We start from the raw sequence: 57,671 nt of genomic DNA on the forward strand, positions 1-57,671 counted from the left end.
TTATTTTATAATATCCAAAAGGCAGGCCGCTTATTTTTTCACCTCCCGGCAGCCAGGTAACGCCATTATCAAAGCTCCAGCGGCCAATGCCGCCAGGTTCGGTTGTTATTTTCAAAGATGCTTCGGGGAAGAAATCGTTATATCTGTCAAAAGCAATAAATGGGCTTGCCGGGTCTACAAAATACTCTGGCCAAACAGGGTCATCATTACAGACGCAACTATTGATCTTATCTTCGACAGACGGTAAAAAACGTCTTTTGTGAATAGGGTTTACGGGAGGTGACATACGGATCCCGAATCCAAAAAGAGCACCATAATTTTCCCGATATACTCTTCCAATTAATTGACCTGCGTAGATATACTGGCCAGTTTGAACAATTGGCCTAAGGCCTATATAGTTAGTAGTCAAGCTTTCTCCATTGATCCAAATTGCATCATTCGCCTGATTGTCTTCAAATAAATTAACAGAAGTATATATATTCACTGTTCCGTTGTGAGCAGCAAAAATCGGTTCGCCATCCTGTGTTTTATAAAGCGTTACGACTACTTTTTTCTTTGTGTTGTTACATGCTCTTATACTACTGGTATCACCAAAAGCGCCTCCCGGAACTTTTGACATAAACCTCGGAGAGTTTTTAATAAAAGGAGAAAACAACGACAGCCTCCTGCCATCATTCAACTCATAGCATTGTTGGGAATAGGTTGCAGCAGGTATGATCAGTAGTATAACAAGCAGTCGTATTAACATATAGGTTCACAAAATATGCAGGTATCTATCAGGAAAATATTTTTCAGGATATAAGTGCCCCTTTCCAGGATAAGCTTATTAAAAAACCCGGCTTACCGGCTCCCGCTTACTTACAGCAATTTAATACATACAGTGATGCTGACCTCAGCATCATTCATGAAACTGAAAAAAACACGCATGAAACCGAAATATTCATATTTAACAGGAGAACATTTTGTCGTTACGCCATGTGCTATATTTTATCATCCCTTTGTACTTTTGGCCTATGAGGCTGGTGTTAACGATATTGCTTATGGGGTTTATACTTTGTACCGCTGCGCAAAAGCGTACACCGGCAGCTGTGGCAAATACCTATACGCTTACCGAAGCATACGGCTTCCCGGGTTACAATTATGTAAACATTTTTGAACATCATGCTTCGGGTAAAATATATGCCAAAGATTTTTTTGGCAACCTGCATATTACCGGCAATAATTTTATAAAGCACATACCCGGCCTTGGTAATATTACCAACGGAACTGTTTTAAAAATAAAACCAGGAAACGAAGTGTGGATATTTGAGACGCCGGAAAAAATATCCATCCTGAGAAATGACACCTTGTGGAAAGTGATTGAAACCAAAAACAGGCAACTGCAGGGAATGTATGAAGACATTTACAGCGGCAGGCTTTTTGCCCTGGAAATTACAGGCGCCAAACTGGTATGGTATGAATTTAAAAATTACGAATGGAAGATTACGGATACCTTCCTGCTACCTCCTCATATAAACCCGGAAAATGCAGGCATTGATATTTTCCACAACGGGGAGCGCACTATTTCCTTTCCCCTGCAGGATGGCAGCCGTCAATTTTATACGCCGGATACGGCTCATCACCGGCTACAATATATTACCACGATTTCGCTTATTGATTACGCTTATTGTTTCCCACATTTGTACAACAGCAGGCTGCAGGAAAACCTGGCGCTGAAGCAGTCCTTTGCCGGTTTTATGGCTGCCCGAACCGGCAAGCAGTTACCCCTTACTGCTGAACAGTTCAACAGCCATTTTGCCCTCACATGCATCCACGATCAATATGTATTTAAATATAAAAAGGGCCTGTATGAATATTTTACGGCTGACAGCAACCGTATAAAATCCCCCACTATCGTGTTTGAAGCAAAAGATAAAATAAACAGTACAAGAATAAACCCCGCCTATCCTTATCTTACCATATTAACAGGCAATAAACCGTTCAGGGCATTTCCTTATATCAAAAAATATCCCCGCATTTATAACAACGACAATGCCAGTAATATATTTGCGCTGGCACAGGATGACGCCGGGCGGATATGGGCGGGCAATTACCAGCACCAATTAAGTATTATTGATCCCACCAATAATAAGCAACCGGTAATACCATTAAAGCAGCAACCCTATCAGTTCATGAACGCTTCGATAAACTATAATGGTAACCTGTACCTGGTGGGAGAATCTTATAACGGCGGAATACTGCAGTATGATATGCAGGGCAATATGCGCAGGCTGCAACAGCCTGCCGCCACAACCGGATACTATTTATACCTTGCCCCCAAAAACGGGAAAGTGTATTTTCCCTCGGCCGCATCGGGCTATCCTGTTTTTTATTGCGATGCAAAAGAGCTGGAGCAGCCCTTTACCCGGTGGAGCCGGTTAGACAGTACTTCGGGCATCGCACCTTTTGGAATGGCAAGCATTACCGAAGATACACTGGGCAGGATATGGATGGGGCATCCTAAAAAAGGATTCGCGGTATATGATCCTGCCTCCAAAAAAGGCGCTACTTATCGTACCGAAAATAAGGAAAGCCCTATTGGCTTTATCAGCAGCCTTACCGATAAAAAAGGAACGGTATGGATGGGCAGCGATGACCATGGCCTTTGGTATTATAATAATTATGAACAGCCTGCCACACCCCAAAATATCCATCAGGTGAATCACCCGCTGTTGAATACCGTAAAGCGCATTACCGCAATGGCCGTTTATAAAAACTGGCTACTGCTGGGCTGCTATAACAGGATATGCCTGTTGAACCTGGACAGCTTTTATCAGAAGAAAAAAATAATACTCCGTTATCTTAACCCACAGGAAGCTAACTTTACCAGCTTTACCGAGCAGAACACTATGCTGGTATCTAAAACAGATAGTACGTTTTGGTTCAGCACCAGCGATATGCTGTACCAATGGGACATAAAAACCTGGCTGCAATTGCCTCAATACAAGGTGCAGATGGCTGCTTACCTGCAACGGGACAGCAGCCATACAGCAATGAGTAATCAAAAAACATTGCGGCTGCAGGCCGGCTTTAACAGCTTTGATATCGTTTTTGAATACCTGAGCCCCGATGGTTTGCCACGCTTTACCCGTACAGCATTAGTACAAAAAGGAGACCATCCTGTATTTAGTGAACCGGGCATGCAAACCCGGTGCTCTTATCAGAATTTAGGCAGCGGCACTTATACTTTTTATGTAGAGGTTTTTGAGCAGGACGGCAGCACGGGCACTTACCGGTACGCTTTTACCATTAACAAATACATTTGGCAGCAATGGTGGTTCTGGATCCTGGCCTCTGTGCTGTTTTTAACTCCCTTTATCCTGTGGCTCAATACGCGCCGTAAAAAAGCTTTACAGGAAAAAGAAATCAGCCAGCTAAATGTGGTAACTTTAAGCAGCCAGTTTCGTCCCCATTTTATTTTAAATACGCTGAATGCCATCGGCGCCGATTTAAAAGATAAGCCTGGTGCTGAAAGCATCATCAGCAGGCTGGGCGAAAGTATCAACCTTATTTTTAATTATGCGCAGCAAAGAAATGTGAACCATAGCCTGAAAGACGAATGGACACTGATCAAAAATGTTATACAAATACACCGGATTATTTATCTGCCTGAACTGGAAGTAACCTGTGCCGGTGAAGAACTGCTGGAAACCTATAAAGAAACAAAGCTGCCATTGGGCCTTTTAGAGATACATGTAGAAAATGCCCTGCTGCATGGACTCCGGAACAGGAAATTGCCGCCTTATAACCTTACTATAGCCATCAGTACCGATAACAACACCCTGTACTTTACCATTGCAGATAACGGTATCGGGCGGAAACAGTCTATGGCTATCAGCAGTTATAAAAAACATGGCACCGGAACGAGGAACATGAATAATATTATTGCGATTTTAAACAGGTTCAATAAAAATAAAATTGAGGTATTCTATATGCCGGACAACAGCAATACAGGCACTATTGTTAAAATTAAAATACCTCTGCATTATCACTACCGGTATTAATGCACTGGCAGCAGCACATCAAACAAAAAAAGATGCAGCACATAAAATCCAAACTGACGTATATGATCATTGAAGACAGCCTTAAGGTTTGCAATGGCATAAAAGAAAGAATGGCCGATTTTACCGACTGGGAATGTTGTGGGTTCTCACACCATGTTCAGGACGCGCAAACGATGATACAAAACCACAAACCATCCCTTATTTTTCTCGACTGGGCTCTAAAAGGCGGCAGTGCCTATGAAGTATTATACTACGTTGCCAATCTGCAGGAATATGCTCCTTATATTATTTTCAACACAGGCTATCAAAGCGAAAACCCCGAAATTCCGCAGGAGATTATCAATAACTTTAAAATTGACAAATACCTGGTAAAGCCGTTATGGGAAAATTTAAGGTTAAATCTGCCTCAATATTTGAAGGAAGCCGAGCTTAAAAGCTTATATCCCAAACAAAGCAAAGAAGATATCTGGCTTACTGATATATTCAAAAAAAGGCATCACATTATAATACAGGATATTGTTTGTATACAACAACATTACAATAATCCTTATTACAAAATTGTACACCTGAATGATCATCACTCCATCGTGTTGAAAATTTCATGGTTAAAGGTCAGTGTTTTGTTGCAGGAATACCGCTTATGCTTTTTTGTTACCAACAGCCGGGAGCATATCATCATTAAAAACTATATACAGCATTACCAGCGGCCATTTGTTCAGCTAGCCCATTTCAAACATAAAATTGAAGTAGTAAAAGATAAGCTGGCCGCTTTTGAAAAATGGCTCGAAGATCAGGCTTGTTTCAAAACTTTATAATTCTATGCTGATTGCATCCGCCGCGAGCGTTCTTGCCTCCGCGTCGCTGTCAAAGTAATCATCGAGGGAGGGCGCTGCAATGAACGGTACTTTGGCCATTACAGATTCGATCACATCCGTCATTTCCAGAAAGCCGATCTTATTTTTCAGGAAGGCGTACACGGCAATTTCATTGGCAGCGTTCATCACACAGGGCAGGTTGCCGCCTTTCTCTAATGCTTCAATGGACAGTGCCAGGTTCCTGAAAGTTCTGAGATCCGGTTCTTCAAATGTAAATGTATGAAACTTCCTGAAGCTGAACCTCGGATAATCGTTAGGTATCCTGTATGGAAAGGCCAGGGCATATTGAATAGGCAGCTTCATATCCGGGACGCCGATCTGTGCCTTAAGGCTGCCATCCTCAAACTGCACCATGCTGTGTATAGCGCTTTGCGGATGTACCAGTACCTCAATCTGCTGTGGCTGCAGGTTAAACAGCCATTTAGCCTCGATCATCTCCAGGCCTTTATTCATTAAGGTAGCCGAATCAACCGAGATTTTGGCCCCCATTTGCCAGTTAGGATGCTGCAGCGCATGCTCCCGTTTTACATTCACCAGGAAATTGGTTTTCCTGCCCAGAAATGGTCCGCCCGAAGCGGTAAGGTATATTTTTTCGATTTTATTCCTGGTTTCTCCAATAAGACATTGAAAAATAGCCGAATGTTCTGAATCCACAGGAATAACAGGCACCTGGTGCTGCACTGCTAAAGCCATTACCAGGTCGCCCGCCACCACCAGCGTTTCCTTATTGGCCAGGGCGATGGCTTTTTTATTTTCAATGGCTTTAAGAACAGGTCTCAGGCCTGCAAAGCCTACTATGGCTGCCAGCATCATATCATAACAATCCATTGCGGCTACTTCCTCCAGCGCGGTTTCTCCTGCAAAAACTTTTATATCTGTTTTCAGCAATGCCTGTCTTACGGTCTCATAATACGCGGGCTCTCCAATCACCACAATGTTGGGATCATGTTCCAGCGCCTGTTCTATAAGCGTTTCATAATTTGTATTTGCTGTCAGAATTTCCACAGAAAATTTATCCGGGTTACTTTTAATAACCTCCAGCGCCTGTGTGCCTATAGAACCTGTAGAACCAAAAATTCCAATTCTTTTTATCATGATGCTATAACTGCATGATTAATGACAATATTGATTCCGATGCTAAAACGCCTGCCTCCGGGCAGTAGCCACTCACAGGCTAGCCCGGGCCATAACAGCGCTGCAGCCGGTCTCATAATACTTAATTCTCTTCAGTCCACCGGACAAGAATATCTGCTATCTTCCTGTCGTTGCTCAACCGGGGCACTTTGTTTTGCCCACCCAGCTTGCCTACCGACCTCATATAATCTATAAAACCATTCTTCCTGATAGGTGTGATCTTTAAAGTTTGTAAAATATTTCCTGCTATCAGGTCATCGTAATATACATTCTTCTGGCGTAAATATACATCTACCTTTTTAGAAAACTGATGCATGTCTTCGGGTTTGTTATCGAACTCAATAAACCATTCGTGATAACTTTTTCCCGCTCCCTCGTTTACATAAGGTGCTACCGTAAATTCTGTAATGTGCACATTTTCTTCGCTGGCAGCTTTTAACAGGCTGTGCTCTACTTCTTCCCCAATCACGTGCTCTCCAAAAGCCGAAATAAAATGTTTGGTACGGCCGGTTACTATCAGCCGGTACGGCTCTGTAGAAACAAACTTTACCATATCGCCGATATCATATCCCCATAAACCTGCATTACTGTTTATGATCAGCGCATAATTAACTCCGGTTTTCACCTCATCAAGAGCAATACGCTTAGGATGTTCTTTACCTATTTCTTCCTCCGGAACAAATTCAAAGAATATACCGCTATCCGTGTTCAGCAACAGCCCGGGATTGGTTTGTGTATCCTGGAAAGCAAAAAAGCCTTCTGATGCGGGGAAGGTTTCAATACCATCCACTTTCCGTCCAATGCTCTGGAAAAGCTTTGCCTTGTACGGTTCGAAATTGACTCCTCCATATACCATTACCGAAAACTTAGGGAATATCTCACCTACCGGTTTACCTGTACGTTTAATAAGCGCATCAAAATACATTTGTACCCATGGCGGAATACCGCTGATAAGCGTCATATTTTTATGAAGGGTTTCATCTACTATCTTATTCAGTTTGGTTTCCCAGTCCTCTATACAATTGGTTTCATAATCCGGCAATTGGTTTTTGCGCAGATAGCGGGGTACATGGTGATTTACAATACCGCTAAGCCTGCCCGTAGGTATTCCTCCTACCCTTTCCAGCTCAGGCGAGCCGCTGAGAAATATCATATTGCCATCTGCGAACTGGGTATTGCCGGTTTCTGCCATATAACACAAAAGAGCATTCCGGGCAGAATTGATATGATTGCCGATAGAGTCTTTTGTAATGGGAATATACTTGGTGCCGCTGGTAGTACCCGATGTTTTAGCAAAATAAATAGGCTGCCCCCTCCATAAAATATTATGCTTTCCTTCCTTTATAAGGCTTATATAAGAAGCCAGGTCTTCATAACCCCTTACCGGAACAGCATCCCGGAACTCATCATATCCGGTTACCAGGCTTAACCGGTGATCCTTGCCAAATTGCGTATTTTTACCAACTTTTAATAAATTTTTCAGGATCGACTGTTGATCGGCAACAGCCGTCAGCATTCCCTTTCCAATATTTTTATGAACGATAGACGCGAAAGGTTTTGCTAAAAAAGACTTGATTTTCATTAATTTATGAAACTTTTAATGGGCAAAAGAGCAATCAAATGTAAGCAAAAATAGTTGGCTCCGGCTATACTGAAAAATGGTTTTATATAAAGTTGGAATTTATTAGTGATTTATCAAAAATAATATCTACCTTTGCCGCCTAATTTTTATAAGATGATAGCAGTAATTAAGGTAGCAGGTCAGCAATACAAAGTTCAAAAAGACCAAACATTATTTGTACCGCATATAGAAGGACAGGCGGGTGATGCTGTTAATTTAGATGTACTTTTTGTGCACGCCGATGGAAAACTTTCTGTTGGTAGTGATAATAAAGCAACAGTTAGCGCTGAAATTATTGATCATATTAAAGGTGATACGGTAATAGCTTATAAAACCAAAAGAAGAAAAGGTTTTCATAAAAAGAAAGGCCACCGCACAGCTTATACTAAAATAAAAGTAACTGGTATTGCTTAATTATTAGTTAACGGGTTGAAAGGTTAACAGGTTAAAATGTTACTTTTTCAACATTAAACATATCAACATTTAAACTAAAAAGAAATGGCACATAAGAAAGGCGAAGGTAGTGTAAAAAATGGCCGCGATTCGGAAAGCAAAAGATTAGGTGTTAAAATATTTGGCGGACAACCTGCTATCGCAGGCAATATTATTGTTCGTCAGCGTGGTACTGTATATCATCCCGGCACTAACGTTGGTGTAGGTAAAGATTTTACTTTATTTGCGTTAACTGATGGTGTAGTTGAGTTCAAAAGAGGAAGGAAGAACAGAACGTTTGTTTCTGTTTCTGAGGCAGCACAAGCTTAAGAGGAATATATTTTTATCGGGATATGATTCGCGGGATGGCATAAGCCATCCTTTTTTTATGCAGATTTGTGTAACCTGTTGTGAGCTGCTTGTAATGGGGTGCAGTTGTTTAATATAAAAGCTGGGAAACCCAATGGTCAACCCATATTTTTATAAACGCTTTTCACCCGGCATACGCTGAAAGCCGTTACTGTAGCCATTTTCGGAAGCTTCAAAAGAAGGGATTGTGAATAACTTCAGCCTATATCTGAATAAGATGTGGAAAAAAAATTTTTTAATATACTTAATTTATATAATTTTACCACCGATAACCCATTTACTAATCAATTAAATTCAAATTCATGGCAAAAGCAGCAGCTAAAAAAGCAGCTCCAAAAAAGGCAGCTCCAAAAAAAGCAGCAGCTCCTAAAAAAGCAGCAGCTCCAAAAAAAGTAGCAGCTAAAAAAGCAGCTCCAAAAAAAGCAGCAGCCCCTAAGAAAGCAGCTCCTAAAAAAGCAGCAGCTCCAAAAAAGGCAGCAGCAAAAAAAGCAGCAGCTCCTAAAAAAGCAGCTAAGAAAAAATAAGCTTAATTTGATGTACATTGCAAACCCTCTGCTCACAGCAGGGGGTTTTTATTTAAAAGCAGGCATAAAATTTTTCGCAGTATTGCTGATGACGATACCCGCGATAGGCGGCTGTTAATGCTACTTTTTAAAGTATAAAAAATTTGTACGTTCAGCGGTTGTGAAACAACCTGCTAACTTCAATTTAAGTATTTTGCACTAATGAACAATGCAGATATAGCCGAACACTTTTCACTCCTGTCCAAATTGATGGACATTAACGGAGAAAACTCATTCAAGTCAAAAACTTATTCGATCGCTGCTTTTCATATAGAAAAACTGGAATTCCCTTTGGCTGAAACAAACAGGAACTCCATTGCGGCCATAAAAGGGCTGGGCCCTTCTGTAGCTGCAAAAATTACAGAACTGCTGGATACCGGAAGTATGACCACCTTACAGGAGTTTATCGAAGGCATCCCCGAAGGTGTACGCGAAATGCTGCGCATTAAAGGATTAGGGCCTAAAAAGATCCATACCGTATGGAAAGAAATGGGCATTCAGTCAATAGGTGAGCTGGAGTATGCCTGCAACGAAAACAGGCTGACACGTTATAAAGGATTTGGCGCCAAAACGCAGGCCAATGTTCTGGATGCTATACGGTTTTACAATCAGCATGCGGGTCATTTTTTATTTGCGCAAATTCACGCTATTTTCCCGGCTATACAATCTTATCTTGAAAGTTTGTTTGGTAAAGATAAGGTGGCTGTTACGGGCGATTACCGCCGCCAGCTGCTGACCCTGAAAGAGCTGGAATTTGTAGTAAAGCAAAAAAAAGAAGCAATCATACCTCAATTCCAAACGGCTTATCCTCCCGAGTTGCTGGAAAATACAGATACCTCGCTGTTATACCGCCTGAGCAATGGCCTGAAGCTACGGCTCTTTTTCGGAGAAGAAAATATATATGCAAAACAGTTCTTAACTTCTGCAGCAGATCATTTCCTGGATGCTTTTTTTCTGAAGAACGATAAACAAAATTTTGAAAATACTTTATTTGAAAGTGAAGCAGCCATCTTTGAAAAGGCAGGACTTCCTTTTATCTATCCTTTCTATCGCGAAACAGCCAGTGCATTGGAGGAGGCTGAAAAGAAACTGCTACCGGATATTATTCAGACAGGTGACATCAAAGGCATGATTCATAACCACAGCAACTGGAGCGATGGTATTCATACGATTGATGAGCTGGCTGCCGATCTTATAAAAAATAATTTCGAATACCTCGTCATATCCGATCACTCTAAAACGGCCGCTTATGCGAATGGCCTTCCGGGAGAAAAAGTAAAAGCCCAACACTCGTATATTGATGAGCTCAATAAAAAGCTGGCTCCTTTTAAAATTTTCAAAAGTATAGAAAGCGATATTTTAAATGATGGCAGCCTGGATTATAGTGAAGAGGTGCTGAAAACTTTTGACCTGGTAATAGCATCGGTACACAGCAATTTATATATGAGCGAAGAAAAAGCCATGCAACGCCTGATCAGGGCAATAGAGAATCCGTACACTACTATTTTAGGACATCCTACCGGCAGGTTATTACTGAGCCGCAACGGCTACCCTATCGACCATAAAAAGATCATTGATGCCTGCGCGGCCAATGATGTTGCGATTGAGATCAATGCCAACCCGCACCGGTTGGATCTCGACTGGAAATGGATTCCTTATGCGCTTGAGAAAAATGTGCTGCTGTCCATTAATCCCGATGCCCATTCCATAAGCGGGCTGTACGATATTACCTATGGAGTGCTGGCATCACAAAAAGGCGGCCTGACCGCGTCACAAAACCTGAGCAGTTTTAGCCTAAGCCGGTTTGAAGCATACCTGAAAAAAATAAAAGCTGCCAAATTACAGCAGCCTTTATTATAAGCAATACAGACACACAACTATCTTTTTTCCTCAATAGCTACCTGTGCCGCGGCCAGCCGGGCAATAGGTACGCGAAATGGAGAGCAGCTCACATAGTTCATTCCCAGCTTATGACAGAACTTTACGGACTCTGCATCGCCGCCATGCTCTCCGCATATTCCCAGCTTCAGCTTAGGCTTTATATGACGTCCTTTATTTACCGCAATTTTCACCAGCTCTCCCACACCACTCTGGTCAATAGTTACAAAAGGATCATCTGTCAGCAATTTGTAATCCAGGTATTTGGGCAGAAACCCGCCTATATCATCTCTTGAAAACCCGAAAGACATCTGCGTAAGATCGTTCGTACCAAAACTGAAAAAGTCTGCCACCTTCGCCATAGAATCAGCTTTCAGCGCGGCCCTGGGCGTTTCAATCATTGTACCGTACATATAAGGTATCTTTTTCAGGCCCAGTTTCTGGCAAACCTCTTCATATACTTTATTCACGATCTCTTTCTGGTGGCTCAGCTCAAGGCGGCCCATCGTTACCGGTATCATGATCTCGGGATACGCTTTCTTTCCTTCTTTTATCAGCTCGCCGGCAGCTTCAAGAATGGCACGTACCTGCATCTCGGTAATTTCGGGATAAGATACGCCCAGACGTACCCCTCTGTGTCCCAGCATAGGATTATTTTCATGCAATGCCAGTATCCGCCTGTTCAAAAGGCTCATCCTGATACCCAGCTCTTTACTCAGCTCCTGCAGCTTTTGTTTATCGTGGGGTACAAATTCGTGCAGCGGCGGATCCAGCAGCCTTATTGTTACCGCATGGCCATCCATCACTTCCAACGTGGCTTTAATATCTTTTTTTACATATACCGAAAGTTCGTCCAGGGCTTTTTTACGGCCTTTCTCTGTATCTGCCATGATCATTTTACGCAGCAGGAACAGCGGATGCTCACTCCCTTCTCCGTAGAACATATGTTCGGTTCTGAATAAGCCAATACCTTCCGCACCAAAATACAGGGCCTGTTTTGCGTCTTTAGGTGTATCTGCATTAGTGCGCACCTGGAGAGTCTTTGTTTTATCTACCAGTTTCATTAACAATTTGTAGGCCTCATTTTTATTCAGGTCTACCGCTTTTAAAGGAAGTGTGCCTTTATACATCAAACCTTTGGTTCCGTTTAAAGAAACCCATTCTCCTTCAACAATTTTTTGCCCGGATCTGGTAATCAGCATTTTTTCTTTTGCCAGGATCTCTACTTCCCCGCAACCTACAATACAACATTTACCCCAGCCTCTTGCCACAAGCGCGGCATGAGAGGTCATTCCTCCTTTGGAAGTAAGAATGGCCTGCGCTTTGTGCATACCATCCACATCCTCAGGAGAAGTTTCTTCGCGCACCAGAATCACTTTTTCGCCTTTCGACGCCCATTTTACAGCGTCTTCAGAAGAGAAAACTACTTTACCTACAGCACCACCCGGGCCGGCAGGAAGACCTTTAGCTACAGGAGTTTCATTTTTTTCTGCTTCAGGATCAATCATAGGAAGCAGCAATTCTACCAATTGGTTAGGGCCTACCCTCATAATAGCGGTATCTGCATTGATCAGCTTCTCCTTATACATATCAGTGGCTACTTTTACCGCTGCCACACCGTTTCTTTTACCTATACGGCACTGGAGCATATACAGGTTTCCTTTCTCGATGGTAAACTCGATGTCCTGCATATCCCTGTAATGCTTTTCAAGCCTTTTCTGGATATCATTCAATTCTTTGTACTGCAGGGGCATGAATTTTTCGAGGGTCACCAGGTCCCTGCTCTGGTCGTTCTTAGAATTGTTATTGATAGGTGCAGGGGTACGAATGCCGGCTACAACGTCTTCACCCTGGGCATTTACCAGGTATTCTCCATAAAAATAATTCTCTCCGTTACCGGGATTGCGTGTAAATGCCACACCGGTACAGCTATCCTCACCCATATTGCCAAAAACCATTGCCTGTACGTTTACAGCGGTACCCCACTCATCAGGAATTTTTTCGATCCTCCGGTATTCAACTGCACGTTTCCCGTTCCAGGAGGCAAATACAGCCCCTACACCACCCATCAGCTGATCTATCGGTTTTTCAGGAAAATCTACTTTCAGATATTTTTTGGTAAGCTCTTTAAACTCTTTCACCAGCTTTTTCAGATCTTCGGCTGTAAGATCCGTATCAAGCTGGTAACCTTTTTTCTTCTTAAGCTGACTCAGCTTTTCATCCATTATCTTACGGATACCTACTCCTTTTACCGGTTCCAGCCCCCCGGCTTTTTCAATCACCACATCCGCATACATCATTACCAGGCGTCTGTAAGCATCGTAGGCGAATCGCTCATCACCCGATCTTTCAATCAAACCTTTCACGGTTTCATCATTCAGACCAATGTTTAATACTGTATCCATCATTCCGGGCATTGATTTTCTTGCTCCTGAACGAACAGATAATAAAAGCGGGTTTTTAGGATCACCGAATTTTTTACCCATTAATTTTTCAACCCGGGCAAGAGCTTCCCTGATCTGTTTTTCCAGGATTTTAGGATACGTTCTTTTATTGCTGTAAAAATAGGTACATACTTCTGTTGTAATGGTAAACCCCGGAGGAACAGGAAGCTTCAGGTTTTTATGGCCCGCCATTTCTGCAAGGTTGGCACCTTTACCTCCTAAAAGATTCTTCATGCTTTCATTTCCATCCGCTTTTCCGCCCCCAAACGAGTACACGTATTTCAACTCATTCTTAGCGGTTGGTTCTGGTTTTCTTTTAACTGCTGACAAAGTATCCATATTCTTTATTTTTTTTAATTGAAAAAGTTGGTACTAAAGGTAGACAGTTCTTTTACAACAGTATACTAAATGCTACATGATATTGATATTGTTTGGACATGATTGATATCATGTATATGAACAGGGCCTTTTTTAACTACGAAAGATACCAGGAATTGGCTCCGGTCGATATAACCGGCTATACGATGCACTGTTCCGGGGCCGTGTTATACTTACGTGGCAAGCATCAAAAAAGCCGCTGAAAAAATCAGCGGCTCTAAAATCTCTAAATTATTTACTTACCATTTATCTACTTCTTCATGGCTGATACCCGGCGTATCGGACTCAGAAGTTTTAGGTGCTGTATTCTCCACAATCTTTTCATCATTATCAGCTTGTTCTAAAGGCGGCAACTCCTCTACAATAGTCGGAGCCGGAGCAATATAACCACCGGTAGCAGGAATGGGAGTTCCCTCTTCGTCATATTCATGGTTAAATGCATCAAAATCAAAATCGGGCATTAAATCAGTTTTCACATACTCAACCGCCTCATTCAATGCTTTTAAAAATTTATTAAAATCTTCTTTATAAAGAAAAACCTTGTGCCTGTCATACCCATTCTCATCAAATCGCTTGCGGCTTTCAGTAATAGTTAAATAGTAGTCATTACCTTTAGTAGATCTCACATCAAAAAAGTAAGTTCTTCTTTTCCCGGCACGAAGCCTTTTACTATAAATGGCTTCCATTTTTTTATCGTTGTTTCCGTTCTCCACGTCTTTTAATATTTACTTTATAAAAAGTTTATTAGATAACAAATATAAATATGTTTTTTAAAAAATAACAAAATACTTATGAGTACATAAAATTTTCCTAATCTATAGCAATAAAAGTATTTATAAAAAACACCTGCAACCTGCACTCAATAGCTAAACCGCATGAATACATACATACGGTTTACACAGAATTGCTTATTTACGAGTGAACTAAAAAAATGTTATATTAGTTTATAAAAATATACGTTTTAATGATTTGTTTTAGCAAATCAATAAGAATATAAGGCGTATCTTCGCACGATTTTTAAGATATTTTCAATATAATAAATGCTTTATACTTTAGCTATTAGCTGGTCTGGTGTTGGAGTGCAGGTAGCACAGCTTATCCTGGCGCTTTCTATCCTGGTTTTATTACATGAATTTGGCCATTATATCACGGCCAGGTGGTTTGGCTGCCGGGTAGAAAAATTCTACCTGTTTTTTGACCCATGGTTCTCTTTATTTAAAAAGAAAGTAGGAGAAACAGAATATGGCATTGGTTGGTTGCCACTTGGCGGTTATGTGAAAATAAGTGGTATGATTGACGAGAGCATGGATAAAGAGCAAATGAAGCAGCCTCCTCAAAAGTATGAGTTCAGGAGCAAGCCGGCATGGCAGCGCCTCATTATTATGCTCGCCGGCATTATTATGAATGTACTTACTGCGTTTATTATTTATGCGGTCATTTTATTTGTATGGGGCGAACAGAAAACGCCATTGTCCTCTTTAAAGGATGGAGTGGCTGTTAATGACAGCCTGATGTATAAAATAGGTTTTAAAGACGGGGACAAGATCCTTTCTATCAACGACCAGCCGGTGACCTATCTCGAAGACCTGGGACTGAAAGTGCTTATAGGCAGCGAAAAGATAATAGTGAACAGGAATGGTGCTGATATCACTATCAACCCGCCGGTGAACCTGATCGGGAAACTGGTGGAGAGCAAAAAAAAGAAAGGCAGCTTTTTTAGCCCGAGATTACCGGCTTATGTGGGGAACTATGATAAAAAAGAAAGTATGGATACATTAGGCGGGTATAAGGCCGGCCTGCGAAAAATGGATCTGATTACAGCTATAGACTCCATACCCGTTCAATATTATGACCAGATACCAGGATTGTTAAAAAATAAAAAAAACGGAACAGTTTTGGTTTCTGTAAACAGGGATGGCAGTTCCCTGCAGCTGACCGCCCAGGTAGACAAAGACGGACGTATTGGTATACCCTACTTAACAGCAGAAGAATATGAAAAGCTGGGCGCTTTCAGGGTAGAGAAAAAATCGTATAGCCTTCTTGCTGCTTTTCCTGCAGGGGTGGCCAAATCAGGAGAAAAATTAAAAGCTTACGTGGACCAGTTTAAAATGATCCTGAACCCTAAAACAGAAGCCTACAAAGGTGTGGGTGGTTTTAAGGCGATGGGGTCTGTATTTCCTACTTACTGGAGCTGGGAAGCGTTCTGGAATATCACAGCCTTTCTTTCTATTGTGCTTGCATTTATGAACCTGCTGCCTATCCCGGCACTTGATGGCGGCCACGTAGTGTTCACATTATATGAAATGATTAGCGGACGTAAGCCCAGTGAAAAGTTTTTAGAGTATGCACAAATGGTAGGCATGGTATTATTGCTGGGGCTGATGTTATATGCTAATGGTAACGACTGGTTTGGGTGGGGCCGGTAGCCAATGAGTTACAGACTTTTAATCTCAGAAACAATATTCCGGTATAACAGAAACGGGGAGTACAGTTAATTTGCTTTCTTTTCCAACTGTTTTACCAGCGTATACTTTATGCTTGACCCATCTGCAGGCACCCTGTCAGCCGGAATCTGCTCTTCCTTTATAATTAGTTGATATACATAGCCTGGTTCATAAGTAAAGCCCTCTATCTGGCTGTAAAACAGTTGCCATTTACCAGGTTCTAATGTATCGTTTTTTTGCACTTCAAGACATTTCATGGGTCCTACACCCTGGCAGTCCTTTGTAGCGCTGTTGATCCAGTAAATATATTCGCCGTTGTTCAGTTGCGGAACGGAAGATCTGTAGCCGGTGCAGGATAAGAGCATCAGGAAAAATAATATGCTCACAAATGATAGTTTTTTCATAAAATTGATTGGCTCTAAGGTACACAGAACTACGCAATTCTGTATTTTATATATAACCCGGTCAAAAGAAGTGTTCTAAAAACATTTTACTTAGTATCTTTGTTATTCTTTTCGAACAACATTACCTTCTCCTTGCCTTTGGATAGGTAGAATGAGGCTTGGGGGCGTTTGGTTTTGACAGCGTAGGTCTTTGAAAGTGTAAGCATGTCGGGCGTTGTGTAATTAGCCCGTAAATCTGAATACTCAAACTATAAATGGCAATACACAGTATGCCATGGCTGCCTAATCAGTGATTAGATAGTCATTAGGGCCGCGTTGAGCAGGTTGGTCTGTTACCATGCTCCGCCGCCGACTCAAAATAAAAAACAGAATGCTGCTGTCGTAGGCTGTGCCGGCAGCAAAAGACCATACAGCTAAGCATTGAATTGGTTGGTTTCTTTCCTGTTCATTGCCTACAAACAATAAGAAAATAAGCATGTAGAAAGCTTTTGGAGAATATGTTTGGACACCGGTTCGAGTCCGGTCGCCTCCACATCTTAAAAGTGAGTGCACTAAATAGAAACAGCGTATCGCTTGGTAAAAGCATACGCTGTTTCTGTATTAGACAATCAATCTAAGCTCCTATCTGGTTGCTTTACTTACAAATGCCTCGACAAGATCGAACAAAGTGCTGCCCTCGCGATCTACATCTTCTGCCTCAAATTTATCTGTTAATTCAATAGCCAGCCGGTACAGGTCTTCTGTTGCACCATGATCGATCATCTGGGAAAAGTTTTTCACCTGTTTTTCCTCTTCCAGGTCTCTTAAATAGCACAATGCTTCCACTACTTCAAAATGGGTTTTTTGCCAGGATTCGAAGCCCCGAGGAAAATAATGTTCAGACATAGCAATTCATTTAATTTAATAAATCGTTTAACAAAACTAAAATACTACTTTTTAATGATCTTTTTACTGATTTAAATCAGTAAAATCATCCGATAATATTACTGATGAAGTTCTGCCACACATTTATATTTCCTTTTAAAGAAACAAATAATATGGTATAAATAATCCCGAATACAGCGCCCCATAAATGCGCCCCATGATTGATACGGCCGCCACCCTGTTTATTCAGGTAAGCCGAAATACCGAGATAAAGCAACCCAAAGATCCAGCCCGGGATACCGGGTAAAAAGAAAAAGCTGATGGGCAGGGTGGGATACAATATGATACAGGAAAAAATAACAGCAGACACTGCTCCTGAAGCACCCAGGCTCCTGAAATGATAATCATCCTTGTGGTTGAAATAATCAGGGAGGCTTGACACAATTAATGCGCCCGCATAAAGCATGACATAATAAAACGGCGCCTCTTTTCCAAATATATCAGGCGAGGAAAACAGCCCCAATTCCAGTACCTGCCCGAAGCTGTAGAATGCCAGCATATTAAATGCAAGGTGCATAAAATCGGCATGAATAAAACCGCAGGTAATAAAGCGATAATATTGGCGGTTCCGGGAAATAGCAGGCCCATAAAAGATAAGGTTATCTATCACCTTCGCACTGTTAAATCCCATCAGGGAAACAATAACTGTAATAGCTGTAATGATAATTGTAATAGAAAATGTCATCCGATAAAAATAAGATTTACCGGTTGAAAGAGCAAAAGAGTTTAGACTTTTATATGGGAGGATACTGGATGTCAGAAACTGGTTACGAGTTACCGGTTTCAGGTTCACATCTCAGTTTTTGGCTTTCAGTCGGCAGTATAGAATTTCTATATCACCTGTTTGGTAATCTTTTTCAGCCTTCTTATAAACCTTTAAACCACTATTAAGCCACTTTCAACTACTATTAAACTACATTCAACCATTACAGTTCATGACCAAACCCTGTCAATGTTTCAATTTTTTAACTTTCCCCTGTCAACTGTCATCTGTCCTCTGTCCGCTTTCATATCATATATCTTCCTACCCATTATTAACTGTGCTCCCCTGCTGTTGCCGGTAAAGTTTTGCATACAGCCCAGCTTCCATTTGCATGAGCTGGGCATGAGTGCCTTGCTCAACAATCCGGCCCTCATCCAGCACAATGATCCTGTCAAAATTTAACAGGGAAAATACGCGGTGGGTAATGATGATTGCAGTTTTATCAGCCAGAAACCGGTTCAGCCTGCCCATAATCTCTATTTCGGTTTTAGCGTCCACAGCGCTCAGGCAGTCATCAAAAATAATAAGGGCCGGTTCTTTAATCAGCGCCCGGGCTATAGAGATCCGCTGCTTTTGCCCTCCGCTAAGCGTAACGCCTCTCTCGCCGATCATTGTCTCATACCCGTTTGAAAAACCTTCTATTTCCTTATCCACTCCTGCAATGGCTGCAGCCTCTGCCACAGCCTCTCTTTTCGCATTCGGTATACCGAACCTGATATTATTTTCCACCGTATCGCTGAATAAAAACACATCCTGTGGTACAAAGCTTACCTGCGTTCTAAGGGAAGATAGCCGTATATCTTTAAGAGGTATATGGTCCAGCGCTATGCTTCCCTGCTGCACGTTGTACATCCGTAGTAATAATTGGGCAATGGTTGATTTCCCGCTTCCTGTACGCCCTGTAATAGCAATCTTTTCACCTTTATGAATATGCAGGCTGAAATCTTTTAGCGCCACAATTCCTGTATCAGCATAAGTAAATGTTACATTATTAAAATCAACCGTTCCCTCAAGATTTACATCCCGTGCAGTGCTGTTGTCTTTCACTTCCGGCTCTATTTCTAAAAACTCATTCAGTCTTTTTTGCGAGGCTGCGGCACGCTGTACCATACTTGCGGTAAGGCCTATGGCGCTTACCGGGAATGTGAGCATATTTACATAAACCACAAACTCCACGATAGTGCCGGGGCTGATATTATGTTCGTTGTTGATGTAATACAGCCCTCCTATCATTATCGTCAGCAATGTGCTGACGCCTATCAGCAGGTTTATAGCCGGAAAATAGATTGCCTCTGTTTTTGCGAGGCTTACGGCGCTCTGCCTGTATTTTTCCGTATTACCTGTAAAGAAGCCCAGCATCGCGCGCTCCTGTACAAAAGATTTTATAACCCTTATACCCGAATAGGACTCCTGGGCATTGGTTGTAAGATCTGACAGGGCTTCCTGTATACGTTCACTTTTTTTGTGAATCGTGCTGTTAACGAAATAAATTATAACTGCCAGGGCCGGTAAAGGCATCAGTACATATAAAGTAAGCTCCTTGCTGCTCTTAAGCATAAAAAAAACGCTCAGCGCTATTACCGAAACCAGGTTAACAATATACATAATAGCCGGACCCGTAAAGATCCGCACACGACTCACATCTTCTGCGATGCGGTTCATTAAGTCGCCAATGTTGTGGCGTTTAAAAAACAAACTATCCAGGCTTTGATACTTAGTGTACACTTCATTCTTTTGATCATACTCAATATGCCGGCTCATTACAATAATAGTTTGCCGCATCAGGAACATGAAAAAGCTTCTTAATAAGGCCAGCAGCAATATGACCATGCTCGCAATAATTACCACCTGCCCTATGCTTCTCTCCTGGTCTATCCAATGAATGACTCTGCTTACTAAAATGTCATACCCTTCCTTATTATTAACTGCGGTGGTTTTGGTAAGAGAAAGCGCATTATCTACATAATTGATAATAAAACGCATGAGCTGGGGAGAGAGCACATTGAAGTAATTGGATAATACTACAAATAAAATTCCGGCACCTAATCTCAGCCTGTATTTCCAGAAATATTTTCCTAAAGCCTGTAAATGCTTCATAACTGCAAGGTAGGGGTTTTACTCGTTTTACCTGTGGTTTTCTGGCCCCGGACTGTTTATAAAAAACTTTTTCATATTATGCTTTATACTAAAAAACTTATTCGTTATCTTGTCTGTATATTTTTTTTACAATGGTAAAAGAATTAAGAGCAGCCTTTAATAATAGTTTCACACAGGAAAAATATAATGCTTTTGTATCTGAGCTTAACAGCATACACGTGCCCCTGCAATTCAGAACCGCTGAAACCCCCATATTTGTTCCTAAATGCTTCTCGGACCAGATGATCAGCGCCTGCGAAAGTATTGTAGATGTAATAATGAAACCCGGTTTTAAGGAGCTGACACAAAACTCGATCCCTAAAAATCTTGAGGTACAGCAGGATAATGAGCGCCCGGAATGCATTGCTTTTGATTTTGGTGTTTGTATCAATGAAAAAAATAAGCTGGAACCACAGCTGATAGAGATGCAGGCCTTCCCCTCGCTTTTTGCTTACGAAATTTTATTAGATGATGTGTATCACAAACACTTCAGCGCTCCCGATAATTATTCCAGCTACCTGGGCAATCTTACCAGGGAAAGCTACCTGGAGCTGCTGAAAAATATGATCCTCAAAAATCATCCACCTGAAAATGTGGTACTGCTGGAAATATTTCCCGAAAAGCAAAAAACCAATATTGATTTTTATTGTACACAGCAGTACCTCGGTATCAAACCCGTTTGCATAACCGAACTTATACTGAAAGGGAAACAGCTTTTTTATCTTAATAACGGCAAAGAAACTCTGATCAAAAGAATTTATAACCGCGTCATTTTCGATGAGCTGCTGCAGCAGGAAGCATGGGTGCAGCAAAAAGCTAAGGTGGTGTTCGGGGATATTGAGGTGGAATGGATACCGCACCCTAACTGGTTTTACCGAGTGAGTAAATATACGCTGCCGTTAATCAACCATCCGAATATCCCTCCCACAAAATACCTTAGCCAGGTAGAACAGATTCCTGTAGACCTGGAAAATTATGTGCTGAAGCCATTGTTCTCTTTTGCAGGGCAGGGTGTGGTTATTGACGTTACCCGGGCAGATATAGAAAAAATAAACGACCCTGAAAACTGGATACTTCAGCAAAAAGTAGCGTATGCACCAGCCATTCAGACTCCCGATGAACCGGCAAAAGCGGAGATCCGTATATTCTACTTCTGGCCCGACGGACAGGAGCGGCCGGTGCCTGCTAATAATTTAGTAAGGTTAAGTAAAGGCAAAATGATTGGAGTAAGATATAATAAAGATAAAACCTGGACAGGGGGCACCCTGGGCTTTTTTGAACGCTAAAACACAATTATAATTATTACGATGGCAAAAAAACAAAATCCTGGCACACAGGCTGTTAAGAAAACACCTGTAACACTTTCCATTGATATTGGCGGATCTAAGATCAAAGCCTGTACTCTAAATAATCATAGTAAGATTCTGCATGAATATACCAAGGTACCTACCCCGCAGCCAGCGGACCCCAAAAATGTATTGAACTCGATAAAGGAACTGGTAAAGAATTTTAAGTATGATCGTATAGCTGCCGGGTTTCCCGGGTATATAAGAGATGGCATAGTGCATACAGCGCCCAATCTGGGCAGCAGCTACTGGCAAAACGTTAACCTGGCCGAAGAATTAATGGTTACACTGGGGAAACCTGCGCGCGTGATAAACGATGCTGATTTACTGGGACTTGGCTGCGTAAGCGGAAAAGGATTTGAAATGATGACCACACTGGGCACCGGATTTGGAACCGCTTTTTATCTTGACGGGAAAGTATTGCCGCACCTGGAAGTGGCCCACCATCCTATCCATAAGGGAAAGGATTACGATGCTTTTATCGGCGAAGCCATCTTCAATAAAATAGGCAAAAGAAAATGGAATAAAAGAATGCAGTATGTGCTTTCCGTTATTAAAACGGTTTTCAATTATGACCGTTTGTATATAGGCGGCGGACTGTCTAAAAAGCTGGATTTTAAACTGGACAGCAATATCATTTTAGTAGACAATATTGACGGTATTGATGGTGGTGTAAAACTATGGGAGCAGTAACAGTGCTGTAGCCGCGAAAAGGCGTTCAAAAATCTTCATCGCATTACCTGTAAGCAGGTAACCGGCAAACAGTGCTGCTGCTCTCTAAACCAGGGGCGGCACTGGAACAGGAGTTTACTACGAAAAAATACGCCAAGAGATCAATATATTGTCTAATTTTGCGCCCTCAAATGATAAACCCTAAAAATCATACTAGTTTAGGAGAGCGCAATAAGGCAAGACTGGAACATATAGCTGATATTGCTACCCGCTGGATAGGCTCAACGGCTTCGCTGGTAGTACATACCTTGCTGTTTATTATAGCATTTGCGCTTCCCGCACTTCATATTGTCAGTTTTGATAAAATGCTTTTAACACTGACCACAATTGTATCGCTGGAAGCCATTTACCTCGCCATCTTTATACAAATGTCTGTAAATAAAAACAGCCAGGATATTGAAAATATCCAGGAAGATGTAGAAGAGATACAGGAAGATATTGAAGAGATACAGGAAGATGTGGAGGAAATGCAGGAAGACGTAGAAGAGATACAGGAAGATGTAGAGGAGATTCAGGAGGATGTAGAAGAGCTCCAGGAAGATATTGAAGAAAATACTGAAACCGGTAAAAAAACTGAATCAGCTACTTTTTCAACTTCCGGAAAGCCGGATCAGATTTTACATATACAGGAACTTCTTATACAGCTTCAGCAGGAAGTTGAACTGCTGAAAACCGGAAAAAGCTGATTGACTTGTTTATTCTGCAGGAACGGAAAAGGCTGAATAAGTGATCTTATATTTGTTCCCGGTATCCGGATGCATAGTTTTTTTTGAATTATCATTCATAATGTGTTTATTATCAGCCATAAAAAGTATAGCGGGTGTTGCGACCAATATTAATAACAATAGCATCTGAGAAATACGTTTCATAAAAAGTATAGCTTTTAATAATATTTCAACTGTTCAGACGCAAACTTTATTCCAAACGCTGCAATATTCAAAAAAATTATTCTTTTTTTGTTACTTCATTTTTAATACTCAAACGCTCTAACCTCGATTTTGATTTATTGAATACATTTCGGCCCACATCAATCCCTTTTCGTTTTTCTTTTTGCTCTTCGGCCGGTAAATGAATAAAATCCCTGCATTCATGGCTGCAGCAACCCTCAAACTCTTTAGCACATGCTTCACATTGAATAAATAACAGATGGCAGGCATCATTGATGCAGTTCACATGAGTATCGGCAGGTCTTCCACACTGGTGGCACCTGGCAATAATTTCGTCGGTTACCCGTTCTCCCAATCTTTGATCAAAAACAAAGTTTTTTCCATGAAACTTATTTTCAAGCCCCTGCGCCTTTACTTTGTTTACATAATTGATAATGCCTCCTTCCAGATGAAATACATTTTTGAATCCTTTGTGCAGCATGTAAGCTGATGCTTTTTCACAGCGGATGCCGCCAGTGCAATACATAATGATATTTTTATCCTTATGCTTCTGCATCATATCTGCCGCCATTGGCAGCTGTTCCCGGAAAGTATCACTGGGTATTTCAATAGCATTTTCGAAATGACCCACTTCATATTCATAGTGGTTACGCATATCAATAATGATCGTATCCGGATCAGCGGCCAGCTGATTGAATTTTTCTGCATCGGCATATTTACCCTTGTTTGCCATATCAAATGCAGGATCCTCTATTCCATCTGCCACAATTTTATGGCGTACTTTTATATCCAATACATAAAAGGATTTTCCATCGTCATCTACTGCAATATTAAGGCGCAGGCCATTGAGCGCAGGATCGGAAGAATAAAGTTCCTGCCGGAATATTTCAAAATTTTTTGACGGCACGCTTATTTGCGCATTAATACCTTCTGCAGCCACATATATTCTTCCTAATACACCGAGGCCCGAAAACTGCCTGTACAGGTTGTTGCGAAATGATACCGGATCTGCAATTTTAAAATAATTATAAAAAGAAATAGTAGTACGCGGTGTATGATCTTTTAAAATGCGTTCTTTAAGTTCCCTGCGGGAAACGCGATTGTGCAATGCCATGATTTTTTGAAATTTGATCCCGCCAAAACGGGAAATTAATAAACTAATTGGGCAGTTACAGGCTGCACCAAATTTCAGGCTGCAAAAGTACAGCTTATTTTTAATTGCTCCAATGATAATTCTCAATACGGTACTTCACTTATAACCAGTAGATTTGTAAATATTTAAGGGGTATCCGGCGCTTTTTACCCTTAAAATATCATTATCAGCGGTTAAGCCATATAAAACAGTTGGAAATATTTTTGAAGATATTGAACCGTTAAAGTATTATATGATAAGACAATGTACCATCATCTTTGGGTGTTTAGCTGTTGGCGAGCTGATCGCTTATTTTATTCCATTTAAAATTCCTGCCAGTATTATAGGAATGATTATATTAACGCTGCTGCTGAAGCGGGGCTGGGTAAAGCTTGCGTGGGTAAAGGACATTTCTGCATTTCTCTCCAATAACATCGCTTTCTTTTTTGTACCTGCCGGTGTAGCTGTAATGATGTATCTAAACATTCTTAAAACTTCAGTGCTGCCTATCTTAACAGCAGCAGTAGTAAGTACCATTCTTACCCTGGCTGCTACAGGATGGACGCATCAGTACTTACGAAAAAGAATGGGACATACTAAAACCAACAAGCCCTTATCAAATAAAGACCAGTCACCGCTTTGATTTTAGAGAAGATGAATGATTTTTTTAACAGCCCGGCTTTTGTGATAGCTTTCACTTTTGCGGTATATTATGGAGCCCAGATCTTACAAAAGAGAACCAATAAGATTATTCTAAACCCTATACTGGTATCCGTTGTTATCATTATCGGGGCGTTGAAGCTCATGGGAATCAGCTACGAAAACTATCATGATGGTTGCCAGATGATAGAGTTTTTACTTAAACCGGCTGTAGTAGCCATGGGTGTGCCGCTCTATCATCAACTTGAGAAAATAAAAAAACAGACCGTTGCTATTATTGTTTCCCAGGCAGTGGGCTGTATAGTAAGTATTCTGAGTGTTGTTATTATCGCGCGCCTGATGGGCGCTTCAAAGGAAGTGGTACTTTCTTTAGCTCCCAAATCCGTTACCACACCTATTGCTATAGAAGTATCCAGCGCTATTGGAGGCATCCCTGCCTTAACGGCCTTTATTGTCATTTTTGTAGGCATATTTGGTTCGATATTCGGGTATGCCATTATGCACAGAACCAGGGTTAAAAATCCTGTATCACAGGGACTTTCTATGGGAACTGCAGCCCATGCTGTAGGTACCTCCCGCTCCATGGAGATCAGTCCGCGCTTTGGTGCCTTCTCCAGCCTGGGCCTGATAATGAATGGCATTCTTACTGCCTTGCTTGCCCCCTATGTGGTGCAACTGGTATATGCTGTTTTTTAGCTTATAAAAAAGTGCCGACTCCAGGGTGCATTGATAAAAAGTAATGCAGTGTCCTATGGATGTTTTCGCAAATAAGAGGCGCTTAAGGCGGCAGAGCCCCCCACCAATCCACCTACAAAAGCTGTAATAAATATCAATAGCAGCGGGTTTTGTCCAATGCCCAACATCCCTCCTATCCGGTTGGCCAAAATACTGTTGTTAGCGGCATTGATGAACGCAGCCACAATCAGCCACATTAAAAAAACTCCCGAAAAACCGGAAAAGAAAGCACCTAAGGGGCGTTCAGGTATAAGCAGGGAAACGATAAAAGCTACTATTGCAACACTCCACCAGGGTGTATATAAACCCATTATAAAAGACAGAACTCCTGTTACCAGGACTGACAGAAAAAACTTCATACAAAAATATTTTTAACGGTTAGTGCTATGATTAAGCACAGCGAGAAATCAGCAATTTATTCTATTACGATCCGGAAAAAGTCATAACCCATTTTACACGCCTGTCTTTTACCTCACCAGTTTTCATCATCCATAACTGGTAGTATTTTCCCTGCACCCAGGTATCAATGCCATTATCATAAAAACGGCTACCCGGGTTACCACTTTGTCCGCCAGGATAAACACCAAAGGCCTCGGTAGCTGCTGTAAGCTGCACTACCATGCGCCAGCTTGGTCCATGACTCTTTTTCATAGCATTAATGGTACTTTCAGATCCTCCAACAGGCAAATGCATACGGGAAAAAGAAAGCATATTATTTTTTAGTAGATGATAGACAGCAGGATCTTTAAATTTCGCCCATTCAAGCCGGCCATCTTTTTCTGCCTTTTCCAATTCCTTTGAAGCGCTGTTTAATGCAGCAGAGACCCTATCAGTTAATGTTTCAATAACAGGTGTCATCTTATTATCTACAAATCCTAATAGCGTAGTATCTCTCTTCAATAGTTCCATTAATGTTTGTTCGCCGGGAATGGGCGTTAAGGAACCTGCCTTACTCAATTCGTCTGCCCATATATTTTTTTGAAGACTATCAAGCCAGCATTGATAAATGGTCTGGCCCACAGAAGCGGGGCCGGCATCATAGTTCCATTGTTTTATCAAACTGAGATATTTCTTAGCTTCCAGCGTTAAAGCGGTTTCATCGGTATGTTGTAAAAATACAGGCAGCATATCATTGGCCAGTATGTTGTAATAGTTGTTCTGCAATTGCATCATATCCTGAATAGTGATACTGTTCATCCGGCTTAGAAAATGCGCTATCGCAATACCACGTGGCGTTATGTAGGTGCCTGGAATAAAATAAGGATAAGTTCCGTCGGCAGGCCGTTGGTTGGCGCTCTCCAGAAATCCCCTGTCCGGATTCAAAACGTGAGGGTTTTCTGATTGAGGAATATACCCCTGCCACATATAGCTGCTGTCTGTTCCCGGCATTATAAACTGCCCCTGTCCCTGCCACCTGTCGGGAAACCTGCCCTGTTGCCAGATAGCAATATCCCCGCTTTTGGATGCAAATACAAAATTCTGCCCCGGGCATTCAAAGGTTTTAATGGCTTCCACATATTCATTATAATTGGAGGCGCGGTTGAGTTTGAAAAAAGTACTGCCATCATCACCTGTATGATGCGCCATCCATTTTACAGCCAAAGCTGATTGAAAGGTTACCGTATCAGCGTAAGCCGCATCATACATAACCGGGCCAAATATGGTATAGGAAACAGTATCATATACTGGTGCCTGGCCTTTTACCTTTATTTCTTCAACCCGTTGCTGAGCCGGTTTCCACTCATTTTCAAACCAGTACTCTCCCTTTGCGGCATCTTTAAATTGAATTGTATAATAATCTTTTACATCCCTTTGGGAATTGGTTACTCCCCATGCGATATTATCATTGAATCCAATAATGACAAAAGGACTTCCGGGCAACGTTACACCATATACATTTGACGCAGGAGTGGTTAACTGCATTTCGTACCAGATAGAGGGCAACGATAGTTCCAGATGGGGATCATTACAAAGAACAGGCGCTCCGCTTGCCGTTTTACTGCCCGCCACAACCCAGTTATTGCTGCCATTGTTCCTGTCCTGCAGATACAATTCATTTACAGCTACCGAACGATTATTGAAAAAATAAACAGCATCAGCATCAGAAGGAATTTTGTACCGGTGCAGGGGTTCAGGAAAGATTGTGCCTTTGGGTACAATAGGCGCCAGCGAATCCGGCACCTGTGGATACAGCAAATTAAATTGCGAAGAGGTAAGGATCGCTTTCAGATTCGTATTTGCCAAATCCCTTTCAGTACCTGACGAAAGCATTTGTGCCATCATCTTTAAAAGAAGGGCGGTTCTCAGATTAGTCCATTGCTCCGGCTTAAAGTTCAATATTTTATATTCAATGGGTAACCGGCTTTCAGTAAGCGTGTTGATATATGCATTTACCCCGTTTGTATAAGCAGAATACCTGGACAGCGCATCCGCATCCTGTTCAATTTCCATTACGGTGTTTTCGGCAGCATACTTCATCCCTAACCTGCGTTGTGATCTGTCATAATTAATCGCTGCAGATCCTGCAATCTCACTAACACGGCCTTCGGCTGCTTTGGTTTGCAGATCCATCTGGAACAGGCGGAACCTTGCATGCAGGAATCCCTGTATAAAATAGAGGTCTTCATCATTCTGCGCAAACACATGCGGCACAAGCCTTTCATCCAAATACACTTTTGCCGGCGCCTTAAGCTGAGGTAAAGCAAGGTTCAGGTCATAGTTAAAAGCAGTATCCTCCGCATTTTGCCAGAAACCCGTTTGCGGACTTAAAAAACTACCCAAAGGCATGGGTATTTTATTACCAACCGGTCTGTTTAATATAAAGATCAGCAATATCGTAACCAGTGCAGAAAAACAAAAAGGCAGCAATTTCATAGAGATCTATTTACAGGAAAGATAATTATTTTTTCTTTGTTCCTGTAGCTGCTGATTTCCGGGCAGTTTTCTTTCTTCCCGACTTAATCAGCGCCTCATTCAGCAAATATTCTATCTGGCCATTCACGCTTCTGAAATCGTCTGCCGCCCACTTTTCAAGTAATGAAAAAGTATCAATGTCAATACGCAGTATAAAATTTTTCTTATCGCTCAAAGCCATCCCCGATTTTTACTTATTGATAAAGTGTGCCTGCATTTAATATAGGCGTAGCAGCTTTTTCGCCGCATAATACTACCATTAAATTGCTTACCATAGCGGCCTTTCTTTCGTCATCCAGCTCAACTATATTTTCCTCGGATAATTTCTTTAGGGCAAGGTCAACCATCCCCACAGCGCCTTCAACAATTTTGGTACGTGCTGCCACAATAGCAATAGCCTGCTGTCGCTGTAACATAGCGCCTGCGATTTCAGATGCATAGGCTAAATGACTGATACGTGCTTCCTGAACTAAAATTCCTGCAGGAGCTAATCTCTCGGATAATTCCTGCTCCAGTATCTGGTTCACCTTTTCTGCCCCGTCCCTTAAAGTAATATCTGCATTTTCATCTTCAAGATTATCATAAGGAAAGCTTACCGCAAGATGTCTGATTGCAGCTTCGCTCTGTGTTCTTACATAATCTGCATAACTGGCAACCTCAAAAGCTGCCTTGTAGGTGTCGCTTACCTTCCATACAATCACCGCTCCTATTTCAATAGGGTTACCCATTTTATCGTTTACCTTTAATGTCTGGCCCTGAAAATTTTGTGCACGCAGGCTGATCTTATAGCTGGCATACAGCGGATTGATAAAAAACAGGCCATTTTCTTTTACAGAACCAACATACCGGCCAAAGAAAGTAAGCACGCGGGAATGATTGGGCTGAATGATCATGAGGCCCTTTAATAAAAAGACTGACATTAATATACAAATGATGCCGGCCACAATAAAGACTGTGCCATTGTTAGCATTAAAAAAACAGTATACCGATGTTGCAGCAAGAACAAATACGATCAGTATAGCGAGATAGCCCGATATTGGTTTGATAACTTTTTCCATAATTGTTGATTGATATTAAAATGATATCATAAAGATATAATTAAAATTCTAAACTTTAAAAAATACATAAAAAAACACCTCAAAGGGTGGTTCGGATTCTACAAGGATCAAACTGGATGTATGTTTCTAATCTAGCGCCGGGGCCTGCCCCTGCCGGTTTGCACAGTAAATACCTGGCCCGAAGAAAAATAGACCGGTTCGTTAAGACCCGTGGCAAAATTCCGGTAACGTGGGGAGCTTACTTTTATTTCGTTACCATCAGTTGTAGTGATACTGCGGATCACAAAACCGATCACTGCTTTTTTTCTTTTGTTAGCAGGCACTACATCTACTATTTTTCCGGTTGCCGTAGCACCTTTACGGATCCATATCGTACCATCCACAATCACATCGTTCACTACACGAAGACTAATTACCTGGCCATCTCGCGATCTATCTTCCGAACTAAGGCTTTCAGTCAGCATCAGGCTAACCGTTTCGTTAGAAGATGCTCTTACGCGCCTTGCTGTCCTATTACGATCGACCGGGTATTTCACTTCATCTTCCAGAGCAAAATGCTCACTTTCTTCTTCGACTGGTGTATTTCCGGCTGCTGCTTTTACGGGTATTCTGTCTTTTATTTTTGGTTTGTCACCTGCCATCCCATCATCTTTTTTTTTTGAGATCCGCTCCAGCATTTCATTGGGCGTTTCGTTAAAAGGTATTGAATCGCTGTTGAGCTTTGTTGCCCCTGAAGCTAAAGTAACTTCCGGTTCCGGAGCTGATACAGGATTTTCCCAATACTGATGGTTAGACTTTGATATTGTAACGGCGGTGTCATTATTTTTCCCGGTATTGGCCCACCATAATAACGCTACACTTATGAGCGCTGAAACACATAAAAGCAGCACTGGCAATGAAAATTTAAACGACAATGATGCCCTGGCTTTCTCTGCAGCTTTTTTAAATGCAGGAACCTGCGGTATTTTTTTTAACGGATTGGAGAATTTAAATGCCGCTACATTTGACTTTAAAAATTTATTGCCTGGTTCATTTTCAGCGTTATTCAACAAATGACACTCTTTTATAGCATCTATAAAAGCCTGTGCGGTTGGATATCGCTGCGCCGGGCTGCGCTCCAGAGATCTCATAACAACCTTTTGCAGGGAAAGCGGTATTTTCATACCGGTAGCAGATAATGGCATCGCGTTTTTTTCGAGCTTTGCTTTCATCAATTCAAAATCGGGCATTTTTTCAAACGGGGGATGACCGCAAAGCAGTTCATAAAAGATACTGCCCACGGCGTAAATATCCGAACGCTCATTGCCTTCCTTACCCTGTATTTGCTCAGGAGCCATATACTCTAAGGTTCCTAATGTTTTACCATGACTGGTCAATCGTTTTACATTGTTATTGATACGTGCAATACCGAAGTCCATTATTTTAACGTCATCTTCATTAATGATAATATTAGCCGGCTTTATATCACGATGTATGATGCCCTTTTTATGTGCATGTACTAATCCGGCCAATACCTGCTCAATGATGGCAGACGCTTTGTAAGCCGGTATATTTTTATGCAGGCTTATCCACTCTTCCAGCGTATTCCCTTCCACATACTCCATCACCATCCAGTAATAGGCATTATATGGAACAAACGCATAAATATGTGTTATGTTTTTATGATTGAGCTGTGCCAAAGCAAATGCCTCCTGCCGGAAACGATCGGCAAAATTACCTTCGGCCTGAAGTGAAGAGTTTCTTAATTCCTTAATTGCAACAAAGCGTTGTAAAACGGTATCACGGGCGAGGTACACGATACCCATACCCCCCTCGCCTATTTTTTTTATAACCTCATATTGTTCTGTCGATCCGCTCATAGCAAAGCATTTAATTCTTTTGTATTGCAACCAGCGCTTTTTACAAGTGTATATTTTAAAATGATTGCAGAAAAATTATCTGAAGCATTTCTTTTATACGCTAAAGCCGACAAGCAATCTTTGGCAAAAACTATATCATCCATCTGCATCAGCATTTTTATTTCCTGCCTTTTTAAAACGTCATACACTCCATCGGTACATAATAAAATACAATCATTCTTTTTTACGGGAATACCCTGGTGTATGATCTGTGGGGTTAATTTAATCTCACTTCCCAATGCCTGCATTAAAATATTCTTCATTACATGATGGTCCTTTTCCTCCTCTGTTATCTTTCCCTTTTTGAACATTTCATTTACAATGGTCTGATCATCGGAAAGCTGCTTTAATTCAACATTATTCGCAAAATATAGCCGGCTATCGCCTACATGCGCCATATAAAGCAGGTTATTGGCTATTAATGCACAGGTAAGCGTACATCCCATTCCTTTTCTAGTTTCGTCCTGCACAGCAGCATTTCGTATTTCGGCATGCGCAGTATGCATAGCTGCTTCAAGAATTTTCCCATATTCATTCTTATAAAGCAATTGTTCCCTGATAGCATTGCTCATTACTTCACAAGCCATAACGCTGGCTTCTTCACCAGCATTGTGGCCTCCCATTCCATCTGCTACCATTGCTACCAAAATATCATCAGGCGTTGATAACCGCATCAGCTTATAAGTGTCTTCATTATTGGCTCGCAACGGCCCTTTGTCAGTGACGGCAACCGATTCGCACATAAGCGTTTCAATTGCAGCCGGTGTTCTTTCTCTGATGATATTTTTTCTGAAAAACATGGAAATATTATTTGGCGTTATTCTATTACTTTCTGACGACCCATTAATTCAATAGCATATTTAATAGGAACCGCAAAAGTTATAGCGGTGCCATTGCCATACGTATTGGCACTAAAAATACCCACGGCCCGGCCTTTTTCGTCAAACATGGGACCTCCGCTATTCCCTGCGCCTGTGGAGTTAATAGTGAGCTGATAATAATCTCCCCAGCCACTTTTATATTCATCAATTTTATCGCTTTTTTCAGAGCCTTTAACCAGCCGGCCAACATTACCGTTACTGATGGTAGGCACAGGCACTGTGCTGATATTCGGATTGGTATTAAAGCGATCCTGAGAGCGTTTCAATACATACTGCTGTGGCGCCAGTCCCGGATACCCAACTACCACAGCTGCATCTCCGGGCTGTATTTCATTATAACTGTCATACAGCTGCACGGCAGGCAGGATTTCGGGCAACTCAATTTTAACCATTGCCACATCATGTGTGGTGGATATCCTTACCGTATTAGCAGGTGTACGCTGGGCATTATTAGCAAAAGTTACATCCAGGTATGAATTCACTCCTTTGTGAGCCGGATTATTGCCCGGGACCCACTCCCCTACATCCTGCACATTTACTACTTTATTTGTAAGCTCAAACCTGCCCTGTGCATTTTTTTGAACCAGGAGCCCGGGGAAAGCATAGCTCTGAAACTGAAAGCTCGTAAACCAATTGGCAGCCACATGCCTGTTGGTAGCTATAAACCCTCTCTCATCCACCACGAACCCGCTGCCTGTTCCGGCCGAACCAATAAGATCGCCAATAGCTCCTTTAGGAATGTTTGATTTTGTTGTTAAATAGGGTACGATCTTTTGAGCCTTTTCATCAACCATATACAAACCCACATACCGGGTCTGGCCATTGCTTGTTACTGGCATATAAACCTGGTACAGCTCTTCTCCTGTTGCAGTTTCTGTGAGCTTCCATGCAAACTCTATATACAATACTTTATCCTGGTTTGCCTTCGCGATTTCAGCCGGGGTTAAACCGGTTTTCTGATTTTCTATTTTTACAACCTCCCTGACCTCTTTTACATTCTTCTTTTTATACAGCAGGTAACCGCCAGCCCCGGCCAATAATAAAATAGCCAGCGCTACGATCAGCAGGCTCATTTTATTTTTCTTTTCAGATTGCCGGATAATATGCTGCATGGTTTGCTTCCCTATAGCTTCTTTCACCTCAGGCATGGCTTTATGCACCGTAGTTTTTTTGTCATCAAAACTGTCGGCCAGCTTTGTCTTTTTAAGCGCTGATTCGGGCCGGGGATTTAAATCAAATTCAATTTTTGGTCCGTTCTTGCCCACAGTGATGATATCCCCTATACTCAGTAAAGTTTTACCGTTAATAGGCATATTATTTATATAAGTTCCATTAACGCTTCCCGAATCTTCAAGATAATATTGATCAGGATTGTCTTTATCCCTGATAATCCGGCAATGACTGCGGCTAACCCTATCCTCTTTTTCAGGATCAAAGCTGATATCATTACCACGGCCACGGCCGATCGTTAAAAGTGCACCTGGTTCAAGGCTCAATGTTTCCTGCAAACCGGCTTTGGAACCATTACTGTGCCTGATAATTATGTTGCTCATAAATCGGAATTTAATTTTAGCATGTAGCTTTTTTAATTATACTAAGTTCATAAAAGAACAAGCTTCGGACAATCGGCAAATACACGGATTTTTATATACCGGGATACCCGTAGAAAATCTTAAAAATGAGAGGCTGTATCAAAAAGAATGACAGCCTCTTTTTGTTCCCCGTTATGACAAAGATGTTAATACACTTCCCGGTTGGTTCTATATTTACGCAACCGTTTTTCGGCACGCTGTATTTTACCATAGATACTGTTCTTTTCTCTCGGGTCCATATAACCGTCAGCCTCCGCCTTTTCTATGGCATGCGCAATGGATTCCTGTTCGGCGATTAACTTATAATATTCTCTTTGTGTTACTCTTTTTTTCTTGTATGCTGCTTCTATCGCAGCCCGTTGCTGCTTTTGCTGCTTTTTAAAATTTTGCGCGCATAAAAAGGCGGCAGGGCTTATAGCCAATAATATTGTTAATAATAAAATCCTGGTATACATAAAAACTGTTTAGCTTAGAAACACTATTTCTTTAATAATGACATCAACCCTGTTCAGATCAGGTAAACTGAAGGGGCAATATCAGAAAGTAATAGCTTTAAAATAATCCACCTGCATGTTCGTATATTTGGAAACACCTAATCCAACTTTATCCAGATTTGCAAAGCCAGATATTGTCTCCATGTTATACACTTCCGAATTGTTGATATAAAAATGAAGCTTACTGTTTTTTAATATTATTTTCAGTGTATTGAACTGTTCGCTTTTTATCACACTATTAAGTGTCCAGTCAACAAATGTTTTTTTGGTAGTACCATCAGGAAAGCCGTAGATTGTATAATAACCATTATGTGATATATGGAAATAATACGAAACGTAAGTATCAGAATTTGCAGACTTCAGAATGTTCCACAGCAATCCTCCGTTTCCCCAGCCTGGCTGGCCGGTAGTCGCTACCTTAAAAGATGCTTCTATGCCGGAGTTGCTGACATTATTATTAAAAACTGAATTTAGCCAGGTATCCCATCCTCCTGCGGATCCACTTTTAAATATATAATACCCGTTATCTATGGAAATAACTGCATTGGTGCTTGTAGTACCTGTGTACCAATGCCCGTCGTCAGTACTGAAGCCGGTTTCATAGACAATCGTTTCTTTTGTACCCGGATTATCTTTTTTACAGGCGCTGAATGCGGCAATAATAAATACAATAAGGAAGACTGTGTAAAATTTTTTCATAAATTAAAATTTAGAGTTTTAAAATAATGGTGTTACCTGAATGCCTTTTTCATTTCAGCTATCACTTTTCTTACAACGGCCTCTCCGGAATTAAAACCGTTGCTACCGTTAGGGCTGCGTTTATAAGTATGTGAGCGCCAGATAGTTTCTTTCTCTTTCGACAGCACAGTAGCGCTGATAGATACAGACTTGCCACCCCATGAGGTCCAGGTTACGCCGCGGTGCGTATCTATGTTTACATCAATTAATATATCGGCCTCTTTTTCACTGTTTACCACTTTCCAGTAACTCCAGTTGCGCAACGCTTCCTTAAAATCATTTACTACTCCGCCTATATCGCCTTTTTCCTTCGACTGTAAAATGTAAACACGATTACCCCGTTGGGCTTCTTTATTCTGTGCAAAAGATGCCGGGGCAGACATTAATAAAATAAGAAGTAGTGCAAATAAATGTTTCATATTTTTTTCTTTAGAAGTTCAGTGCTAAGGTCGCGCTAAAGAGCCCCTAAGACAATTGATGTAAACCGTCATTTTTTCATACCAGAAAACCTTTCACCGAAATACCGGTTTTCATGGATGAAAGCTTTGGGTTTTAAACCCGATTTTTGTAATATGTTGCATATGCGGATAAGAAATATCCATATAACCAAGCAGGTAATAAGCTGGTCTACCCACCTTGTTATCCTGATTATAGGCCAAAACGTAAGAGCCCAGGATACAGCCAGTGACAGCCTTATCCTGCTATACAAAAAAGTATCTAACGATACAACAAAGGCAAGGCTGCTGTTCGAGATTGGCGATCACCTGTCTGCCACAGATACGGCAAAAGCCATCAGCTATAACCAACAGGGGATGCAGCTTGCTAAAAACAATGAGTACACCCGCGCTATCGGTCATTTTTATCTGGGCCGGATATATATGGATTATAATTATGACGCAGGCCTGGCCGAATTTAAAAAAGCGAACCGGCTGTTTGAAAAATTCCCTATCGCCGCATCATACCTGTACCAATCCCGTAGTTGGAGCAATATTGCTGTTCTTGAACAATACCGGAATAATGATAAGGAATACACCAGTATATTATTGGATAAAGCTATCCCGCTTGCACTTAAAGCCGGAGATAAAATTAAAATGGCAGGGTATTATACGATGGTCGGGCTTCCCTTTATGAATAACAGAAACCTGCAAAAAGCCATATATTATTTCTCCCAATCAAATGATATTATAAAAAGTATTGGCCCGGATAACGAGTATTCCCTCGGTAATTATGTCAATATAGCAAGGTCTTATTGTTTTTTGAAAGATTATAAAAGCGCAAAAAAATACTTAGATAGTGCTTACAGGTATATTCACCTTTTCCCCCACTCAGGATACTGTATTGACTACTACATTGTAAAAAGCATGTATCATATAGATCTTAAAGAAGTAGAAAAAGGGATTAATAGCTTAGACAATGGCTTAAAGCTGGCCAGGAAAAACAATAATCCATTTGAAATCCGGGAGCTTTTATATCAGAAAGCAAGGATATATGATGAGCAAAAAAATTACAGAGAGGCAAAAAACACCATACAGGAGCTGTTAAATGGTGGTTATGCATTGATTGACAGCGACAAAGAGCAACTCTATCACGACTTAGCCTATCTACATCAGCAATTAGGAGATACCAAAGAAGCCTATAAATGGTTGTCGAAATATACAGAGTTTGCAGACAGCTTAACAACTAAAAATAACAAGCTGGAATTTGCAAAGCTGGAAGCAAAATATAACTATGAAAAAAAAGAAAAAGAGTTATTGTTGGTAAGCAGCAAAGAAAAGATACAGCGTATGCTGATGTGGATCAGCTTTGGAGGGCTTTTAACAGTTTCCCTCCTGTTCATGTATCTTTATCGTATAAGAAAAGCCAAATCGGAGCAGCAGGTACAATCGCTAAAGCAGCAGCAGCAGATTGCCCTTACACAAGCTTTACTACAAGGTGAGGAAAAAGAACGTGCACGGCTGGCGCAGGATTTGCATGACGGGCTTGGAGGAATGCTGGCAGGTGTTAAAATAAACCTCACTCATGCGCTTCAGGATGTAAGCACCCCTGAAATAAATAAAGCCATTGGTCAATTAGACAATTCAGTAACAGAGCTACGTCGCATTGCGCGTAACATGATGCCGGAAGCATTGCTGCGTTCGGGGCTTGAAACAGCTTTAGCCGATCTTTGCCAATCCCTGTCTAATGAAAAATTAAAGATCTGTCATAGTTTTATTAATATAAGCGCTGAAACATTTTCCAAGCAGATACAGATCATTATTTTCAGGATTATACAGGAGCTGCTTTCCAATATTGTAAAACATGCCGATGCATCGGAGGCCTATTTACAATGCAGCCAGGATGGTGCTTATTTTTATATTACTGTTGAAGACAATGGGAAAGGTATCAATCAATCCGGCTACAGCAGCCGCCGGGGCATAGGGCTTGATAATATACAAAGCCGGGTAGATTTTTTAAAAGGCAAAATGGATTTTAATTCCGAACCTGGAAAAGGTACAATTACTAATATTGAAATAAGAACAGATGGAACCCTTTAAATTATCTGTAGTCCTTGTTGAAGATCACTCCATTATTATTGAGGGATTAAGCAGCATAATCAACAATACGGATGAGCTTGAGTTAGCAGGCACCTTTTCTACTGCTGAAGAAGCAATGGAATTCCTGGAAACAAACACCGTGGATATCCTGTTGCTTGACATCAGCCTGCCTGCTATGTCCGGTATAGAAATGTGCAAACTGCTCAAACAAAAAAATAAAAAAATAAAGATCATCGCATTAACCAATCACACAGAACGAAGTGTTATTAACGATATGCTGACAAATGGTGCTGACGGGTACCTGTTGAAAAATACATCTAAAAATGATCTTATTGAATCTATTTTCCGGGTGTTGGATAATAAATTCGTACTGCAATCGGAGCTGCAAAAAGTTTTATTCAGTAATACTCAAACCAGTAATATATTGCCCCGGCTTACTACACGTGAAAAGGAAATTCTTTTATTGGTAAGCAATGGCGCTACAACTGTGGCAATAGCATCACAGCTGTACATCAGCTCACAAACGGTTGAAACCCACCGCCGGAATCTGATGCAGAAATTCGAAGTAAATAACTCCGCAGCACTTATAAAAAAGGCTGTGGAACAGGGATTTTTGTAGGTGTTCAATAATCGCCAGTACAAAAATCATAAAAAGACTTTGTGTTCCTCTATTCATTTGTGCTTGCTTCTGTGAGTTTTAGCAGGGAGAATTTTACAGGCCCCGCATCTCTATAAGCCCTTTTGGCATATATCGGCCCTAAGCCCTATAATTTAAATTATCGGATTTAGAGCCGATATTTTGAAATATCGGTTATAAAGCCGATATTTATATAAAAAATGAAAAAGACAATTGCAGTTATTACCGGCGACATTGTAAACTCAAGAAGCCAGAAGCCTGTAAAATGGCTGCTGCAGTTAAAAAAAGCACTAAGCACATACGGCAAAGAGCCTAAGGACTGGGAAATTTACAGGGGTGACAGCTTTCAGTTACGATTACAACCAGCAATGGCTTTTACTGCTGCTATCCATATTAAAAGCTGTATTAAGCAAATAACGCATATGGATGTGCGGATGTCTATCGGTATTGGAAATATTGATAGTACTGCTCGAAAAATAACAGCAGCTACCGGCGAAGCGTTTATTCGCTCTGGAGAAAGCTTTGATGGTTTGAAGCGGCAAACACTGGTTCTGAATACCGGCAATAAAGATCTGGATGAAACATTGAACCTGATGATTGATCTATCGCTGCTAACAATGAACAACTGGAGCAAAACCGTGGCAACTTTAATAAAAACCACCATTGAAAATCCGGAAAAAAATCAAAGCGAAATAGCCTCATTATTAAAAAAAACACAGAGTAGCATTAGTGAGGCGTTGAAACGTGGAGGATTTGATGAGATCAAAAGGTTAAACCAATATTATCAAAACAAGATTACGCAATTATGACAGCGCTATTTCTTAAGTTACTATTAGCACACCTTTTAGGAGATTTTGTTTTTCAGCCGGCAAAATGGGTGGCAGATAAAAATAAAAGAAAAGCGGCATCGCCCTATTTATATCTACACATAGGCGTACATGCAGCATTACTGCTGATGGTATTACAATTTAATATAAAATACTGGCAGGGCTTTATCATAATACTTATAAGCCATTATGTAACCGATGTGGTGAAACTCTATTCGCAAGGCAGCTGGAAGGAGCCCTACCTGTTTTTTATAGACCAGATATGTCATATACTGGTAATAGCAGGTGTTACCATTATGTACACTGGTATAATTATAGATTATACGGTAATAAACTGGCCGCCGGTATTGTTGTTATTATGCTGCATTATAGCAGTAACCTATGGAGCCGCTATCGTTATGCGGCTTATTATGAATTACTGGAAGCTAAAAGAGGATAACAACGAAGATTCTTTACAACTGGCAGGAAAATATATAGGCATGACAGAACGCCTGCTGGTATTTTTATTTGTAATACTGAACCAATGGTCTGCGATAGGCTTTTTAATAGCAGCCAAATCTATACTAAGATTTAGTGATCTTTCCAGGGCTAAGGACAGAAAGCTTACAGAGTACATCATTATAGGAACTTTGCTAAGTATTTGTATAGCAATTATGACAGGTCTTATCTATCAAAAAGCAGAACAGTATCTATAAGTTAGAAAGAATCAGGATAACGGAGCTGGCCGAAAAATGATGATCGCCCGATGTCAGAGTGAAGGCAGACCCTTTTCAGTCTGTCTCTATCCAACTCAAACAATGTTTACTCCAACCCAATCTCAAAATGTCTTTCAGGAATGAGGATGTCCAGGAACCCCTTTTTGAACAGGCGATTTTTAAAGGCCAGCTGCACATCAGGCTCGCCATGCACTAAAAAAAGCTGTTTAATATCCCGGGGATTTTGACAGGCCAGCCACTGGCTCATATCTTCATAGTCTCCATGAGCGCTCATGCTTCTCACCTGCCCGATCTCTGCATTTACCTGGTGCTCAACTCCAAATATACCCACTTCGTTCATTCCAGACAAAAGCCTTGCACCTAAAGAGTTGGGCTCACAATAACCTGTCATTACAATCGCGTTTTTTGAATTCTCTACATTATTACTGATATGATGCTTCACCCTGCCGGCATCTGCCATACCACTGGCGGAAATAATTACCATTGGTCCGTTTCGGTAATTCAACGCTTTTGAATCCTGTACATCTTTTATGTAAGTTAAACCTGGAAACATAAAAGGATCTTCATCATTTTTCATTACATTTTGTATCCTTTTATTAAAATACTGCGGGTAGCGCTTTACCATATCAGTAGCTTCAATGCTTAAAGGACTATCCACAAAATAAGGAATTTTCGGCAGCCTGTTTTCCAGATCCAGCTGGTTCAAAAAATAGAGTATTTCCTGTGTACGTCCTACACTAAAGGCGGGGAGGATCAGCTTTCCTTTTCGCTCTACACATACACGTTGTATCCAGTCCAGCAGTTGCTCCAACGTTCCGGTAATATTATCATGCAGGCTGTTTCCGTAAGTAGATTCCATGATGATATAATCAGCCTGGGGAAATACTTCCGGAGAACGTAAAATAATATCCCGGTAGCGCCCCAGATCCCCGCTAAATGTCAGCCGGGTTTCTTTACCTTCTTCTTTAATTTTCAGATGCACACATTGGCTGCCAATAATATGTCCCGCATCTGTAAACATGCATTGAACCCCTTCGATCACCTCAAACCATTCGCCATACTCTTTTGGCATGAACAATGCCATGCTTTTTTTCGCATCCCCTATCGTGTACAATGGTTTGAGCAAATCAGGCAATGCGGTAGAACGTTTTTTCTCCATAAACCGCGCATCACTTTCCTGTATTTCTGCACTATCCATTAATAGTATGGCGGTAAGGTCTTTGGTAGCAGGAGTACAGAAAATATTGCCGCTAAATCCTTCGGCCACTAATTTGGGAATAAGGCCGGAATGATCGATATGCGCGTGAGACAATATCATGGCATCTACTTCATTGCTTACGAATCCAAAATCACGGTTCAGTAATTCAGTTTCATTGCCCATGCCCTGAAACATGCCGCAATCCAGTAAAAGCTTTTTGCCATTTTTCAGCGTTATCAAATGCTTGGAGCCTGTAACAGTTTGAGCAGCGCCATGAAAAGCAATTTTCATAAACTTGTTTTTTTTATATATAAAATATATTTTAAGGGGTACCTGGCAAAAACTTCTGCAATTGCATCCATTTTTTCAAATCATCCATCCAGTTCCCGGCTTCCATTTTATTGTGCATACCAAACCCATGCCCCCCCTTATTATAAATCTTAATTTCCGTTGGAATTTTCTGAACTTTTAAGGCATCGTAATAGGCCATCGTATTACCTACCGGCACCGCTTTATCATCTTTTGCATGAACTAAAAATGCAGGAGGTGTTCTTTTATCTATATTCAATTCATTGGAATACTTTTTTATCTGATAGGCTGAAGGATTCTTACCTATTAAATTATTACGGCTGCCCATATGTGTAAGGCTATCTGTAAAACTAATAACAGGGTACACGAGTACAGAAAAATCAGGCCTGAAAGAAATGCGCTTATGATTTTCGATTAACGGCTCTTGATACCTTGTTGACAGGGACGCCGCCAGGTGCCCGCCTGCTGAGAACCCCATAATACCAATCTTCTTTGAATGAATACCCCATTGTTTTGCATGTTCTCTTACAAGCTGGATAGCTCTTTCTGCATCCTGCAGCGGACCTATTGCCCGATTCATCATTATCTGATCGTTGGGTAGCCGGTATTTTAAAACAAAAGCAGTTATTCCCCACTCGTTCAATGCCTTTGCCACGTCCAGGCCTTCATGTGTAACAGCAAGAATACCATAGCCGCCGCCCGGGCAAATTATTACAGCAGTGCCATTAGGATGTACAGGTTTGAACATGATCATTTCCGGTACCGAAACCTGGCTTACACGGGTAACACCATCGGTTCCTGTTTCACTTTTTTCTTCGCTGGTGAAGGGCTTACTGTTGGGAACAACATTATAAAGTGGTATTGTATCTTGTGCCTGTATCATACCTGTAAGTAAAAGAAATACTATGATTATTGTTTTCTTCATTAGTATGGTTTTATTGATTTAAAAAACCGGTTACATTTCATATCCGGAATATGTCATAAATCACCAATCTGTAATCGAACTTAATAAAACTATTTGGTAAATGCTACATTTCAAATTGAAATTTAACATCGTTCCAGAATGCATCCAGCTTTATCATTCTCTCTTTCAAAAATGAAATAATGGATGGCCAGTTTTCTTTATTAAAAACACTTACTTTTTCCAAAACAGTAAATATCCTTGAAGCCCTGGTGCCATCATCATCATAAAATACCGGTTGCCATTCCCAGTCTTCGCCTGTTCTGGTGTTAAAGTGATTTTTTAATGATCCGAGCTGCTCATATACTAAAAGCCGCTCCTTTTCAGCAGGATGCTTAAGTTCTATAGCAATCGCAGCAGCTTTGTTATCCGCATCCATCCTGAAATAAATATGGCGGATACCTGTTTTATAATTGACCCAGTTAATTATATTACCCTCCGCATTTTTCACGGGTTTCATATACATACCCAACGTAGTCCAGAATTCTCTTTTAATATTAGACGCTTCTGCTTTGGTATACATACAGTAAATGCTAAGTGTAAATATGGAAAGAGAAAGCTATCCGGTTGCCGTTTTTGTGCGGACCTTTCTCCTGTAGCTTTTAAACAGGCTTTGCCAGCGCAGGTTTAAAACGCCCAGGATACCTTCCTGTACAATGCCTTTATTCATCTTCGATTTTCCTTCTGTTCTATCCCTGAAAATAATAGGTACTTCCTTTATCTTGAAACCAAGCTTCCAGGCAGCAAATTTCATTTCTATCTGGAAAGCATAACCCACGAACGTGATGCTATCAAAATTAATAGCTTCCAAAACTTCTGCTTTGTAACAAATAAACCCAGCGGTTGGATCTTTAACCGGTAGCCAGGTGATAAGCCTGGTATATAAGGAGCCCCCTTTTGATAATAAGATCCTGTTTGCCGGCCAGTTGATAAAGCCACCCCCTTTTACATAACGGCTGCCAACAGCAACATCAGCGCCATCGTTTTTACAGGCATTATATAAGCGGATCAGGTCATTGGGATCATGCGAAAAATCAGCATCCATTTCAAAAACAAATTCATAACCCCGTTCCAGCGCCCATTTGAAACCGTGAATATAAGCGGTGCCTAGGCCAAGCTTGCCTTTTCTCTCTTCCAGGTATAGCCGGTGAGGATAAGTTAATTGTAAGTTTCGCACAATATCTGCGGTACCATCGGGCGATCCGTCATCTACGATCAATACGTGAAAGTTTCCCTCCAGTTCAAATACTGCGTCAAGAATGTTTTTAACATTCTCTTTTTCATTATACGTGGGTATGATTACTAATTTATCCAAGACCTAAACCCTTACAGGAAATTTTAATTACTAAAAAATAGGCTCATTCCAGTTTTTTACCCTCCATACGGTCAGGCGGGCTTTAAACCTTTTAGTTTTGTCCGGGTGAAAATCTCCGTCAGCTTTTGTTTGGTTTGCTGTGGAAAATCTCCCCGCATCATCCAGTCATAATATTGCGGTTCTTTGGTAAGCACTTCGGAAACGGACTGCCCCTTATATTTACCAAAATTAAATACTTCTATTCCATCGGCCATCACAAACCGGCGTGCAAAATCTACCACTGGCTCTTCTCCTAAAAATTTATTAATGGATTCAATGGTGTTACCTATATCAGGATAACGGCTTATTTGAGCCTGCAACACTTCATAAGTAGCAACAGCATCAGCTTCCGCAGAATGGGCTGACTCTAAAATTTTATTACAATAAAACTTGTACGCTGCAGAAAGTGTTCTTTGCTCCATTTTGTGAAAAATATTCTGCACATCGAGCAGCCTTCTCCCCTTCATATCAAAATCAATACCGGCGCGTAAAAACTCCTCAACCAGTAATGGAATATCAAACCTGTTTGAATTATAACCGGCAAGATCACAATCATTCAGCACCTGCTTTAGCTCCTGAGCGGCCTGGGCAAAGGTGGGTGCATCCTTTACCATTTCATCTGTAATGCCATGGATATCGATTGATGACTTAGAGATGGGCATTTGAGGGTTGATGAGCTTTCTTTTTATATTTTTTGTTCCGTCAGGCAACAATTTCACAATTGCAATTTCCACAATCCTGTCTGTACCTAAGTTAGTACCTGTTGTTTCCAGATCAATAAAAGCTATCGGCTTGGTAATTTGTAGCATAATTAATTTTAAAGATGGCTAAGATAAAGAATTAAGGGATGGCTAAGGCTAAAACAGGGACAAGATTTTTCAATTTTAAGTTTGTTTTTAATAAAAAACTATATATTTGCCACGCAATGGCAATAAATAACATACATACTCATCATCATTTCGCATACTTAAAACAGTAAGCCGGGTGGTGCTACGTATCAACTTATATAAAGGCTTACAGTTTGTAAGCCTTTTTTATTAGCCCGCTCTCAGGGGAAAATTAAAAAAAACAAACAGTAAAATGAAAACAAAAGCAACCAGCAAATTAAAATCTTCGGGGAGCCTGTCCGGTAAAAAACGGGCAGGTTTCCCTGCCGGGCAGGAAGAGGCTAAATCAGAGAAGCTTCGTATAGCGGTTCAAAAATCCGGCAGATTAAATGAAGGCTCTATGAAGCTGCTGAAAGAATGCGGTATTGATGTACCGGCAGGAAACAATCAACTTAAAATAAGCGTTGAAAATTTTCATGCAGAAATACTTTTCCTGCGTGATGATGACATCCCAGAATATGTACAGGACGGCGTGGCTGATATTGGTTTTGTAGGAGAAAATGTTGTGCTTGAAAAAAATAAAGACACACAGATCGTAGAGCGCCTGGGTTATGGAAAATGCCGTTTATCCATTGCGTTACCCAAAGGCAAAAAACCCAAAAACATACAGGCCTTAAACGGAATTAAACTGGCCACGAGCTATCCTGTTATACTGAAAAGCTGGTTAAAACAAAATAAACTGAAGGCTGAGATACACGAAATCAGCGGGTCGGTAGAAATTGCACCCCGCATTGGCCTGGCTGATGCCATTTGCGACCTGGTAAGCAGCGGCAGCACCCTTTTTAGCAATGAATTGTATGAATATGAAACCATCCTCAAATCAGAGGCCGTTTTAATATCCGGTAAAAATCTATCCAAAAAGAGACAGCTGCTTTTAGAACAGTTGCTGTTCCGCATCCGCTCTGTTAAAAAAGCCAAATACACGAAATATGTTTTATTAAACGCACCGAATAGCAGCATTGAAAAAATATGCAAATACCTGCCGGGCATTAACAGCCCGACTATTGTTCCGCTGGCAAAAGAAGGCTGGTCTTCTATACATTCTGTAATAAGTGAGAACGATTTCTGGAATGTAATTGAACAATTGAAATCGGCAGGCGCTGAAGGTATTTTAATACTACCGATTGAGAAAATAATTGAATAAGAATCAGGCATGCCGGAAGTCAGAAAGGGCAGCCTCTTCAAATATTTTCAGCGCGCCTTCGAACTTACGGATATCCCAGCTTACAGACTAAAAACACAAACATTGAAACTTTACAAATATCCTTCTGTAAAAGCATGGCCTGCAATAGCACAGCGGCCGGTGCAAAACAGCAGCTCTATTTTTCCGGCAGTAAATGAAATTATTTATGAAGTGGCTAATAACGGGGATGCTGCTTTAAAAAACTATGCGCAAAAGTTTGACGGTGTTGAGTTAAAAAATTTACAGGTAACCAAAAAAGAAATCGAAGCAGCCATTAAAAGCATTTCCCCTGCTTTAAAAAAGGCTATACAACACGCTAAAAATAATATCCAGAAATTTCACAGCAGCCAAAAACAGGATATAGTAAAAACAGAAACCACAACAGGCATTACCTGCTGGCGGGAAGCAAGAGCGATAGAAAAGGTTGGACTCTATATTCCCGGTGGCTCGGCCCCGCTTTTTTCTACCGTGTTAATGTTAGGTGTTCCGGCTATGATTGCAGGCTGCAAAGAAATTATACTATGTACTCCGCCTGATAAAAAAGGTAAAATAAACAGCGCTATATTATATGCGGCTTCTTTATGCGGAATCGAAAAAATATTTAAAACCGGAGGAGCACAGGCTATAACAGCGATGGCTTACGGAACTAAAACCATTCCTGCCGTTTTTAAAATATTTGGGCCTGGTAACCAGTATGTAACAGCAGCGAAGCAGATCCTTCAAAGTAAGGTGGCTATAGATATGCCTGCAGGACCATCAGAAGTATTGGTCATTGCAGATGAAACCGCTGTCCCTGCTTTTGTTGCTGCCGATCTACTGGCCCAGGCCGAACATGGTGCAGACTCGCAGGTGATACTGGCATGCACATCGCCAGACATCGCTAAAAAAGTAGAAGCCGAGGTGCGGGTACAGATACCACAGCTGCCCAGGAAAGAAATAGCTGCGCAAGCCCTGCAGCATGCAAGGCTGGTCATTCTGAAAGACCTGGATAACGCGATTGCCTTTTCCAATCTGTATGCACCGGAGCACCTTATACTAGCCTGCAAAACAAACAGTACCTTACTCAAAAAAATAAGCACTGCCGGCTCCGTATTTATTGGTAATTATTCACCCGAAAGCGTGGGAGATTATGCCAGCGGCACTAATCATACCTTGCCAACCAACGGTTATGCAACAGCCTACAGTGGTGTATCGTTAGACAGCTTTTATAAAAAGATCACTTTTCAGCAACTAACCAAATACGGACTTTTAAATATTGCGAAAACAGTTACCACCATGGCCGAAGCCGAAGGTTTGCAGGCACATAGTGAAGCAGTAAAGATACGTTTGAACGGCTAAAATCCGAAAGCTTAAAGTATAGCAGCAGTAAGGGAAGAAAATTAATTTTGTAAACTTTATTATTAAAAAATGGCTGAAGAAAATAGAAACGATGCAAGCAATGCTGCCGGCACTGCCCAAAAAGAGCAGAAGCCGGGAGGTGAGGCCTTTAGTTTGGATTACCTGGTAAGAGAAAATATTAAAACACTGGCTCCGTACACTACTGCAAGACATGAGTTTACAGGAGCAGCAAGTGTGATGCTGGATGCTAATGAAAACTCCATAGGTTCTCCTGTTACACTGGATATGGAAGATCTTCAAGAATCGCTGAACCGGTACCCAGATCCTTTGCAGATGAAGCTCAAAGAGCGTATCAGCGAAATCAAAGGCATCCCTGTTGAAAATATTTTCGCAGGAAATGGCAGCGATGAGGCTATTGATGTGCTGATGCGTATTTTTTGCGAGCCGGGAGTGGACAACATTATTACACTGCCTCCTACCTATGGTATGTACAGCGTTTGCGCAGCTATCAACAATATCAAAGTAAAAGAGGTACCTCTTGCAAGCGGCTACCAGATGGATATACAGGCCATTGCTGACGCGGTGGACGACTATACCAAGCTCATATTTATCTGCTCTCCCAATAATCCTACCGGCAACAGCATTAACAGGCAGGACATTGAAATCATCCTTAATAATTTTGACGGCATTGTAGTAATTGACGAGGCTTATATTAATTATGCACGACAGAAAACTTTTTCGCAGGAAGTATCAGAATATCCGAATCTCGTGGTAATGCAAACGCTTTCCAAAGCCTGGGGACTGGCTGCATTACGCCTGGGACTTGCATTTGCAGGAAAAGAGATCATCAGCCTAATGAACCATGTAAAGTACCCATATAACATTAACGAAGCCACACAGCAACTGGCTTTGCGCGGATTAAAAAATATTATGCAGGTAAATGAATGGACTAAAAAAACAGTGGCACAGCGAGATTGGTTGGAAAAAGAACTTACCCGGCTGTCGTTAACTGAAAAAGTTTTTCCTTCGGATGCTAATTTTTTACTGGTAAAAATGACAGACGCTCCTAATGTTTTCACATATTTGCAAACTTGTGGCATTATTGTGAGAAACCGCAGCACAACCAGGGGATGCGAAGGTTGCTTGCGTATTACTGTGGGAACAGAAGAGGAAAATAAAAAATTGATTGAAGCATTAAAAAATTATAATAATTAAAAATCCTGCCGGTCTTTCTCCAAGGGATGGAGCCGGGAGCTGAGGTTTTATGAAAAAAATTTTATTTATAGACAGAGATGGTACACTGATCAACGAAGCGCCTCCCACTTATCAGTTAGACTCGATCGAAAAGATCACTTTCTACCCGGGTATGTTTACATGGATGGGAAAGATTGCAAAGGAGATGAATTTCGAACTGGTAATGGTTACCAACCAGGACGGACTTGGCACCGATAGTTTTCCTGAAAGTACTTTCTGGCCTTATCACGAGCTGGTAATGCGCAACCTGGAAAGCGAGGGCATCTACTTCAGCAATGTGTTGATAGATAAAACTTATCCCGAAGAAAATGCGCCTACCCGTAAGCCGGCTACCGGGCTGTTAGTTGATTATCTTGATAATCCAGAATACGACATCTCCGGTTCTTTTGTAATTGGTGACAGGATAACGGATATGCAACTAGCTAAGAACCTGGGCTGTAAAGGCATCTGGCTGAATCTTGATGAAAGCCTCGGAGCCGGCGAAATCTCCGATACATTGAAAGAGCTGGAAAGCACGATAGTAGTAAAAACGAAGAGCTGGGAAGACATCTATGCATTCCTTCAATTAAAAGAAAGAGTAGTAAAACATACCCGCAATACCAACGAAACAAAAATTGATATTGAAATAAATCTTGATGGAACCGGGATTTGTGAGATTGAAACAGGTTTAGGCTTCTTCGACCACATGCTGCACCAGTTAGGCAGACATAGCGGTATTAATTTAAGAATCGTTACAAAAGGCGATTTGCATATAGATGAGCACCATACCATAGAAGATACCGCCATTGCTTTAGGCGAAGCCTTTCAGCTGGCTTTAGGTAATAAGGCCGGAATTGAAAGATATGGATTTTTACTTCCGATGGATGATGTGCTGGCGCAGGTAGCTATTGATTTTGGAGGTCGTCCATGGCTGGTATGGGATGCCACATTCAAAAGAGAAAAGATCGGGGAAATGCCAACAGAAATGTTCTACCACTTCTTCAAATCTTTCAGCGACGCAGCTAAATGCAACTTAAACATTAAGGCCGAAGGCGAGAACGAGCATCACAAAATTGAAGCTATTTTTAAAGGTCTTGCAAAAGCCATTAAAATGGCGGTGAAAAGAACACCGGGCAATGAGCAACTGCCAAGCACAAAAGGGCTGCTTTAGCTAACATGTTGAAAAGTTAATTAGGAATTTATTGGATTTAATGATTTTTTTCGCATGAATAAAACTTCTTCTAAAGACACTGTAGCTACGCGTTCCCCTCTTCTTCAGAGGGGAAGCACGGGTGAAGTTGTAATTGTAAAATACAATGCAGGTAACATACAATCGGTACTTTTTGCATTAGAGCGGATAGGTGTTAATGCTATTGTTACAGATGATAGGGAACAAATATTATCTGCCGACAGGATCATCTTTCCCGGAGTAGGAGAAGCCAGCACTGCAATGGAATATTTAAAGCAGCGAAATCTTGACAAAATAATCAGTGCGGCGAAGCAGCCACTGCTGGGCATTTGCCTTGGAATGCAGCTTTTATGCCAACACAGTGAAGAAAATAATACAGACTGCCTGGGTATATTTGATGTAAATGTAAAACGCTTTGTAAGTAATCATTTAAAGATCCCGCAAATTGGCTGGAACAATATTCACACTAAAAACAGCCCACTTTTTAATGGTGTGAAAACCGGCAGCTATTGTTATTTTGTTCATAGTTACCACGCAGAAATAAATGACAATACCATTGCTACCACAAATTATAGTATCGGATTTAGCAGTGCCTTAAGTAAAAACAATTTTTATGGGGTACAGTTCCATCCTGAAAAAAGTGCTGATGCAGGAGAACAGATCTTGAAAAATTTCTTATCATTATAAATAACAACCATGAAAAAACCACCTGCCAAAGAAACAATTAATGCCAAAGGTTTTGAAATTACCATTTATACAGAAGATTTCAAGAACGAGTATATATCGTTGACCGATATTGCAAAATATAAAAGCGATGAACCTTTTATCGTAATTAATAACTGGATGCGCGGAAAAGACACCATTGCTTTTTTAGGCCTTTGGGAGCAATTACATGATTCTGATTTTAAACCTATCGAATTCGATAGGTTTAAAAAAGAAGCAGGATATAATGCCTTTACTCTATCTCCACAAAAATGGATTGAAAATACCGGTGCAATTGGCGTAGTTTCCAAATCCGGAAGGTATGGAGGCACTTTTGCACATAGTGACATAGCATTTGAATTTGCATCATGGGTATCAGCTGAATTCAAGCTCTATATCATAAAAGATTATAAACGTCTTAAAAATGAAGAAAGCAGCCGTCTCTCACTTAACTGGAATTTAAACAGAACGTTATCTAAAATAAATTACCGGATACATACTGATGCAATTAAAGAGAACATTATTCCTCCCAGCCTAAGCAAAGAGCAGGTGGCCGTTATCTATGCAAGCGAAGCAGATGTGCTAAATATGGCATTATTTGGTATGACTGCCAAACAATGGAGAGATAAAAATGCTGGAGCAAAAGGGAACATAAGGGATCAGGCTACCATTGAACAATTATTGGTGCTTGCCAACCTGGAAAGCCTGAATGCTGAATTTATTAAAATGGTCTTACCACAAAAAGAACGGCTGCAGAAGCTCAACCAAACGGCTATTAGCCAGTTAAGTTCGCTGCTTAAAAATAATACAATAAAACTTTTGAAATAAAAAATGCAGATCATTCCCGCAATAGATATCATTGATGGCAAATGTGTACGTCTGAGCAAAGGCGATTACAGCCAAAAAACAATATACAATGAGCACCCGCTTGAAGTAGCCAAGCGCTTTGAAGATGCTGGCTTACAACGTTTGCACCTTGTTGACCTGGACGGGGCCAAATCCGGTGCTGTAAAGAACTGGAAAGTACTGGAACAGGTGGCCGGAAAAACAAGTCTTACAATTGACTTCAGTGGCGGCATCAGCTCTGACGAAAGCTTGGCGATTACCTTTAATTCCGGTGCGGCCTACGCTGCTATCGGAAGCATTGCTGTAAAAAAAGAAGCCTTACTGGCTCAATGGTTTATAGCTTATGGTGTGGATAAGTTCATTTTAGGCGCAGATGTGCTGGACGAAAAAATACAGGTCAAAGGCTGGACAGAGGCTACAGATATTACTATTATTGATTTTATTAAGAATTACGCGGGCAAAGGAGTTCAACAATTTTTCTGCACTGATATCAGTAAGGACGGGCTCTTACAGGGAAGCTCCAATGATCTTTATAGAAAGATATTAAACGAGGTGGAGGGTATTAACCTGATAGCTAGTGGCGGCGTAAGCAAAATGAAAGATCTGGAAGATTTAAAAGCTATTGGATGCAGCGGTGCAATAGTAGGGAAAGCTATTTATGAAGGAAAAATAGATATTGCTGATTTGGCAGCGTATAATTCATAGTTTTTTAGTTTTTGGTTTAAAAGTCTATAGTTATGGCAACAATAGAAAAATTTGAAGATCTTGATATATGGAAAAAGGCCAGAGAGCTTTCATTAAAGATATTTGAAATTATCAGTAGAGGGTTATTTGTCAATGATTATAGGTTTAAATCACAAATACAAGCTGCTGGTGGTTCAGTAATGGATAATATTGCAGAAGGGTTTGAGCGTTCTTCAAGACTTGAATTTATTAATTTTCTTGGTTACGCAAAAGGATCCTGCGGAGAAGTAAAATCACAATTGTACAGAGCGTTTGATCAAAAATATATTAAGGAAAAAGATTGTAAGGAACTTGTAAATCTATATACAGGGCTATCAGCAGGCATTGCCGGTTTGATTAGTTACCTCAACAAAAGCAATATAAAAGGCGGAAAATTTAAAGACCGGCAAAAATAATCAGGAATTTAAAAACTACACATCAGAAACTTACAAACTATAAACTTTATTCATGCTCACAAAACGTATTATACCCTGTCTTGATATTAAAGATGGACGTACTGTTAAAGGTACCAACTTTGTTGAGTTGCGTGATGCAGGTGATCCGGTGGAATTGGCTATCCGCTATAGTAAAGAAGGCGCCGATGAGCTGGTCTTTCTTGATATTACTGCTACGGTAGACAAGCGGAAAACCCTTTCAGAACTGGTAAGAAAGATTGCAACTCATATTAATATTCCATTTACTGTTGGGGGAGGTATTAATACAGTTGAAGATGTATCGGTGCTCCTTGAAAATGGCGCTGATAAGATCTCAGTAAACACATCAGCAGTAAGACGGCCTGAACTGGTAAGTGAACTGGCTAAAAATTTCGGAAGCCAGTGCGTGGTAGTAGCTGTGGATATTAAATTATTTGATGGCGTATGGAAGGTGGTAACGCATGGAGGGCGGACGCCTACCCCGCTTATTGCTGCTGAATGGGTAAAACAATGCAGGGATCTGGGTGCCGGTGAGATACTGTTAACATCCATGGAAAATGACGGTACCAAGGCCGGGTTCGCCATTGATATTACTGCCGAAATCAGCCAATCTGTAAATATCCCGGTTATTGCATCGGGTGGAGCAGGAACCATGAAACATTTTGAAGAAGTGTTTACTAAAGGCTGTGCTGATGCAGCTCTGGCTGCCAGCATCTTCCATTTTAAAGAAATAGAAATAAAGGATTTGAAGAATTATCTGAAAAAAGAAGGCATCGCAATGCGTATATAGGCGTATGAGTTAATTCAAAAATCAGTTTTCATTCAAAATTTTACATTTAATATTCTACATTTAATATTTAGTATATGTCTCCCGATTTTTCAAAATACAATGATGGCCTCATGCCGGTAATTATACAGGACGTAGGCACACTTGAAGTTTTAATGCTGGGCTTTATGAACGAAGCAGCTTTTGCAAAAACAAAAGAAGAAGGCAAAGTAACTTTTTACAGCCGCAGTAAGCAACGTCTCTGGACAAAAGGAGAAACATCCGGTAATTTCTTAATGGTAAGAGAAATTTTACAGGACTGCGACCAGGATACACTTCTTATTAAAGCTGAACCACAGGGCCCCACCTGCCACACGGGAGATATCAGCTGTTTCGGGAAGGCCAATGATTCATTTTCTTTGCAGCAACTGGAAAGAGTGATTATAGATCGAAAGAATAACCCCTCAGAAAAGTCTTACACTGCCTCATTATTTGCCAAAGGCATTAATAAAATTGCCCAGAAAGTGGGCGAAGAAGCGGTTGAGATCGTTATCGAAAGCAAAGACAATAATGATGAGCTCTTTCTAGGCGAAGCCGCCGATCTCATGTTCCATTACCTGGTGCTTTTACAGGCCAAAGGCTTTTCACTGGCAGATGTAGTAAAAGTTTTAGAAGGCCGCCATAAGAAATAATATAGCCGCCCTCTTATACTTCCGGTAGGAACTGGCTTTTTTCGTCTGATTCATTGAATATTTCGTTCACAAATTAGAACAGGCGGGGCTTTGTTTTTGGTGTATACACCGCATACATTATAACTGCCACCAGTGCAATAAATGCTGCTGTTGCATATAATATGCCCGGACTATACACATAAATAGCAGCAACAGCAACAGGAACGAGAACACGGTATATAGACTGGAGCGACTGGTTAACTCCCTGCAATTTCCCTTGCTGACTGTCATCCACGGATTTAGATAAAGTTCCGTTAAAGGAGGGATCGAACAGTCCTTCCCCTATAGTGATGAAAATAACAGCAATAATTATCAGGTACACTGAATGAAAATAGGCACTTAAAAAAAGTATGCCAAGACCCGATGACAAGCCGGTAAGACCTGCAATTCCAACAGACCGTTCGCTGAATTTTTTAAGTAACAGGGGTAGCAACAGGGCGCGGGAAACAATATCACATACACCTACCCATGCAAGAATACTTCCTATTAATGCAGGCCCCCAATGAAAAATATCTTTAAGAAATAAGGTGGCATTCGTTTGATAAATACCGAGGCTGATGGCAAAAAAAGCACCCAGGAACAGCAACCGTTTTACATCTTTCAATGAAAAGATATCTTTGAAGCTTGATGCTATATTTATTTTTTTGAATGATAGTTGCTTCAACCGGCTTTTAACTGCAAGCGATTCGGGTAAAAAGAACAGGGTACATAATACGGATAAAAAAATCAGCAAAGCTGTAACAAAAAATGGCAGCGATATAGATATACTGCCAAGCCATCCTCCCAAAGCAGGCCCTCCCATAAAGCCAATGCCGCTGGCTGCGCCAACATAACCAAACCATTTGGTTCGTTCTTCAGGTTGGGTAGTGTCTGAAATATAAGCAAACAATGTACTGATATTACCCGCAGTCAGTCCGTCAATAATTCTTCCCAGGAACAAAATCCACAGAGAACCCCCTATTCCAAAAAGGATATATCCTACCACTGAGCCAAGCAGGCTGGCAACTAATATCTTCTTACGGCCGTACCGGTCGCTTAATGCACCCAAAAAAGGTGCTGCAAAAAATGTGCAGACTGCAAATACAGACATCAGGGCACTTATGCCTACAACCACCTGTGATTCGGGAAGATATTTCCCCACGAGAAATGGTAATAAAGGCAAAACAATAGTCATCCCGATTGAATTCAATAATACGATAGCTATTACAACCCATAAGCCATTTTTTCTATTTCTTTCTTCGCTCATATTTTTCATGATCATTTGAAGCACTAATAATGAAGACGGTAGTTCATGAGAACTACTTTAAATTTACGCGCAAAAATATAAGTACTTTTACGTGTAAAATAGTTACATATATACATAAAATAGTCGTAAAGGATCTTTTTATGGCAATTAGTAAAAAGCAAACAGTGCCTCATATCTTATTAAAGCTTGCCCGCTTGCTGGGGACGAGGATAACCAACAGAAGATTAGATATTCCTCCAAAATTTGGCAAGGGTTATTGCAAGGGATTTATTTTTAATCCCCATATACGAATGCTGATCAGCAACTACGAGCTCAACGAGGATGTTGTAATTGAGAATCCGGAAATGAAGAGTCCGGGAAGAATGATATTTTTTAAATTTCAAAATGTTATTCCTCTGCCCGAAAATCTGCCAGGAGAAAATCAGTTAACAGCCATTCCTTCGGTTTTAATTGCAACCAGCCGTATAAATACAGATGAGATTATTTCAATCCATACAAATGCGGCAACTATTAATGTGGAAGTAGATGCGAATTATTTAAACGAAATAGTAGGCTTAACAGAAAACTCACGGGTTTTGCAAAGCCTGTTAAACAATGCACAGCCTTTATTATTCGAACAAATAGTATATCCCTCCTTACAGAAAATTGTGGATGAAATTATGACAGAACGGGTTGATGAAACTTTTGAGCTGTTTTTCCTGAGGATAAAAGCAGAGGAACTGATTTGCAGGTTACTAATGGAATTAGAACAGCGGGATGAAAAACATCTGTATGCTTTAAATAATAAGGATATTCACTCTATTTACAAAGTGAAAGAGCAGATGCTTGCACATTTAGATACTCCGCCGGTTATTAAAGAAATGGCAGATCGTTCACACATGAGCCCATCCAAATTGAAGCGGCTATTTAAACAGATTTTTGGTAACAGTATTTTCAGTTATCACCAGGAATTCAGGATGAAAGAAGCTGCCCGTTTATTAAAAGAGGAAAAGCTATCGGTTTCAGAAACAGGCTACCAATTAGGCTTTACCAACCTGAGCCATTTTTCAAGAGTATTCGAGCAGCATAACGGCATTAAACCCAAAAAATTTTCGGCACTGTAAAGAAGAATAAAAGCCATTCATTCGGTCAAACAAGGTTTAACCGGTTGATATAAAGCATAAAGGTCTTCAAAATCAGAGGTGTTGCCCTGTTTACTGCTACTTGTGCTACATATACATTTCTGTCCTCAACGCTTTTACCCTTTCATCTTCCAGGTATTCATCAAAAGTTGTTAAGCGATCGATAATTCCTTTAGGAGTAAGCTCAATTACCCTGTTGGCCACGGTTTGCATAAAAGTATGGTCGTGGCTGGTGAGCAATACTACGCCATTATATACAGTACACTGCTCGTTAAAGCTTTGAATGCTTTCCAGATCAAGGTGGTTGGTAGGCTGGTCCAAGATAATGCAGTTAGGACTTTGCAGCATCATTTTACTAACCATACAGCGTACTTTTTCTCCACCGCTCAGCACTGTGGTCTTCTTCATTACATCTTCCCCGCTAAAAAGCATTTTACCTAAAAAACCACGGAGAAACGGTTCATCCACATCTGTTACATGCGATGGTACATATTGGCGCAACCAATCCATCAGATTAAGGTCGTCCTGGAAGAACTCGCTGTTCTCAACCGGCAAATAGGCTTTTGTAATAGTAGTGCCCCATTCAAAGCTTCCTGAATCAGCTGTTTCTGTTTCATTAATAATGTTGAAAAAGGCCGTTACCGCAAGCGGGTCGCGGCTGATGAATGCGATCTTATCTCCTTTATTCACACTAAAGCTGACATCGCTGAACAAAGTACGGCCTTCTACCCCAACCTTTAGCTTTTCTACATTTAAGATCTGGTTACCTACTTCGCGTAGTGGCTGAAAGATAATACCCGGATATTTGCGGTAGCTGGGTTCAATTTCTTCAATCACCAGCTTTTCCAGGGCTTTTTTACGGCTGGTAGCCTGCTTGCTTTTTGAGGCATTGGCACTGAATCGTGCAATAAAATCTAACAGGTCTTTACGTTTTTCCTCCATCTTTTTATTCTTATCCGATACCTGGCGCGCCATTAACTGCGAGCTTTCGTACCAGAAAGAATAGTTGCCTGTAAATATTTTGATTTTAGACCGGTCCACATCCGCTACATGCGTACAAATGGCATCAAGAAAGTGACGGTCGTGGCTCACCACCAAAACAATGTTCTCATAATCAGCGAGGAAATTTTCAAGCCACCCGATGGTTTCAATATCCAGGCCATTGGTAGGCTCGTCTAGCAACAGTATATCGGGGTTACCAAACAGGGCCTGCGCCAAAAGCACCCGCACCTTCATGTTAGACGGGATGTCTTTCATCAGCA

The 57,671-nt window shown here is 40.9% G+C and carries 54 protein-coding genes and 1 other RNA gene (2 of these 55 only partly in view); 28 read left to right on the plus strand and 27 right to left on the minus strand.

The features are described from left to right. Window positions 1-748, minus strand: partial view of a sensor histidine kinase gene (locus ACYVBM_RS18225; protein WP_460687132.1) — the start only. Its footprint begins 983 nt before the window's first position; 748 of the gene's 1,731 nt are visible here — the first part of the coding sequence; its start codon is at window positions 746-748; its stop codon lies off the left edge, out of view. 292 nt (window positions 749-1,040) lie between these two features. On the opposite strand from ACYVBM_RS18225, the gene ACYVBM_RS18230 reads away from it, so the two are divergent. Then, complete coding sequence (locus tag ACYVBM_RS18230) at window positions 1,041-4,043, plus strand: histidine kinase (RefSeq protein WP_460687133.1); 3,003 nt, start codon at window positions 1,041-1,043, stop codon at window positions 4,041-4,043. 32 nt (window positions 4,044-4,075) lie between these two features. Continuing rightward, complete coding sequence (locus ACYVBM_RS18235; RefSeq protein ID WP_460687134.1) at window positions 4,076-4,858, plus strand: hypothetical protein; 783 nt, start codon at window positions 4,076-4,078, stop codon at window positions 4,856-4,858. Here ACYVBM_RS18235 and ACYVBM_RS18240 read toward each other — a convergent pair. Continuing rightward, window positions 4,853-6,013, minus strand: coding sequence for a 1-deoxy-D-xylulose-5-phosphate reductoisomerase (locus tag ACYVBM_RS18240; RefSeq protein ID WP_460687135.1), 1,161 nt, complete (start codon window positions 6,011-6,013; stop codon window positions 4,853-4,855). The genes ACYVBM_RS18235 and ACYVBM_RS18240 overlap by 6 nt on opposite strands. Window positions 6,014-6,134: 121 nt before the next feature. Further along, window positions 6,135-7,634, minus strand: coding sequence for a GH3 family acyl-acid amido synthetase (locus ACYVBM_RS18245; RefSeq protein WP_460687136.1), 1,500 nt, complete (start codon window positions 7,632-7,634; stop codon window positions 6,135-6,137). 153 nt (window positions 7,635-7,787) lie between these two features. On the opposite strand from ACYVBM_RS18245, the gene rplU reads away from it, so the two are divergent. From rplU to ACYVBM_RS18265, 4 genes are all read left to right on the plus strand, one after another. Beyond that, entirely contained in the window at window positions 7,788-8,087 is a 300-nt protein-coding gene (rplU, locus tag ACYVBM_RS18250; protein WP_460687137.1) for a 50S ribosomal protein L21, read from the plus strand. 84 nt (window positions 8,088-8,171) lie between these two features. Further along, window positions 8,172-8,435, plus strand: a complete 264-nt coding sequence (gene rpmA / locus ACYVBM_RS18255) for a 50S ribosomal protein L27 (RefSeq protein ID WP_460687138.1) — start codon at window positions 8,172-8,174, stop codon at window positions 8,433-8,435. A 341-nt stretch (window positions 8,436-8,776) separates the two neighbouring features. Next, window positions 8,777-8,998: a hypothetical protein gene (locus tag ACYVBM_RS18260; RefSeq protein ID WP_460687139.1), complete on the plus strand. Its 222-nt coding sequence runs from the start codon at window positions 8,777-8,779 to the stop codon at window positions 8,996-8,998. 201 nt (window positions 8,999-9,199) lie between these two features. Continuing rightward, window positions 9,200-10,897: a helix-hairpin-helix domain-containing protein gene (locus tag ACYVBM_RS18265; RefSeq protein WP_460687140.1), complete on the plus strand. Its 1,698-nt coding sequence runs from the start codon at window positions 9,200-9,202 to the stop codon at window positions 10,895-10,897. Between the two features lie 17 nt (window positions 10,898-10,914). Here the strand turns inward: ACYVBM_RS18265 and ppdK are convergent, their stop codons facing one another. Both ppdK and ACYVBM_RS18275 read right to left on the minus strand, forming a co-directional pair. After that, window positions 10,915-13,698, minus strand: a complete 2,784-nt coding sequence (gene ppdK, locus ACYVBM_RS18270) for a pyruvate, phosphate dikinase (protein WP_460687141.1) — start codon at window positions 13,696-13,698, stop codon at window positions 10,915-10,917. Between the two features lie 278 nt (window positions 13,699-13,976). Continuing rightward, a complete protein-coding gene (locus ACYVBM_RS18275) occupies window positions 13,977-14,450 on the minus strand; it encodes a DUF3276 family protein (protein WP_460687142.1) in 474 nt (157 codons plus the stop codon). A 327-nt stretch (window positions 14,451-14,777) separates the two neighbouring features. On the opposite strand from ACYVBM_RS18275, the gene rseP reads away from it, so the two are divergent. Beyond that, on the plus strand, window positions 14,778-16,163 hold the full coding sequence (rseP, locus tag ACYVBM_RS18280) for an RIP metalloprotease RseP (RefSeq protein ID WP_460687143.1): 1,386 nt from the start codon (window positions 14,778-14,780) through the stop codon (window positions 16,161-16,163). Between the two features lie 65 nt (window positions 16,164-16,228). On the opposite strand, the gene ACYVBM_RS18285 is transcribed toward rseP, so the two are convergent. Then, the gene (locus ACYVBM_RS18285) at window positions 16,229-16,567 is read right to left on the minus strand and encodes a DUF4377 domain-containing protein (protein WP_460687144.1); all 339 of its coding nucleotides are present in this window, start codon (window positions 16,565-16,567) and stop codon (window positions 16,229-16,231) included. A gap of 178 nt (window positions 16,568-16,745) precedes the next feature. Here ACYVBM_RS18285 and ssrA point away from each other — a divergent pair. After that, window positions 16,746-17,120, plus strand: a transfer-messenger RNA (tmRNA) gene (ssrA, locus tag ACYVBM_RS18290). A gap of 86 nt (window positions 17,121-17,206) precedes the next feature. On the opposite strand, the gene ACYVBM_RS18295 is transcribed toward ssrA, so the two are convergent. The 3 genes from ACYVBM_RS18295 to ACYVBM_RS18305 form a co-directional block, all read right to left on the minus strand. Beyond that, window positions 17,207-17,470, minus strand: a complete 264-nt coding sequence (locus tag ACYVBM_RS18295) for a hypothetical protein (RefSeq protein ID WP_460687145.1) — start codon at window positions 17,468-17,470, stop codon at window positions 17,207-17,209. An 85-nt stretch (window positions 17,471-17,555) separates the two neighbouring features. Next, window positions 17,556-18,194: a rhomboid family intramembrane serine protease gene (locus tag ACYVBM_RS18300; RefSeq protein WP_460687146.1), complete on the minus strand. Its 639-nt coding sequence runs from the start codon at window positions 18,192-18,194 to the stop codon at window positions 17,556-17,558. Window positions 18,195-18,533: 339 nt separating this feature from the next. After that, window positions 18,534-20,369, minus strand: a complete 1,836-nt coding sequence (locus ACYVBM_RS18305) for an ABC transporter ATP-binding protein (RefSeq protein WP_460687147.1) — start codon at window positions 20,367-20,369, stop codon at window positions 18,534-18,536. Between the two features lie 131 nt (window positions 20,370-20,500). On the opposite strand from ACYVBM_RS18305, the gene ACYVBM_RS18310 reads away from it, so the two are divergent. The 3 genes from ACYVBM_RS18310 (at window position 20,501) to ACYVBM_RS18320 (ending at window position 23,172) form a co-directional block, all read left to right on the plus strand. Next, complete coding sequence (locus ACYVBM_RS18310) at window positions 20,501-21,694, plus strand: hypothetical protein (protein WP_460687148.1); 1,194 nt, start codon at window positions 20,501-20,503, stop codon at window positions 21,692-21,694. Between the two features lie 21 nt (window positions 21,695-21,715). Next, complete coding sequence (locus ACYVBM_RS18315) at window positions 21,716-22,447, plus strand: ROK family protein (protein WP_460687149.1); 732 nt, start codon at window positions 21,716-21,718, stop codon at window positions 22,445-22,447. A gap of 170 nt (window positions 22,448-22,617) precedes the next feature. Further along, window positions 22,618-23,172, plus strand: a complete 555-nt coding sequence (locus ACYVBM_RS18320) for a DUF1003 domain-containing protein (protein WP_460687150.1) — start codon at window positions 22,618-22,620, stop codon at window positions 23,170-23,172. Between the two features lie 259 nt (window positions 23,173-23,431). On the opposite strand, the gene trhO is transcribed toward ACYVBM_RS18320, so the two are convergent. Then, the gene (trhO, locus tag ACYVBM_RS18325; protein WP_460687151.1) at window positions 23,432-24,487 is read right to left on the minus strand and encodes an oxygen-dependent tRNA uridine(34) hydroxylase TrhO; all 1,056 of its coding nucleotides are present in this window, start codon (window positions 24,485-24,487) and stop codon (window positions 23,432-23,434) included. A gap of 271 nt (window positions 24,488-24,758) precedes the next feature. On the opposite strand from trhO, the gene ACYVBM_RS18330 reads away from it, so the two are divergent. Beyond that, window positions 24,759-25,148: a CidA/LrgA family protein gene (locus ACYVBM_RS18330; protein ID WP_460687152.1), complete on the plus strand. Its 390-nt coding sequence runs from the start codon at window positions 24,759-24,761 to the stop codon at window positions 25,146-25,148. Between the two features lie 11 nt (window positions 25,149-25,159). Then, entirely contained in the window at window positions 25,160-25,861 is a 702-nt protein-coding gene (locus ACYVBM_RS18335; RefSeq protein WP_460687153.1) for a CidB/LrgB family autolysis modulator, read from the plus strand. Window positions 25,862-25,914: 53 nt separating this feature from the next. Here ACYVBM_RS18335 and ACYVBM_RS18340 read toward each other — a convergent pair whose 3' ends face one another. The 10 genes from ACYVBM_RS18340 to ACYVBM_RS18385 all read right to left on the minus strand — a co-directional run bounded on the left by ACYVBM_RS18340 (window position 25,915) and on the right by ACYVBM_RS18385 (window position 35,893). After that, window positions 25,915-26,259 carry a hypothetical protein gene (locus ACYVBM_RS18340; protein ID WP_460687154.1) on the minus strand — a complete coding sequence of 115 codons (345 nt, stop codon included), beginning with the start codon at window positions 26,257-26,259 and terminating at the stop codon, window positions 25,915-25,917. A 64-nt stretch (window positions 26,260-26,323) separates the two neighbouring features. Next, window positions 26,324-28,774 (minus strand): penicillin acylase family protein, encoded by a 2,451-nt coding sequence (locus ACYVBM_RS18345; protein ID WP_460687155.1) that lies wholly within the window; start codon window positions 28,772-28,774, stop codon window positions 26,324-26,326. A 25-nt stretch (window positions 28,775-28,799) separates the two neighbouring features. Beyond that, window positions 28,800-28,994: a type II toxin-antitoxin system antitoxin gene (locus tag ACYVBM_RS18350; RefSeq protein ID WP_460687156.1), complete on the minus strand. Its 195-nt coding sequence runs from the start codon at window positions 28,992-28,994 to the stop codon at window positions 28,800-28,802. A gap of 13 nt (window positions 28,995-29,007) precedes the next feature. After that, entirely contained in the window at window positions 29,008-29,871 is an 864-nt protein-coding gene (locus ACYVBM_RS18355) for an SPFH domain-containing protein (protein ID WP_460687157.1), read from the minus strand. A 131-nt stretch (window positions 29,872-30,002) separates the two neighbouring features. After that, on the minus strand, window positions 30,003-31,730 hold the full coding sequence (locus ACYVBM_RS18360) for a serine/threonine protein kinase (protein ID WP_460687158.1): 1,728 nt from the start codon (window positions 31,728-31,730) through the stop codon (window positions 30,003-30,005). Then, window positions 31,727-32,569: a PP2C family protein-serine/threonine phosphatase gene (locus ACYVBM_RS18365; RefSeq protein WP_460687159.1), complete on the minus strand. Its 843-nt coding sequence runs from the start codon at window positions 32,567-32,569 to the stop codon at window positions 31,727-31,729. The genes ACYVBM_RS18360 and ACYVBM_RS18365 overlap by 4 nt, the downstream gene beginning before the upstream one ends. A 17-nt stretch (window positions 32,570-32,586) precedes the next feature. After that, window positions 32,587-34,203: a trypsin-like peptidase domain-containing protein gene (locus ACYVBM_RS18370; protein WP_460687160.1), complete on the minus strand. Its 1,617-nt coding sequence runs from the start codon at window positions 34,201-34,203 to the stop codon at window positions 32,587-32,589. A 185-nt stretch (window positions 34,204-34,388) separates the two neighbouring features. Then, on the minus strand, window positions 34,389-34,697 hold the full coding sequence (locus tag ACYVBM_RS18375) for a hypothetical protein (RefSeq protein WP_460687161.1): 309 nt from the start codon (window positions 34,695-34,697) through the stop codon (window positions 34,389-34,391). A gap of 81 nt (window positions 34,698-34,778) precedes the next feature. Further along, on the minus strand, window positions 34,779-35,435 hold the full coding sequence (locus tag ACYVBM_RS18380; protein WP_460687162.1) for a hypothetical protein: 657 nt from the start codon (window positions 35,433-35,435) through the stop codon (window positions 34,779-34,781). Between the two features lie 32 nt (window positions 35,436-35,467). Continuing rightward, window positions 35,468-35,893, minus strand: coding sequence for a hypothetical protein (locus ACYVBM_RS18385; RefSeq protein WP_460687163.1), 426 nt, complete (start codon window positions 35,891-35,893; stop codon window positions 35,468-35,470). Window positions 35,894-36,055: 162 nt separating this feature from the next. On the opposite strand from ACYVBM_RS18385, the gene ACYVBM_RS18390 reads away from it, so the two are divergent. From ACYVBM_RS18390 to ACYVBM_RS18405, 4 genes are all read left to right on the plus strand, one after another. Continuing rightward, on the plus strand, window positions 36,056-38,008 hold the full coding sequence (locus ACYVBM_RS18390) for a tetratricopeptide repeat-containing sensor histidine kinase (protein ID WP_460687164.1): 1,953 nt from the start codon (window positions 36,056-36,058) through the stop codon (window positions 38,006-38,008). Continuing rightward, the gene (locus tag ACYVBM_RS18395; RefSeq protein WP_460687165.1) at window positions 37,995-38,627 is read left to right on the plus strand and encodes a response regulator; all 633 of its coding nucleotides are present in this window, start codon (window positions 37,995-37,997) and stop codon (window positions 38,625-38,627) included. Before ACYVBM_RS18390 ends, ACYVBM_RS18395 begins: the two co-directional genes overlap by 14 nt. A gap of 218 nt (window positions 38,628-38,845) precedes the next feature. Next, on the plus strand, window positions 38,846-39,454 hold the full coding sequence (locus tag ACYVBM_RS18400) for a SatD family protein (protein WP_460687166.1): 609 nt from the start codon (window positions 38,846-38,848) through the stop codon (window positions 39,452-39,454). Next, a complete protein-coding gene (locus ACYVBM_RS18405; protein WP_460687167.1) occupies window positions 39,451-40,167 on the plus strand; it encodes a DUF3307 domain-containing protein in 717 nt (238 codons plus the stop codon). The genes ACYVBM_RS18400 and ACYVBM_RS18405 overlap by 4 nt, the downstream gene beginning before the upstream one ends. Before the next feature lie 106 nt (window positions 40,168-40,273). On the opposite strand, the gene ACYVBM_RS18410 is transcribed toward ACYVBM_RS18405, so the two are convergent. From ACYVBM_RS18410 to ACYVBM_RS18430, 5 genes are all read right to left on the minus strand, one after another. Continuing rightward, entirely contained in the window at window positions 40,274-41,677 is a 1,404-nt protein-coding gene (locus tag ACYVBM_RS18410; protein WP_460687168.1) for an MBL fold metallo-hydrolase RNA specificity domain-containing protein, read from the minus strand. Window positions 41,678-41,708: 31 nt separating this feature from the next. Next, window positions 41,709-42,620 (minus strand): alpha/beta hydrolase, encoded by a 912-nt coding sequence (locus ACYVBM_RS18415; RefSeq protein WP_460687169.1) that lies wholly within the window; start codon window positions 42,618-42,620, stop codon window positions 41,709-41,711. 103 nt (window positions 42,621-42,723) lie between these two features. Then, entirely contained in the window at window positions 42,724-43,179 is a 456-nt protein-coding gene (locus ACYVBM_RS18420; protein WP_460687170.1) for a DUF4268 domain-containing protein, read from the minus strand. A gap of 36 nt (window positions 43,180-43,215) precedes the next feature. Beyond that, a complete protein-coding gene (locus tag ACYVBM_RS18425) occupies window positions 43,216-43,971 on the minus strand; it encodes a polyprenol monophosphomannose synthase (protein WP_460687171.1) in 756 nt (251 codons plus the stop codon). A 71-nt stretch (window positions 43,972-44,042) separates the two neighbouring features. Then, window positions 44,043-44,819, minus strand: a complete 777-nt coding sequence (locus ACYVBM_RS18430) for an exonuclease domain-containing protein (RefSeq protein ID WP_460687172.1) — start codon at window positions 44,817-44,819, stop codon at window positions 44,043-44,045. Between the two features lie 271 nt (window positions 44,820-45,090). On the opposite strand from ACYVBM_RS18430, the gene hisG reads away from it, so the two are divergent. From hisG to hisIE, 10 genes are all read left to right on the plus strand, one after another. After that, on the plus strand, window positions 45,091-46,041 hold the full coding sequence (gene hisG, locus ACYVBM_RS18435) for an ATP phosphoribosyltransferase (protein WP_460687173.1): 951 nt from the start codon (window positions 45,091-45,093) through the stop codon (window positions 46,039-46,041). A gap of 102 nt (window positions 46,042-46,143) precedes the next feature. Further along, window positions 46,144-47,418: a histidinol dehydrogenase gene (hisD, locus tag ACYVBM_RS18440; protein WP_460687174.1), complete on the plus strand. Its 1,275-nt coding sequence runs from the start codon at window positions 46,144-46,146 to the stop codon at window positions 47,416-47,418. Between the two features lie 69 nt (window positions 47,419-47,487). After that, window positions 47,488-48,633 carry a histidinol-phosphate transaminase gene (gene hisC / locus ACYVBM_RS18445; RefSeq protein ID WP_460687175.1) on the plus strand — a complete coding sequence of 382 codons (1,146 nt, stop codon included), beginning with the start codon at window positions 47,488-47,490 and terminating at the stop codon, window positions 48,631-48,633. Between the two features lie 49 nt (window positions 48,634-48,682). Continuing rightward, window positions 48,683-49,822: a bifunctional histidinol-phosphatase/imidazoleglycerol-phosphate dehydratase HisB gene (gene hisB, locus ACYVBM_RS18450; RefSeq protein WP_460687176.1), complete on the plus strand. Its 1,140-nt coding sequence runs from the start codon at window positions 48,683-48,685 to the stop codon at window positions 49,820-49,822. A gap of 54 nt (window positions 49,823-49,876) precedes the next feature. Next, a complete protein-coding gene (hisH, locus tag ACYVBM_RS18455; RefSeq protein ID WP_460687177.1) occupies window positions 49,877-50,527 on the plus strand; it encodes an imidazole glycerol phosphate synthase subunit HisH in 651 nt (216 codons plus the stop codon). A 9-nt stretch (window positions 50,528-50,536) separates the two neighbouring features. Next, a complete protein-coding gene (locus ACYVBM_RS18460; RefSeq protein ID WP_460687178.1) occupies window positions 50,537-51,370 on the plus strand; it encodes a KilA-N domain-containing protein in 834 nt (277 codons plus the stop codon). Window positions 51,371-51,373: 3 nt separating this feature from the next. Continuing rightward, on the plus strand, window positions 51,374-52,093 hold the full coding sequence (hisA, locus tag ACYVBM_RS18465) for a 1-(5-phosphoribosyl)-5-[(5-phosphoribosylamino)methylideneamino]imidazole-4-carboxamide isomerase (protein ID WP_460687179.1): 720 nt from the start codon (window positions 51,374-51,376) through the stop codon (window positions 52,091-52,093). 32 nt (window positions 52,094-52,125) lie between these two features. Beyond that, window positions 52,126-52,527, plus strand: coding sequence for a four helix bundle protein (locus ACYVBM_RS18470; protein ID WP_460687180.1), 402 nt, complete (start codon window positions 52,126-52,128; stop codon window positions 52,525-52,527). A 52-nt stretch (window positions 52,528-52,579) separates the two neighbouring features. Then, a complete protein-coding gene (gene hisF, locus ACYVBM_RS18475) occupies window positions 52,580-53,335 on the plus strand; it encodes an imidazole glycerol phosphate synthase subunit HisF (protein WP_460687181.1) in 756 nt (251 codons plus the stop codon). Window positions 53,336-53,409: 74 nt separating this feature from the next. Continuing rightward, window positions 53,410-54,003 (plus strand): bifunctional phosphoribosyl-AMP cyclohydrolase/phosphoribosyl-ATP diphosphatase HisIE, encoded by a 594-nt coding sequence (gene hisIE, locus ACYVBM_RS18480; RefSeq protein WP_460687182.1) that lies wholly within the window; start codon window positions 53,410-53,412, stop codon window positions 54,001-54,003. Window positions 54,004-54,076: 73 nt separating this feature from the next. Here the strand turns inward: hisIE and ACYVBM_RS18485 are convergent, their stop codons facing one another. Continuing rightward, window positions 54,077-55,288 (minus strand): MFS transporter, encoded by a 1,212-nt coding sequence (locus ACYVBM_RS18485; protein WP_460687183.1) that lies wholly within the window; start codon window positions 55,286-55,288, stop codon window positions 54,077-54,079. Between the two features lie 140 nt (window positions 55,289-55,428). Between ACYVBM_RS18485 and ACYVBM_RS18490 the strand changes: the two genes are divergently transcribed. Next, the gene (locus tag ACYVBM_RS18490; RefSeq protein WP_460687184.1) at window positions 55,429-56,391 is read left to right on the plus strand and encodes a helix-turn-helix domain-containing protein; all 963 of its coding nucleotides are present in this window, start codon (window positions 55,429-55,431) and stop codon (window positions 56,389-56,391) included. Between the two features lie 105 nt (window positions 56,392-56,496). On the opposite strand, the gene ACYVBM_RS18495 is transcribed toward ACYVBM_RS18490, so the two are convergent. Continuing rightward, on the minus strand, window positions 56,497-57,671 hold the 3' portion of the coding sequence (locus tag ACYVBM_RS18495) for an ABC-F family ATP-binding cassette domain-containing protein (protein ID WP_460687185.1). Its footprint extends 451 nt past the window's final position; only the last 1,175 of its 1,626 coding nucleotides appear in the window; its start codon lies beyond the right edge, outside the window; it ends in the stop codon at window positions 56,497-56,499.

The sequence above is a fragment of the Niabella aquatica genome, assembly GCF_054779315.1.

What these genes read in the sequence shown, in the direction of transcription:
- ACYVBM_RS18230 (WP_460687133.1), top strand. Translation starts at nt 1,041, where the DNA reads ATGGGGTTTATACTTTGTACCGCTGCGCAAAAGCGTACACCGGCAGCT.
- ACYVBM_RS18235 (WP_460687134.1), top strand. Translation starts at nt 4,076, where the DNA reads ATGCAGCACATAAAATCCAAACTGACGTATATGATCATTGAAGACAGC.
- ACYVBM_RS18240 (WP_460687135.1), bottom strand. Translation starts at nt 6,013, where the DNA reads ATGATAAAAAGAATTGGAATTTTTGGTTCTACAGGTTCTATAGGCACA.
- ACYVBM_RS18245 (WP_460687136.1), bottom strand. Translation starts at nt 7,634, where the DNA reads ATGAAAATCAAGTCTTTTTTAGCAAAACCTTTCGCGTCTATCGTTCAT.
- rplU (WP_460687137.1), top strand. Translation starts at nt 7,788, where the DNA reads ATGATAGCAGTAATTAAGGTAGCAGGTCAGCAATACAAAGTTCAAAAA.
- rpmA (WP_460687138.1), top strand. Translation starts at nt 8,172, where the DNA reads ATGGCACATAAGAAAGGCGAAGGTAGTGTAAAAAATGGCCGCGATTCG.
- ACYVBM_RS18260 (WP_460687139.1), top strand. Translation starts at nt 8,777, where the DNA reads ATGGCAAAAGCAGCAGCTAAAAAAGCAGCTCCAAAAAAGGCAGCTCCA.
- ACYVBM_RS18265 (WP_460687140.1), top strand. Translation starts at nt 9,200, where the DNA reads ATGAACAATGCAGATATAGCCGAACACTTTTCACTCCTGTCCAAATTG.
- ppdK (WP_460687141.1), bottom strand. Translation starts at nt 13,698, where the DNA reads ATGGATACTTTGTCAGCAGTTAAAAGAAAACCAGAACCAACCGCTAAG.
- rseP (WP_460687143.1), top strand. Translation starts at nt 14,778, where the DNA reads ATGCTTTATACTTTAGCTATTAGCTGGTCTGGTGTTGGAGTGCAGGTA.
- ACYVBM_RS18295 (WP_460687145.1), bottom strand. Translation starts at nt 17,470, where the DNA reads ATGTCTGAACATTATTTTCCTCGGGGCTTCGAATCCTGGCAAAAAACC.
- ACYVBM_RS18300 (WP_460687146.1), bottom strand. Translation starts at nt 18,194, where the DNA reads ATGACATTTTCTATTACAATTATCATTACAGCTATTACAGTTATTGTT.
- ACYVBM_RS18305 (WP_460687147.1), bottom strand. Translation starts at nt 20,369, where the DNA reads ATGAAGCATTTACAGGCTTTAGGAAAATATTTCTGGAAATACAGGCTG.
- ACYVBM_RS18310 (WP_460687148.1), top strand. Translation starts at nt 20,501, where the DNA reads ATGGTAAAAGAATTAAGAGCAGCCTTTAATAATAGTTTCACACAGGAA.
- ACYVBM_RS18315 (WP_460687149.1), top strand. Translation starts at nt 21,716, where the DNA reads ATGGCAAAAAAACAAAATCCTGGCACACAGGCTGTTAAGAAAACACCT.
- ACYVBM_RS18320 (WP_460687150.1), top strand. Translation starts at nt 22,618, where the DNA reads ATGATAAACCCTAAAAATCATACTAGTTTAGGAGAGCGCAATAAGGCA.
- trhO (WP_460687151.1), bottom strand. Translation starts at nt 24,487, where the DNA reads ATGGCATTGCACAATCGCGTTTCCCGCAGGGAACTTAAAGAACGCATT.
- ACYVBM_RS18330 (WP_460687152.1), top strand. Translation starts at nt 24,759, where the DNA reads ATGATAAGACAATGTACCATCATCTTTGGGTGTTTAGCTGTTGGCGAG.
- ACYVBM_RS18335 (WP_460687153.1), top strand. Translation starts at nt 25,160, where the DNA reads ATGAATGATTTTTTTAACAGCCCGGCTTTTGTGATAGCTTTCACTTTT.
- ACYVBM_RS18340 (WP_460687154.1), bottom strand. Translation starts at nt 26,259, where the DNA reads ATGAAGTTTTTTCTGTCAGTCCTGGTAACAGGAGTTCTGTCTTTTATA.
- ACYVBM_RS18345 (WP_460687155.1), bottom strand. Translation starts at nt 28,774, where the DNA reads ATGAAATTGCTGCCTTTTTGTTTTTCTGCACTGGTTACGATATTGCTG.
- ACYVBM_RS18350 (WP_460687156.1), bottom strand. Translation starts at nt 28,994, where the DNA reads ATGGCTTTGAGCGATAAGAAAAATTTTATACTGCGTATTGACATTGAT.
- ACYVBM_RS18355 (WP_460687157.1), bottom strand. Translation starts at nt 29,871, where the DNA reads ATGGAAAAAGTTATCAAACCAATATCGGGCTATCTCGCTATACTGATC.
- ACYVBM_RS18360 (WP_460687158.1), bottom strand. Translation starts at nt 31,730, where the DNA reads ATGAGCGGATCGACAGAACAATATGAGGTTATAAAAAAAATAGGCGAG.
- ACYVBM_RS18365 (WP_460687159.1), bottom strand. Translation starts at nt 32,569, where the DNA reads ATGTTTTTCAGAAAAAATATCATCAGAGAAAGAACACCGGCTGCAATT.
- ACYVBM_RS18370 (WP_460687160.1), bottom strand. Translation starts at nt 34,203, where the DNA reads ATGAGCAACATAATTATCAGGCACAGTAATGGTTCCAAAGCCGGTTTG.
- ACYVBM_RS18375 (WP_460687161.1), bottom strand. Translation starts at nt 34,697, where the DNA reads ATGTATACCAGGATTTTATTATTAACAATATTATTGGCTATAAGCCCT.
- ACYVBM_RS18380 (WP_460687162.1), bottom strand. Translation starts at nt 35,435, where the DNA reads ATGAAAAAATTTTACACAGTCTTCCTTATTGTATTTATTATTGCCGCA.
- ACYVBM_RS18385 (WP_460687163.1), bottom strand. Translation starts at nt 35,893, where the DNA reads ATGAAACATTTATTTGCACTACTTCTTATTTTATTAATGTCTGCCCCG.
- ACYVBM_RS18390 (WP_460687164.1), top strand. Translation starts at nt 36,056, where the DNA reads ATGCGGATAAGAAATATCCATATAACCAAGCAGGTAATAAGCTGGTCT.
- ACYVBM_RS18395 (WP_460687165.1), top strand. Translation starts at nt 37,995, where the DNA reads ATGGAACCCTTTAAATTATCTGTAGTCCTTGTTGAAGATCACTCCATT.
- ACYVBM_RS18400 (WP_460687166.1), top strand. Translation starts at nt 38,846, where the DNA reads ATGAAAAAGACAATTGCAGTTATTACCGGCGACATTGTAAACTCAAGA.
- ACYVBM_RS18405 (WP_460687167.1), top strand. Translation starts at nt 39,451, where the DNA reads ATGACAGCGCTATTTCTTAAGTTACTATTAGCACACCTTTTAGGAGAT.
- ACYVBM_RS18410 (WP_460687168.1), bottom strand. Translation starts at nt 41,677, where the DNA reads ATGAAAATTGCTTTTCATGGCGCTGCTCAAACTGTTACAGGCTCCAAG.
- ACYVBM_RS18415 (WP_460687169.1), bottom strand. Translation starts at nt 42,620, where the DNA reads ATGAAGAAAACAATAATCATAGTATTTCTTTTACTTACAGGTATGATA.
- ACYVBM_RS18420 (WP_460687170.1), bottom strand. Translation starts at nt 43,179, where the DNA reads ATGTATACCAAAGCAGAAGCGTCTAATATTAAAAGAGAATTCTGGACT.
- ACYVBM_RS18430 (WP_460687172.1), bottom strand. Translation starts at nt 44,819, where the DNA reads ATGCTACAAATTACCAAGCCGATAGCTTTTATTGATCTGGAAACAACA.
- hisG (WP_460687173.1), top strand. Translation starts at nt 45,091, where the DNA reads ATGAAAACAAAAGCAACCAGCAAATTAAAATCTTCGGGGAGCCTGTCC.
- hisC (WP_460687175.1), top strand. Translation starts at nt 47,488, where the DNA reads ATGGCTGAAGAAAATAGAAACGATGCAAGCAATGCTGCCGGCACTGCC.
- hisB (WP_460687176.1), top strand. Translation starts at nt 48,683, where the DNA reads ATGAAAAAAATTTTATTTATAGACAGAGATGGTACACTGATCAACGAA.
- hisH (WP_460687177.1), top strand. Translation starts at nt 49,877, where the DNA reads ATGAATAAAACTTCTTCTAAAGACACTGTAGCTACGCGTTCCCCTCTT.
- ACYVBM_RS18460 (WP_460687178.1), top strand. Translation starts at nt 50,537, where the DNA reads ATGAAAAAACCACCTGCCAAAGAAACAATTAATGCCAAAGGTTTTGAA.
- hisA (WP_460687179.1), top strand. Translation starts at nt 51,374, where the DNA reads ATGCAGATCATTCCCGCAATAGATATCATTGATGGCAAATGTGTACGT.
- ACYVBM_RS18470 (WP_460687180.1), top strand. Translation starts at nt 52,126, where the DNA reads ATGGCAACAATAGAAAAATTTGAAGATCTTGATATATGGAAAAAGGCC.
- hisF (WP_460687181.1), top strand. Translation starts at nt 52,580, where the DNA reads ATGCTCACAAAACGTATTATACCCTGTCTTGATATTAAAGATGGACGT.
- hisIE (WP_460687182.1), top strand. Translation starts at nt 53,410, where the DNA reads ATGTCTCCCGATTTTTCAAAATACAATGATGGCCTCATGCCGGTAATT.
- ACYVBM_RS18485 (WP_460687183.1), bottom strand. Translation starts at nt 55,288, where the DNA reads ATGAGCGAAGAAAGAAATAGAAAAAATGGCTTATGGGTTGTAATAGCT.
- ACYVBM_RS18490 (WP_460687184.1), top strand. Translation starts at nt 55,429, where the DNA reads ATGGCAATTAGTAAAAAGCAAACAGTGCCTCATATCTTATTAAAGCTT.